The organism is Agrobacterium tumefaciens (assembly GCA_025560025.1).
Classification (GTDB): domain Bacteria; phylum Pseudomonadota; class Alphaproteobacteria; order Rhizobiales; family Rhizobiaceae; genus Agrobacterium.
On sequence record CP048488.1, the window covers coordinates 1 to 57,671 of the forward strand.

General features: G+C 58.6%; 46 protein-coding genes and 1 pseudogene (1 of these 47 running past the window's edge). 21 read left to right on the plus strand and 26 right to left on the minus strand.

Annotated elements, in window-relative coordinates; translation table 11 throughout:
• From repA to FY152_25550, 3 genes are all read left to right on the plus strand, one after another.
• Positions 1 to 1,218 carry a plasmid partitioning protein RepA gene (gene repA, locus FY152_25540; GenBank protein UXS35522.1) on the plus strand — a complete coding sequence of 406 codons (1,218 nt, stop codon included), beginning with the start codon at positions 1 to 3 and terminating at the stop codon, positions 1,216 to 1,218.
• A gap of 229 nt (positions 1,219 to 1,447) precedes the next feature.
• Positions 1,448 to 2,458, plus strand: a complete 1,011-nt coding sequence (gene repB / locus FY152_25545) for a plasmid partitioning protein RepB (GenBank protein ID UXS35523.1) — start codon at positions 1,448 to 1,450, stop codon at positions 2,456 to 2,458.
• Positions 2,459 to 2,672: 214 nt separating this feature from the next.
• Entirely contained in the window at positions 2,673 to 3,992 is a 1,320-nt protein-coding gene (locus tag FY152_25550) for a replication initiation protein RepC (protein ID UXS35524.1), read from the plus strand.
• An 8-nt stretch (positions 3,993 to 4,000) separates the two neighbouring features.
• Here FY152_25550 and FY152_25555 read toward each other — a convergent pair whose 3' ends face one another.
• Entirely contained in the window at positions 4,001 to 4,942 is a 942-nt protein-coding gene (locus tag FY152_25555; GenBank protein ID UXS35719.1) for a recombinase family protein, read from the minus strand.
• 282 nt (positions 4,943 to 5,224) lie between these two features.
• Between FY152_25555 and FY152_25560 the strand changes: the two genes are divergently transcribed.
• Positions 5,225 to 6,334 carry a DUF1612 and helix-turn-helix domain-containing protein gene (locus tag FY152_25560; protein UXS35525.1) on the plus strand — a complete coding sequence of 370 codons (1,110 nt, stop codon included), beginning with the start codon at positions 5,225 to 5,227 and terminating at the stop codon, positions 6,332 to 6,334.
• 180 nt (positions 6,335 to 6,514) lie between these two features.
• Here FY152_25560 and FY152_25565 read toward each other — a convergent pair whose 3' ends face one another.
• Together FY152_25565 and FY152_25570 are read right to left on the minus strand one after the other, a co-directional pair.
• Entirely contained in the window at positions 6,515 to 9,025 is a 2,511-nt protein-coding gene (locus tag FY152_25565; protein ID UXS35526.1) for a DEAD/DEAH box helicase, read from the minus strand.
• Positions 9,026 to 9,227: 202 nt separating this feature from the next.
• Positions 9,228 to 10,415 carry a hypothetical protein gene (locus FY152_25570; GenBank protein UXS35527.1) on the minus strand — a complete coding sequence of 396 codons (1,188 nt, stop codon included), beginning with the start codon at positions 10,413 to 10,415 and terminating at the stop codon, positions 9,228 to 9,230.
• 233 nt (positions 10,416 to 10,648) lie between these two features.
• Here FY152_25570 and FY152_25575 point away from each other — a divergent pair, with 233 nt between their 5' ends.
• From FY152_25575 to FY152_25590, 4 genes are all read left to right on the plus strand, one after another.
• The gene (locus FY152_25575) at positions 10,649 to 11,365 is read left to right on the plus strand and encodes a hypothetical protein (GenBank protein ID UXS35528.1); all 717 of its coding nucleotides are present in this window, start codon (positions 10,649 to 10,651) and stop codon (positions 11,363 to 11,365) included.
• A gap of 8 nt (positions 11,366 to 11,373) precedes the next feature.
• Positions 11,374 to 11,958, plus strand: a complete 585-nt coding sequence (locus FY152_25580; GenBank protein ID UXS35529.1) for an RES family NAD+ phosphorylase — start codon at positions 11,374 to 11,376, stop codon at positions 11,956 to 11,958.
• A 2-nt stretch (positions 11,959 to 11,960) separates the two neighbouring features.
• Entirely contained in the window at positions 11,961 to 12,953 is a 993-nt protein-coding gene (locus FY152_25585) for a hypothetical protein (protein ID UXS35530.1), read from the plus strand.
• Positions 12,954 to 13,049: 96 nt separating this feature from the next.
• Entirely contained in the window at positions 13,050 to 13,454 is a 405-nt protein-coding gene (locus FY152_25590) for a hypothetical protein (protein UXS35720.1), read from the plus strand.
• Positions 13,455 to 13,482: 28 nt separating this feature from the next.
• Here FY152_25590 and FY152_25595 read toward each other — a convergent pair whose 3' ends face one another.
• A complete protein-coding gene (locus FY152_25595; GenBank protein UXS35531.1) occupies positions 13,483 to 13,875 on the minus strand; it encodes a hypothetical protein in 393 nt (130 codons plus the stop codon).
• Positions 13,876 to 14,198: 323 nt separating this feature from the next.
• A complete protein-coding gene (locus tag FY152_25600) occupies positions 14,199 to 15,095 on the minus strand; it encodes a LysR family transcriptional regulator (protein UXS35532.1) in 897 nt (298 codons plus the stop codon).
• Positions 15,096 to 15,212: 117 nt separating this feature from the next.
• Here FY152_25600 and FY152_25605 point away from each other — a divergent pair, with 117 nt between their 5' ends.
• From FY152_25605 to FY152_25640, 8 genes are all read left to right on the plus strand, one after another.
• Positions 15,213 to 16,085, plus strand: coding sequence for a PhzF family phenazine biosynthesis protein (locus FY152_25605; protein UXS35533.1), 873 nt, complete (start codon positions 15,213 to 15,215; stop codon positions 16,083 to 16,085).
• 430 nt (positions 16,086 to 16,515) lie between these two features.
• Complete coding sequence (locus FY152_25610; GenBank protein ID UXS35534.1) at positions 16,516 to 17,457, plus strand: ABC transporter permease; 942 nt, start codon at positions 16,516 to 16,518, stop codon at positions 17,455 to 17,457.
• Positions 17,454 to 18,257 (plus strand): ABC transporter ATP-binding protein, encoded by an 804-nt coding sequence (locus FY152_25615; GenBank protein UXS35535.1) that lies wholly within the window; start codon positions 17,454 to 17,456, stop codon positions 18,255 to 18,257. The genes FY152_25610 and FY152_25615 overlap by 4 nt, the downstream gene beginning before the upstream one ends.
• Before the next feature lie 26 nt (positions 18,258 to 18,283).
• Positions 18,284 to 19,246 carry an aliphatic sulfonate ABC transporter substrate-binding protein gene (locus FY152_25620; protein UXS35536.1) on the plus strand — a complete coding sequence of 321 codons (963 nt, stop codon included), beginning with the start codon at positions 18,284 to 18,286 and terminating at the stop codon, positions 19,244 to 19,246.
• A gap of 164 nt (positions 19,247 to 19,410) precedes the next feature.
• On the plus strand, positions 19,411 to 20,292 hold the full coding sequence (locus FY152_25625) for an LLM class flavin-dependent oxidoreductase (GenBank protein UXS35537.1): 882 nt from the start codon (positions 19,411 to 19,413) through the stop codon (positions 20,290 to 20,292).
• Positions 20,289 to 21,536: an LLM class flavin-dependent oxidoreductase gene (locus tag FY152_25630; GenBank protein UXS35538.1), complete on the plus strand. Its 1,248-nt coding sequence runs from the start codon at positions 20,289 to 20,291 to the stop codon at positions 21,534 to 21,536. Before FY152_25625 ends, FY152_25630 begins: the two co-directional genes overlap by 4 nt.
• 157 nt (positions 21,537 to 21,693) lie before the next feature.
• Entirely contained in the window at positions 21,694 to 22,464 is a 771-nt protein-coding gene (locus tag FY152_25635; GenBank protein UXS35539.1) for an SDR family oxidoreductase, read from the plus strand.
• Positions 22,465 to 22,623: 159 nt separating this feature from the next.
• Positions 22,624 to 24,249, plus strand: a complete 1,626-nt coding sequence (locus tag FY152_25640) for a GMC family oxidoreductase (protein UXS35540.1) — start codon at positions 22,624 to 22,626, stop codon at positions 24,247 to 24,249.
• Between the two features lie 134 nt (positions 24,250 to 24,383).
• Here the strand turns inward: FY152_25640 and FY152_25645 are convergent, their stop codons facing one another.
• The 16 genes from FY152_25645 to FY152_25720 all read right to left on the minus strand — a co-directional run bounded on the left by FY152_25645 (position 24,384) and on the right by FY152_25720 (position 43,581).
• Entirely contained in the window at positions 24,384 to 25,298 is a 915-nt protein-coding gene (locus FY152_25645; protein UXS35541.1) for a haloalkane dehalogenase, read from the minus strand.
• A complete protein-coding gene (locus FY152_25650) occupies positions 25,295 to 25,918 on the minus strand; it encodes a peroxidase-related enzyme (protein UXS35542.1) in 624 nt (207 codons plus the stop codon). Before FY152_25650 ends, FY152_25645 begins: the two co-directional genes overlap by 4 nt.
• Before the next feature lie 139 nt (positions 25,919 to 26,057).
• A complete protein-coding gene (locus FY152_25655; protein UXS35543.1) occupies positions 26,058 to 27,263 on the minus strand; it encodes an acyl-CoA/acyl-ACP dehydrogenase in 1,206 nt (401 codons plus the stop codon).
• A 53-nt stretch (positions 27,264 to 27,316) separates the two neighbouring features.
• Entirely contained in the window at positions 27,317 to 27,886 is a 570-nt protein-coding gene (locus FY152_25660; protein ID UXS35544.1) for a peroxidase-related enzyme, read from the minus strand.
• Between the two features lie 156 nt (positions 27,887 to 28,042).
• A complete protein-coding gene (locus tag FY152_25665; GenBank protein ID UXS35545.1) occupies positions 28,043 to 29,101 on the minus strand; it encodes an ABC transporter permease in 1,059 nt (352 codons plus the stop codon).
• On the minus strand, positions 29,088 to 30,674 hold the full coding sequence (locus tag FY152_25670; protein ID UXS35721.1) for a sugar ABC transporter ATP-binding protein: 1,587 nt from the start codon (positions 30,672 to 30,674) through the stop codon (positions 29,088 to 29,090). The genes FY152_25665 and FY152_25670 overlap by 14 nt, the downstream gene beginning before the upstream one ends.
• Positions 30,671 to 31,978: a sugar ABC transporter substrate-binding protein gene (locus FY152_25675; protein ID UXS35546.1), complete on the minus strand. Its 1,308-nt coding sequence runs from the start codon at positions 31,976 to 31,978 to the stop codon at positions 30,671 to 30,673. The genes FY152_25670 and FY152_25675 overlap by 4 nt, the downstream gene beginning before the upstream one ends.
• Positions 31,979 to 32,110: 132 nt before the next feature.
• Positions 32,111 to 32,941 (minus strand): N-acyl homoserine lactonase AiiB, encoded by an 831-nt coding sequence (gene aiiB, locus FY152_25680; protein UXS35547.1) that lies wholly within the window; start codon positions 32,939 to 32,941, stop codon positions 32,111 to 32,113.
• Positions 32,942 to 33,020: 79 nt separating this feature from the next.
• Positions 33,021 to 34,235: an acyl-CoA dehydrogenase family protein gene (locus tag FY152_25685; GenBank protein ID UXS35548.1), complete on the minus strand. Its 1,215-nt coding sequence runs from the start codon at positions 34,233 to 34,235 to the stop codon at positions 33,021 to 33,023.
• Between the two features lie 88 nt (positions 34,236 to 34,323).
• On the minus strand, positions 34,324 to 35,919 hold the full coding sequence (locus FY152_25690) for an ABC transporter substrate-binding protein (protein ID UXS35549.1): 1,596 nt from the start codon (positions 35,917 to 35,919) through the stop codon (positions 34,324 to 34,326).
• 57 nt (positions 35,920 to 35,976) lie between these two features.
• Positions 35,977 to 37,647, minus strand: coding sequence for an ABC transporter ATP-binding protein (locus FY152_25695; GenBank protein ID UXS35550.1), 1,671 nt, complete (start codon positions 37,645 to 37,647; stop codon positions 35,977 to 35,979).
• The gene (locus tag FY152_25700) at positions 37,644 to 38,585 is read right to left on the minus strand and encodes an ABC transporter permease (protein ID UXS35551.1); all 942 of its coding nucleotides are present in this window, start codon (positions 38,583 to 38,585) and stop codon (positions 37,644 to 37,646) included. Before FY152_25700 ends, FY152_25695 begins: the two co-directional genes overlap by 4 nt.
• Positions 38,585 to 39,571 carry an ABC transporter permease gene (locus FY152_25705; GenBank protein ID UXS35552.1) on the minus strand — a complete coding sequence of 329 codons (987 nt, stop codon included), beginning with the start codon at positions 39,569 to 39,571 and terminating at the stop codon, positions 38,585 to 38,587. Before FY152_25705 ends, FY152_25700 begins: the two co-directional genes overlap by 1 nt.
• Entirely contained in the window at positions 39,568 to 41,055 is a 1,488-nt protein-coding gene (locus FY152_25710) for an NAD(P)/FAD-dependent oxidoreductase (protein ID UXS35553.1), read from the minus strand. The genes FY152_25705 and FY152_25710 overlap by 4 nt, the downstream gene beginning before the upstream one ends.
• A gap of 10 nt (positions 41,056 to 41,065) precedes the next feature.
• The gene (locus FY152_25715; GenBank protein UXS35554.1) at positions 41,066 to 42,292 is read right to left on the minus strand and encodes an LLM class flavin-dependent oxidoreductase; all 1,227 of its coding nucleotides are present in this window, start codon (positions 42,290 to 42,292) and stop codon (positions 41,066 to 41,068) included.
• Positions 42,289 to 43,581 (minus strand): NtaA/DmoA family FMN-dependent monooxygenase, encoded by a 1,293-nt coding sequence (locus tag FY152_25720; protein UXS35555.1) that lies wholly within the window; start codon positions 43,579 to 43,581, stop codon positions 42,289 to 42,291. The genes FY152_25715 and FY152_25720 overlap by 4 nt, the downstream gene beginning before the upstream one ends.
• Before the next feature lie 108 nt (positions 43,582 to 43,689).
• Between FY152_25720 and FY152_25725 the strand changes: the two genes are divergently transcribed.
• From FY152_25725 to FY152_25745, 5 genes and pseudogenes are all read left to right on the plus strand, one after another.
• Positions 43,690 to 44,715, plus strand: coding sequence for a LysR family transcriptional regulator (locus FY152_25725; GenBank protein UXS35556.1), 1,026 nt, complete (start codon positions 43,690 to 43,692; stop codon positions 44,713 to 44,715).
• Positions 44,716 to 44,796: 81 nt separating this feature from the next.
• Positions 44,797 to 45,390 carry a hypothetical protein gene (locus tag FY152_25730; GenBank protein ID UXS35557.1) on the plus strand — a complete coding sequence of 198 codons (594 nt, stop codon included), beginning with the start codon at positions 44,797 to 44,799 and terminating at the stop codon, positions 45,388 to 45,390.
• A 249-nt stretch (positions 45,391 to 45,639) separates the two neighbouring features.
• Complete coding sequence (locus tag FY152_25735) at positions 45,640 to 46,626, plus strand: ATP-binding protein (GenBank protein ID UXS35558.1); 987 nt, start codon at positions 45,640 to 45,642, stop codon at positions 46,624 to 46,626.
• A 3-nt stretch (positions 46,627 to 46,629) separates the two neighbouring features.
• Positions 46,630 to 49,140: a S8 family peptidase gene (locus tag FY152_25740; protein ID UXS35559.1), complete on the plus strand. Its 2,511-nt coding sequence runs from the start codon at positions 46,630 to 46,632 to the stop codon at positions 49,138 to 49,140.
• A gap of 178 nt (positions 49,141 to 49,318) precedes the next feature.
• Positions 49,319 to 49,593 (plus strand): annotated as a pseudogene (locus tag FY152_25745) (hypothetical protein).
• Positions 49,594 to 49,767: 174 nt separating this feature from the next.
• On the opposite strand, the gene FY152_25750 reads toward FY152_25745, so the two are convergent.
• The 5 genes from FY152_25750 to FY152_25770 form a co-directional block, all read right to left on the minus strand.
• A complete protein-coding gene (locus tag FY152_25750; GenBank protein ID UXS35560.1) occupies positions 49,768 to 53,373 on the minus strand; it encodes an ABC transporter ATP-binding protein in 3,606 nt (1,201 codons plus the stop codon).
• A gap of 85 nt (positions 53,374 to 53,458) precedes the next feature.
• A complete protein-coding gene (locus tag FY152_25755) occupies positions 53,459 to 54,907 on the minus strand; it encodes an ABC transporter ATP-binding protein (protein ID UXS35561.1) in 1,449 nt (482 codons plus the stop codon).
• The gene (locus FY152_25760; GenBank protein UXS35562.1) at positions 54,908 to 55,765 is read right to left on the minus strand and encodes an ABC transporter permease; all 858 of its coding nucleotides are present in this window, start codon (positions 55,763 to 55,765) and stop codon (positions 54,908 to 54,910) included.
• Positions 55,762 to 56,724, minus strand: coding sequence for an ABC transporter permease (locus FY152_25765; protein UXS35563.1), 963 nt, complete (start codon positions 56,722 to 56,724; stop codon positions 55,762 to 55,764). Before FY152_25765 ends, FY152_25760 begins: the two co-directional genes overlap by 4 nt.
• Positions 56,725 to 56,726: 2 nt before the next feature.
• Positions 56,727 to 57,671: the 3' portion of a hypothetical protein gene (locus FY152_25770; protein UXS35564.1), read on the minus strand. The gene runs 582 nt beyond the window's last position; only the last 945 of its 1,527 coding nucleotides appear in the window; the start codon falls outside the window, past its right edge; it ends in the stop codon at positions 56,727 to 56,729.

A 57,671-nucleotide genomic window follows, 5' to 3' on the forward strand; every position in this document is an offset into this window, starting at 1 on the left:
GTGAGCAAAGCCGCTGCCATATCCCGAAATGATCGCCCGTCGGTAGATGTTACCATTGGTGAGCATGCTGAGCAGCTCAGCTCTCAGCTTCAAGCGATGAGCGAGGCGTTGTTTCCTCCGACGTCGCACAAGAGCTTGCGCAAATTCACCTCGGGTGAAGCCGCACGCTTGATGAAAATATCTGACTCAACTCTTCGAAAGATGACACTGGCTGGCGAAGGGCCGCAACCTGAACTCGCCAGCAACGGACGGCGCTTTTACACCCTCGGTCAGATAAACGAAATCCGGCAGATGCTTGCCGGCTCGACTCGAGGACGTGAAAGCATTGATTTTGTGCCTCATCGCCGAGGTTCTGAGCATTTGCAAGTCGTTGCCGTAACCAACTTCAAAGGTGGCTCTGGGAAGACGACGACGTCCGCTCATCTTGCACAGTATCTGGCGTTGCAAGGTTACAGGGTTCTCGCAGTCGATCTCGATCCGCAGGCTAGTCTTTCAGCACTCCTCGGCGTTCTGCCAGAAACTGATGTCGGTGCAAACGAAACGCTCTATGCGGCTATTCGGTACGACGACACACGTCGTCCGTTGCGAGATGTGATCCGACCGACGTATTTTGATGGTCTTCACCTTGTTCCTGGAAATCTCGAGCTTATGGAGTTCGAGCATACCACCCCGAAAGCATTGACTGACAAAGGTACGCGCGACGGATTGTTCTTCACTCGCGTGGCCCAAGCCTTTGATGAGGTCGCCGACGATTACGATGTCGTGGTCATCGACTGCCCTCCTCAGCTTGGGTTTCTGACTCTCAGCGGGTTGTGTGCTGCAACATCAATGGTAATCACCGTACATCCTCAGATGCTGGATATCGCTTCCATGAGCCAGTTTCTCCTCATGACACGCGACCTTCTGGGTGTCGTGAAAGAGGCGGGGGGCAATCTCCAGTACGATTTCATACGCTATCTCTTGACGCGCTATGAGCCCCAGGACGCGCCGCAGACGAAAGTGACGGCACTGCTGCGCAACATGTTCGAGGATCACGTCCTTACAAATCCTATGGTCAAGTCGGCAGCGGTATCTGATGCCGGTTTAACCAAGCAGACGCTCTATGAGATAGGGCGAGAGAACCTTACGCGGTCGACATACGACCGGGCGATGGAATCTTTAGATGCGGTGAATTCGGAGATCGAGGCTTTGATCAAGATGGCGTGGGGGCGGGTCTAATGAAAGGCTTTGCGTTCCTCACAGATCTGTTGGGAGCTCCCAACAGACAGGTGTTGATTCGCCCCCTGGACATGGGGCACTGGAGAAGCCGGGGTAATTTGAGACGACGACGCACGCCCATCGCTAATTGGCCAGGGTGCAGTTGTCTTGTCTTGTTGGGAGCTCCCAACCAAGCGCATTTGCAATCAAAAATGCGACGCCACGACGCCAAACCCAAGAGGCCGATATCATGAGCCGCAAAGACGCAATCGATACTTTGTTCCTCAAGAAGCAACCTGCGACCGATAGAGCAGCAGTCGACAAGTCGACCGCTCGTGTTCGTACCGGAGCGATTTCGGCCATGGGTTCGTCTTTGCAAGAGATGGCTGAGGGCGCAAAGGCTGCAGCTCGGCTGCAGGATCAACTGGCTACAGGCGAAGCCGTCGTGTCCCTGGATCCATCCATGATCGACGGGTCGCCGATCGCGGATCGGCTGCCCTCAGACGTGGATCCGAAATTCGAGCAGCTTGAGGCGAGCATTTCGCAGGAGGGGCAGCAGGTGCCGGTTCTTGTCAGACCGCACCCTGAGGCTGCCGGTCGATATCAGATCGTATATGGAAGGCGGCGGCTGCGCGCGGCAGTAAATCTGCGGAGAGAGGTTTCTGCCATTGTTCGAAATCTCACGGACTGTGAACTGGTCGTGGCCCAGGGCCGCGAAAATCTTAACCGTGCTGACCTCTCGTTCATTGAGAAGGCTCTCTTCGCCCTGCGCCTCGAAGATGCGGGTTTTGATAGAGCCACCATCATTGCCGCGCTATCCACTGACAAGGCCGACCTCAGCCGCTACATAACTGTAGCAAGGGGCATACCGCTGAACCTCGCCACACAAATCGGCCCAGCGTCGAAAGCGGGTCGATCGCGTTGGGTCGCACTTGCCGAGGGGCTTGGGAAGCCTAAGGCAACGGACGCAATCGAAGCGATGCTTGGGTCAGAGCAGTTCAAGCAATCTGATAGCGATACCCGCTTTAACCTCATTTTCAACGCCGTTTCAAGGCCACCTGCGAAGACTCCAAAAAAGGTAAGGGCCTGGAGCACGCCAAAGGGGAAAAAGGCAGCGACGATCCGACAAGAAACTGGACGAACAGCTCTGGTTTTCGACGAGAGACTGGTGCCAACTTTTGGCGAATATGTCGCTGACCAGTTGGACAGTCTGTACGCCCAGTTCATTGAAACCAACGGAGGAGGCAAGCTCGACCAATAGTCAGGGTTTCATCCAATTTAAAGCTCCGCTCGACTGAGATGGACTGGCTCTCACCGCAAAAGAAAAAGGCCCCCGAAACGGCGTTCCGGAAGACCTTCTCTGTAGTCTCGCAGCTAAGAGAATCGCATTTCCAGGAATCGTAGTCAAGGGTCCCGTAAGGGAAAGCGTCATTTCGACGGGCGGATTTCAATTGCCTAACAAAAGGTAAAAGGAAATGCAGACGCATATCTCAACGACGTCCTTTGGGCGGCGGCCGATGACGCTCGGCCATATTGCAAGCCAGATGGCAGCAAAAGCGGTCGCATCAGACACTGTCGCCAACAAATGGCAGGTCTTCCAGCACATCCGTGAATCCCGGGGACTGATCGGAGCCACGGACCGCTCACTTTCGATCCTGAACGCGCTGTTGACGTTTTACCCGGAGACCGCCTTGACTGGTGGTGCCGAACTGGTCGTATGGCCTTCTAACGAACAGCTGATGGCTCGCGCCAACGGCATGCCCGCCACGACACTGCGCCGGCATCTTGCCATACTGGTTGATTGCGGGCTCATCATTCGCCGCGACAGCCCCAATGGCAAGCGGTTCGCCCGCAAGGGAAGGGGAGGGGAGATTGAGCAGGCCTATGGGTTCGATCTGTCGCCGATCGTCGCGCGGGCCGAGGAGTTCCGAGATCTGGCCCAGACAGTGCAAGCTGAAAAAAAGGCCTTCCGGGTGGCCAAGGAGCGCTTGACTCTTCTTCGTCGTGACATTGTCAAAATGATCGAAACTGGCGTCGAAGAGAGCGTTCCTGGAAACTGGGGAAGAGTTACCCAGACCTATCAGGGGATCATCGTCCGCCTGCCACGCTCGGCACCTCGGCAGCTTGTCGAGAGTATTGGGCAAGAGCTTCAGGAACTCTGCATCGAGATCCGTGACGTATTGGAATCTTTCACAAAAACGATGAATCTGGACGCCAATGAGTCCCATATCGGTCGCCACAAACAGAATTCAAATCCAGACTCTAAATTTGAATCTGAATACGGCTCTGGAAAAAAAGATGAAGCGGGCGGCAGCGTTGCGGAAACCGACAATGTACGGAGCTTGCCGAAACGCGAGCTGCCTTTGGGAATCGTGCTGGATGCCTGCCCCGAAATGCGGGAATTGGCCCAAGGAGGTCCAATTCGGCATTGGCGCGACTTGCTGGCGGCGGCTGAGCTTGCCCGGCCGATGCTGGGGATTAGTCCGAGCGCCTGGCGGGAGGCCCGCGAAACCATGGGCGAGCAACACGCGGCGATCACGCTGGCTTCGATCTATCAGCGGGCCGGTCAGATCAATAACGCTGGGGGCTATCTGCGCAGCCTGACCGACCGGGCCAAGGATGGGAAGTTTTCGACCTGGCCGATGGTCATGGCGTTGCTCCGGGCAAAGCTGGACGAGCAGAAGAATGCAGTCGGCGCTGGAAAGCCGCGAACTGCTGAGGAGGTCGAGGATGACAGCCGCCTCCACGTATCGGAATCGCTGCTCAAAAACCTGCGAAAGCCGAGATCTTGGTGATCCTCTCGCTATTCAGCCGCGGCGATGTCGACGTCGGTGATCAACCCGGAACGTCGGGCGCGGTCGATCAGGTTCTTGACGGACGAGGGCGCCCATTTGGATCCACCGCGCGGCGTGCGCTCGTGCAGTCTTTCAAGCTGGCCGGCGATCTCGCGGAGCTTCAGGTCTGGGTTCGAAGAATGGATGCCGGCCACAAGCGTCATCAGGCGATCTTCGGGAAGACGGGGAGGAGATTTTTTCAGGAGCGCTGCATCCACCAGGCGTTCCGTCACCATCCACTTCACGGCGCGGCGAAGACGTTCCGGCGTCCAGTCGAGGCCCCGCTGCTTGAGCATTCGGGCGATGTCGTCCCATGTGTGATCCGGTCGCATGCGACGAACGGTAGGAAGCCATTGGTTCGCGGACGCCTGAATCCTATCGCCATATGCCGCTTTCTGGGCCGCGGTCATCCTTGCCAGTGCCTCCGGGCGCTTTTCCCGGATGCCCGGGTTGCCGGAAAGCTTTCCTTTGGACTTGGCTGCGCGGATACCCGCCTTCGTTCGTTCGGAAATGAGCGCGCGTTCGAGCTGCGCCACGGCGCCGAGAACCTGGAGGGAAAACATTCCTTGCGGCGTCGACGTGTCGATAGGATCGCGCAGCGACCGGAAATGCGCGCCCTTCGCCGTCATATCCTCGATTACCTCGAGCAAATGACTGACCGAGCGCGCCAGGCGGTCAAGTCGTACCACAACAAGCGTGTCGCCAGCGCTAATCTCCCGAAGCAGTTTGGAAAGAGCAGGGCGGGCACGCGAGGCGCCGGAACCATGTTCTTGAACGATAATGTCGCAACCGGCCGACCTGAGTTCGATCTCCTGCGCTTCCGTCGCCTGTTCGTCCGTCGAAACGCGGGCATAGCCGATTATACGGCCCTGAGGCCGACCGGAACGTTGATTTTGCGTGTTACGAGCCATTTGCAGCGCCTGAGGAGTGTTGAAGGGCAGTTTTCCAAACGCAGAGGATAAGGATAAACGATCGTTTGTAAACGTCTCTTGGTCCTTTGGAGTCAAAGTAAACACGTCGCAAGTGGCTGGAAAACAGTGGTTTTCATCGATGTCACGTCCATCGGCGCTAATCCTGTACAGTTCGAACGCCTTGGCAGCTCTAAATAGTACGCGCGCGAGAAAAAGTATCTGCTATGATTGAAGTGTATGCTATTATAGCTTCAAGATGGTCTAAATAGATACGTTAAAACAATGAGATATGAAATTGGCGATTTGCCTTTGACAGTGCTGCTTCCGGCTATCGCAAGGGCAGAAGATCAAATCGCGCGTCTGGACGAAATTGTTCGTCGCAGCCCCGTCAGGCAGGGCTTTACCGAAAGGTCTCACTTCACCGAGGCGGCCGCAAGCATGTGGATCGCAGGCGAGCTTGTCCACATCGAGGATCTCGTTCTCCACGACGCAAATCGGGATGTGCGTACCCCGACCCACGAAATCACCATCGCACATTCGATCCTGAGAGCGCGGCGGCGCATCGAAAAAGCTGACCCTGACTGGGCGACGAGCAGGGCTGGGATCGTAAACCTGGTGGGGCGGTCAGAGGGCTCTGCGGAACGAGAGTCGGTAGGGAAGGGGAGATCGCCCTTGCCCGCCGAACTGACGCTGAACGAAGAGGACAACTGTTTCGCCGCGGAGATGGCCGAAATCGATGCAGTTCTTGATCGGTCGACCCGCGCACTCGAAGCGGTGGTAACGGTGGAGGGCAGCAAGGCGGATCCTCTGATGGTCGGTGAGCTCGTTGTCCGGGATCCGGGATGGGACGAGGAAGGGCGCCTTTCGGCTTGGAGAGCGGTTCTGGCTCAGGCTGACGCCTTGCCGACTACCTTGGCGGCCGCAGTGATATGGGACGCATGGGAAAGCATGGAGCCATTGCAGCGGCAGCATTGGCTTGGTACCCAACTCGTGAATTCATATTTCCGGGTGCGCGGAAAGGTGTCCTCGCACCTGTTTGGCATCTGCTCCGGTCTTAAAGCTGTGCCGCGGGAACGGCGGCGATCACACAATCGCGCTTCACGAATGCTTGCCGGGCTGGATGCAATGGCGAGCAGCGCTGAACTGGCCATGAAGGAAGTCATTCGGCTGGGACAGGCGAGGGAGCACCTCGAGCGAAAACTGAAGGGAAAGCGCTCGTCCAGCAGTTTGCCGCGCGTTGTGGACTTGCTGATGGCGCGACCGATCGTGTCCTCGTCGATGATAGTCAAGGAATTGAAGGTTAGCCATCGTGCGGCGCTCGATCTCGTCGCCGAACTCGGCGTTCGGGAAGTGACGGGGAGAGGAAGCTTCCGTGCATGGGGTTTGATTTGATGTGAAGGCAGCAAACATGGTCGGTGCGAGAATTGAACGAATTGAGGCGGTCGGGTCCTCGCGCGTTTAGATGTTTCTGGTCATAGAATTCCTTTTGTTTCGCGCTCGTTCGTGGCGACGCATGTCGCAAACGACAGCGCATTCGCCGCAGTCAAAATCCGCGGGAGAGGGCGGCAACGTTCATTTGAACTCAGTTAAATAGATCGTCTTGATGCCGTCCGGCGTTAGGCCAGTACGGCGCAGTTCAGCCTCACAGCGCTCTTGAAGAACGTCCCTGTCTCCGGGTTGCCCAATTAGATAGACATAGAGATTCCGGACCGCTCCGACGAGCTTTGTCACTTCCTCCAATTTAAGGGCGTACGTTCCCTGGGTGCTTGCTTTCCGATCGGCGATGGGCTCCGGAAGCGCCGAAACCCGCAAAGACTGCCTTCCGGGATAGCATCGCCTGAACCATTGCTCGGCTTCTAGGAGTTGAGCATGGTCGTTCTTGTAGAGCGGGTTGTCCTTCTCCTTGTCGCTTTTGGCTTCTATGACGAAATCGAACAAACCGCTCGTTCGCCACAATACATCAGGCCCTGTTTTGTGCACTGCTTCCGGCCGCTCGGCGTCAAAACCAAGATATGCTCCAAGGTTCTTTAACGCCTCCTCATATTGGAATGGGGAGGCGTCGGGCACTAGAGCCGAGACCGCTTCGTTATAAGCAGGAATGAGCGATCCACGACGTTGATATTCGAGGATTCGGCTAACAATCGCCATGGATTGTGGACCTGCCATTGGTCGCGGAATATAGGCGGGTCGGATGCGAGGTGGGATATGGTTGTTGTTGGTTGCGAAAGCTGACGTCTGAAGTCGCTGACCCTTGTGATCGTCATTCATATGGAAAGCGATGCGAGCTGCCAACGAGGAAAGCCATGCCCTTCTCTGACCATCCTGGACTAGGTCTGGTGAGGAAATCAGGTGTTCGAGTTCTTGAATGGCGCTTTCATACTGTCCCACTCTTTCCAGCCGGAAAGCCCTGCGCTCAGCACCGGCGACCTTCAGCGACAGTTCGTCGATCCCCGGGGGCCGGGTGGCGGCTGCCAACTCTGACGCATGGTAGGCAACCCAATCCGGATCCCTGTTCAAACACTTGAGCATCGTTTCGCCAATTTCCTGATAGCTGGCGACAGCCTCACTCACTTCCTGTCCCACGTTGAGTTGTACGCGGCTGCTCGCGGTCAGATGCTCAAGGTTCTTCTTGCGTCCGATCCATGCAACCAAGTCGCTTCCCGTCAGGACGACCACGCAGAAATCGCCGCCACCCCTGGAGCCGCGCCCTAGGCCCTGCTCGATCCGCTGGGCCAACAACGAGTTGACCGCGGAATCTGCAAGGACATTCGTCCGAAACATATCGTAGTCGGTCGTACCCTGTGGCAGGCCATCCATAATCAGCAGGCGGCAAGACTGACCAGCCAAATCAATGCCGTCGTACCGGTTAGCAAGAACGATCGGACCCTTGAACGATCCGGCCTGCATATCTTTTATGCGGTGGCTAACCGCTTCACTTGTCTCTGGATATTCCGCAGTATCCAACCATCCTTTCGCAACGGTCCCGGACGGCGCCAAAATCGCGACGCCGGCGTAACCGGCAATCCATTTCGCGATCTGTTTAACCATCGGTGTGATAGCGACATTGCCGAGCGGCATCAGCTCGGGCACCAAGATCATGCGCTCGCCTACACCCGCGAGCGATGAAGACTGAATCGGTCTGCCAACTGCAGCAGGGGAGGCACCGAATGTGCGAACAATCTCGCTGTCGTCCGAAATCGTAGCAGACATGTAGATCCGGCGTTTAGCGTCATCGAACGTCGGAAGAAGATCAACCGGCGGAAAGGTGGGGGTGATCGTCACCGATTTGCGGCTGAAGAGGCAGTGGCACATGGCCAGATTGTCACGTAGGAGAGGCCATATGTAGGGATCGACGCCCTCGACATGCTGTGAAAGAAATTCCCGAACTTCGGGGACCTTGGACAGCCAAGCCCAGCTGGGGACCTCGATCACGCCGAAGTCCTTCCCCCTCGTGATGTCAGCAAAGGCGCCGCCTCGTCCGACCTCGTCGAACGCGCCCCTGAAACGATCCGCCATCTCCTGATAGACCTCGAGGTGGTCTTTCGATGTGATCGTCAGGCTGAATGCTTTACGAACAGAGGAAAGCGCGACGTGCGCGTCGTCTAAGATGATGCCTCCGACTTTCACTGCCGGTTTGGCGGAACCTCGAACACCAAATTTGCTGCGACCACTGAAAAGGCTCTCGTAGGCCCCCACGAGAACGGCGTTACCATCAAGAAACTCGGAGGCTAAAGGCTGCCCCCTCGTGTAGGGCACCGCGCGGATTCCATATTCAGTCGCTTTGGCAATAACCTGTTCGACGAGCTGGGTAGTTGGTGCGAGATAAAGAACGGGTTCACCGAGTTCATTCATGGTTGATTGTGCCATGAGAAGCGCAACCAGGGTCTTTCCTCCCCCCGTATGCAGTTTTACAACGACATCCTTGTCGTTTCTCCGGGATGGATACCAAGCATCGAGAGCTTCGGCTTGGCTAACATAAAGGTCATTGATCCCGACGGCTTTCGGCAGGGAATGAAAGATATCTCGTGGGGCGACGGGCTTCGGCTTTGCCTTGTCCTCGCGAAGCTTTTTGAAATCGACCACCTCTTGCCCCCCATTTTACCGACAGTTCTGCTTTAACAGATGTATGCCCAAGAGAGAGGCATTGAAAATACCTACTACTTAGAAAGACGTGTTGCAGGTTATTTTTTCGGCGGGCGTTACTGACGCCTAACGATATGGCAGGAGCAGGATGACAAACCATGTTTTCTGCATCCACTAATTCACAGACGTCCAAGGTTGAAAGTCAGAAATCAATTCTGTCCTCTCGCATTTCACCACCAAGGCCAAATAAATACATGGAGCCATAAAATGACAACAGATCGCTCCGCGGCGCACCGTCGATTCGTTGTGTTAGCGCCTCGGCCACCACGCCGACGTGCTTTACGAGTGCGTCCAGATGTTGCTTTGTTGGTTGGTTCCTATCTCCAAGCGCTGCCTTCAGCGCATACAGCCGTTCAAGCGGCGCTGGATGGGTCTCGGATACCGAAAACCGAGGTATGTCGAGAAATCGGGAGCCCAAAAGTTCAATTAAGTGGAGGAAGAGAAATATGTGATAGGCGCCGTTGGAAAGGCGGAGTTTTGCATCTTTATCCGACCCGATGGCTGTAATCGCGTGGAGGTCAGCACTGAATTCTAGATCGTGGTTATAGGTTTTTAGATCCTCCAGATTTTCGGTCGAAGATGCTTCTTCCATATGACCTAGAAGCAAATGACTAAACTCATGCCCGAATGTGAATTCGAGCATGTCGTCTACATCGCGCTTGATAGCAGCGTCCACACTCGCTGGAAGTTTAGCTCGCGGATCGATGTCAAAGTCCTGGGCTTCTGACCCTATCATCGTCCGCAGGGCGATTAAGGCTGCATCAATCCGGTCGCCCATCGGAAATTCATAGTGTGCGCCATGAAAACATACAGTCATGAAATAGAGGAAGTAGCGCAACGCTTCGGAGACGATGATCACCTCGCCTACCAGGGACTTTAAGCAAGCGGCGTTCACTTCCAGGGTTGGGACGTAGCCATAGGGGATTGAGCGAGCGGATTTTCGTAAGGCCTTCGGCAGTCGCTCAAGATAGCGTCTCGGAGCCAAATTGACGGTTTCGTAGTAGGATGTCAGAGTCCAAGGGCGACCGTTCTGCTGAAATGCACGCTTCCGGTGGGCAAGCACCCTCGTAACTCGAGGAGAATCGGCAACGGAGTTAGCCCGAATTCGCAGCAAGTAGTCATGCGCGCTTCTCAACGACCTCAGCCGGAGAATCTCATTCTTAGAGCAGAAGGGCGCATAAACCAGTTCTTCATTGCTGAGATCTGGATCGAGTGGTTCGATCCCTGTGACGTAGAACTCGCCACGTTCATCGCCGATGAAGAAACCATTCGCGGCGCGGCGCGCCCCGGGAAATTCCTTCAGCCATTTCTGTATTTCGTGCTCTTCCATTGCGAAACGACAACCCTCGTGCCAAGTAGAAAAATACGCAAACTAAAAAGTCCGATAGTAATACGCGAATAAGCCTAACTGCCCGTCTGTAAATCAGGTCGATAAAAAGAGGGTAAGTTCGCCATCAAATCTCTAAGGGCCTCAGTGCTGGCCGCTCCCGAATCTGAGGGCAACAATCTGGACAAATCGGACAATCCGCATTATCTTGGCTGTAGTCAAGAAGGAAGACGAAGATGGTTGCTGTCACCCGTAAATCGCAGATGCGCGCAAAGCTAGAAGTCAATCCGGCTGCGGTAGCCGATGTTCTCAAGGTTTTGGCCCGACACAATCCAGGCCTTTCAAAGCCGGCGCTTGCAGCGACTGGCAAGGTCATGGCCGTGGTCTCTGCGGTGGCAGCGCGCCTTTCTGTCGAGCAACAGCATCGGATTGCCGACGATGAAACGGAACTCGCCCATATTGTGGAAGCCGCCGTCGCCGAACTGGCTGCGAAGCCAGGTCATGTACTCGCGGAGGTATCGGTCGAAAAGCCTGTGGAGGTCAGCCGAGGTGCTGGTCTGGGGCAATCGGTAGACATGGAGGAAGGGCGCCGCAGGCTCGACGAATTTGCGACGCCAACCCGCATCGAAGACTGGGCCGGTCCGGTCGCTGGTCCGGGCGATATCGAGAAGAAGTTCGGCACGAAGCGATCGACCTTGCACGACTGGCACAAGCGCGGAGCTGTCGTCGGTCTGCTCAAGGGCGAGCGAAAGCATGTCTTTCCCCTGGCTCAGTTTGTCGATGGCCGGCCGGTCGAGGGCATGCCTCAGGTCACCAAAATCATCCGCAATCCGCGTGTGGCGTGGCAATGGCTGATCCAGCCGAAGCCGAGCATTGGCGGAACGCCGCTCGACAATCTCAAAATGGGCAATCTAGACGAAGTTCTGGATGCGGCCGAGCGCGATTTTGGTTGAGCTGAATCGTGAAACTTGATCCCCAAACGGTTCGGGAGCTCGCGCTTGCCTTTCTCCCGCAATCTTATGTCCGCATTATACCTGTAGCCCACATGTCGACCCCGCTTGGCATGGGTTTCGGCCAATCGCGATTCTCGAGCCCCAACCAGATGTTCCGACTGCTTTATGCCGCATATGATCTCGCGACCGCGATTGCGGAGACGATTGTGCGCGACCGCTTCGAGGGGACCCAGGAGCGAGTGCTGGATGAGAGCGAAATCGAGGACTGGTCGGTCACTGAGGTGACGGCCACGGATGCTCTCATTCTTCTCGACCTGCGCACGACCGGCCTCCTGAGGTTGGGCGTCAGCACGGACGCAGCCCGGGGCAAGGAACATCAGGAAGGGCAGAGACTGAGCGAGTCGATCTTTCGATCCTATGCTGTCGATGGATTGCTCTATTCCTCACGCCTCACGGCGGCAGATTGCGTGGCGGTCTACGATCGGGCTGTCGCTGCGAAACTTGTCGCCTCTCCGGCGGTCGAGCTGGTTCGTCAAGCCGACTTGATAGCCGCCCTGCGGTTTATCGGGGTGTCGATCCGGGCCGGGCGATAAGCATGTCCGTTACAGTCACTTCCGCAAACTTCTCTGGGCGATTTACGGCGTTGAATGGCACGAAAACGTTGCCAGCGACACATGCCGACATCATCCGCTCGTTGCTGACCGTCGGCTATCCCAGCCGTCGAGCCGCTGTCCGCACCGTTGGCCCCTGGCGGGAGAAAATGCTGGTCGCGATGGCGACGGGCTATCTGGATGCCTCCTTGAACACGACGGCCTATTTTCGGAGTTTGGAGCAGTCGGAGAAGGTGGGGGTTTCGTTCCTTTTCGGCGAGGCGTTCACGCACTGGTATGCTCAGAGTCAGATGAGCGTGCAGTATCTCGTGCATGTCGCCGGCCTTGCCTCCTGTCGATGGGGATCCCCAACGGCTCCGGTCGCGCCGAAAGCTGGCGCAGCGCCTCCTCCTCCAAAATCGCGTCCCGATTTTATCGGCATCAAGCGAAGGGAACGCCATGTGTTCGAGAGCAAGGGTCGCATCCGAGCGCCAGCCGCAAGCACCGTTGCGAAGGCACTGGGGCAGGTTTCGGCGCTTCACACGGTCAACGGACGGGCGCCGACCACGCGCTGTGCAAACTTCTTCATGTTCAAGGCCGGTGGTGCAGAGGGCAGAGTGCTGGATCCCCCGGCAAAGGGTGACGGCATCACCGTGACGTTTGATCTCTTCGAAGCGATTACACGAGCTTACTCGATTATCCTCGATCAGCCGGTACTTGATCTATCCGATCAGGTTGGTGCGGGTTATGTCGGCCGCGAGATCGATGATGGTGTGTTCCTGGGTATCGACAAGGAAATCCTTGCCTTGGTACAAGAGCGGCCCCCGACCGAAGCAACGCGTCGCAGGCGTGTCGCCCAGGTCTTCTCTGCCCTTGAAGATCGGTCGCAGACCTATGCGGGCCGGCAGGATAGAAGTGTTTCGTCCGGTCTTGACGGGGTCCTGCTTCTTGACCGCCGTTCGCCGCGCGCCCTTCGACGCTTCCGGACGCAGGGTTAAATGGCCGACTTTATGTCGGTGTGTTGGTTTCACCTTCTGACCAGCAAATCATGTGATTTACTACAACCCTATAATTCCATCAGAGATGCTGGCTCCATGACGACCCTTCTCGGCCTCACCTATATCTCAAATGAAAAAGTGCCGCTCGCGGACCTGGACGACTATGTAACCGTCCAAGTGCCGAGTGCTGGGTTTGATCAGCACCTCGGAAATTATGCACCGTGGTTTTGGTCGATCGATAGGAGAGGGGGCGGCGGCGTGGATTTCAAGCAAGGGAAATATGACTATTGGGTGCGCCGGATCGGTTCCAACCAACCAATAGGTTTTCCGGTGCTGTCACCGACCTCAAAAGAGGAGGGCTGGATCTCAGTCATGGACGGCCGACATCGCATAATGGCAATTGTCGATAGCGGTAGGCAGGCCTTTGCAGCGAGACTTCCCAGATTATTGCTGGGAACGGCGCAAATGACAATTCCAGGCCTCGAAATCTTTGATCTGTAGACTACAGACGGCGCCGAGGTGCCCCCTGTCAGACTCCTGCGTCGACGACCATCGAAGTCGGGAAGCCACCATGAGGCTTCGTAATGAACGCCAGGCGCGCTTTGCGGAGTGGCCACGTCTTATCTCGCCACCAGTAAAACTCCAGATGCGATCTGCCCTGCGCGCGGATTTCCGACTCGATATCGCGGCTCTCACGTGAACCCGGGACAGCAAGAAAAGTTCCCGTCACGATGCAACGGGTGCTGCCCCTTACAGTGGCCTCGGTGTCGAAGACGGCGTCGCTGATGCAAACGCCCATGAAATCCCTGCTGCGCTGGCCTTTAGGGGTCTCAATGATGAGATCACCAGACGTGCGGTCAAAGTAGATTTTCACTCGGCTGCCGATCTCAGGTGGCTGACGAGAGACGTGCGGTATATCCATTTTCTACTCCTCTGGAGACTGCGTTGGCACCTGTGGGACGGTCGCAAACACACCCGGGGAGCTGTCTTGCACCGCCGGTAGGTCGAAGCGCGGATCGGTGAGATCGAGCGCGCCAGACCGCATCAGAGACTTCTCGAGCCCGATCGAATATCCATTTATAGGCCTGTGGCGTGAGCTCCATATGCGGTTTTCTCATGATGGCGCGCCGCGGATTGAGATTGCCGCCACTGCCGGCGTTCAGATTGCGTTGAGTTGGCGCAAAAGAATCCGGACCAAGTTCGATCATCATATCGACCATGGACACGTCTGCCGAAAGAGGTCCGTTAATGACACATTGGCCCGAGCGATACCTGAAACCACTCCCTAAGTGCGACGATGTCAGCTCTTGTTTCTAACCCAATAGCGCAGGCAAAGTGATAGGCATCTCCGGCAAGCTCCCCGGAAAAAGGCGCTATCAGCAAGCCCGCAGCAAGCGCATCCGCTACCAGAACCCGGCTGGCTATGACCACGCCTTGTCCCGCGATAGCCGCCTGGACGGCTAGCATGCTATCGGGAAAGCGGGGTCCGACACTGGTGTCGACGTCGGCCACACCGGCCTGCGCGCACCAGCGCAACCAGTCTGGTTCCGGCGAGGGCCGGTTTCGTCCGTCGATATGAATCAGTATAGCGCGCCGCAGATCATCAAGGTGGGACAGACCGAGCCGTGCGCTACAAACGGGTGTCATCACGTCACGGCAAAGGTAGGTACTGACCACGCCGGGGAAGGGACCACGCCCGTAACGTATTGCAGTCTCGACACCACCCGCCCGCAAGTCCTCGACGGAGTTCGAAGTATGCAGCCGGAGATCGATCATCGGAACAGCCTGGCGGAGCGTGTCCATCCGCGGCACCAGCCAGTGGCTGAGAAAAGCAGTGGTGGATGAGAGGGTGACTGTCGTCGGGGTCGTATCTGCCAGCAGTCGCGTGACTGCTCTTTCGATTTCGCCGAAACCAGAGGCCGTCGCCTCGTACAGGGTCTTGCCCTGCGGCGTTAACGTCACCGCTCTCGGCGACCGGTCCAGGACGCGCAGGCCCATATGGGCTTCGAGTTGCTTGATCTGATGGCTGATGGCCGTCGGCGTCACCGAGAGTTCTTCAGCCGCCGCCTTGAAACTCGCCCGCCGTGCAGCGGCTTCGAAAGCGCGAAGGGCGGACAATGGCGGCAAGCGAGAGCGACTCATGCTGAATCCAGTTCACCTTGAAGCTGAGTAATTTGACTTTTTCTATTTGTATAAGCGGCTGTACAGTGCTGATCGTCAAACCCTATCAAAATAAACTCATTCAAGGCAGCAGGAAAAATGGTCGAACTGGTCGCAGGTCTCATTGATGTCTTCGCAGATGCGCCATTGACCGGCAATCCGCTCGCGGTGGTGCAGGACGCCGACGACCTTACCGATGATGCGATGCGGCGGATCGCCGGTGAATTCAATCAGGCCGAGACCACCTTCATACTTCGGAGCGCACGTGCCGATTGGAAACTGCGGTCGTTCACCGCCAGCGGCGCGGAAGTATTCGGTGCGGGCCACAACGCCCTCGGTGCGTGGCTTTGGCTAGGAGAACATGGAAATCTCGGTTCGCTGACGACCGCCCGAACCCTTCAGCAGGAGATCGGTCAGGATGTTCTTCCGATCGAGCTCGAATTGATCGCCGGCCGCGTCCACGGCCGCATGCTCCAGGCGCCGCTGCGCTTGTCGGACGCGCTCAGTGATGTCGCGCCTCTCGCCGACGCTCTTGGCCTCGGTCTGGGCGACATTCTGTCAGAACCGGCGCCACGTCCCGCCGACACCGGTGCGGCTCATCTGATGGTGCGCGTTCGCAATGCCGGCACGGTTGACGAGGCGCGACCCGATGCCGGCAAGCTGCTCGCCGTTCTGAGAAAGACGGCGGCGGAAGGGTGTTATGTCTATGCGTTCGATGCCGGAGCATCGAACACTGCCTACGCCCGGTTCTTCAATCCAACTGTTGGTCTGTGGGAGGATTCGGCGACCGGAACCGCCGCTGGCCCGCTGGCGGCGTATCTTGCAGCTACGGGAAACCTCAGGAACAACGAATTGGTGATCGAACAAGGTACCAAGATGGGCCGCCGCAGCATTCTGCATATCCGGCTGAAGCCCGAACCGGAACTCTCCGGGACAGGCATTGTCGTGTTGAGAGGCGTGATCCGGCTTTAATGCTTGCACCCGGTCCTGCGCACGTACCGATCCTTCAAACTTCAGCAAGCCGGCGCTGCGACGTCTCTTGGTTCTGGGGCGACGACTTTATCGTGCTGCCGCCCTTCATGCGAGCCAACGGCGCTCTCTTCCTCGAACACGTGATGCCAATTCTTTAGGATCGCGGCATTTTCCATAACGACTGTACCGGCGGCCCCGACGCGAGACTTTTGCCCTGCCGCTCCCCAAAGCCAGTACGTGATGGCCCGCGGCAAAAATTTTGCATTTGAATGACTTAGAAACTCACTTTGCTTCCTCGCGCCCATAAAAGAGAACAAGATTTCATGACTTTATACATAGATTTTATAGACTGGCAGTCTCAGGCTCGTTTCAAGTCCATACCGTAAGGCACGCGGAAAACGAGGTTCATCCTACAATTGCGACGAGGAGGTTGGATGACAGCCAACGGTCTGTCCATTCTGGTGCGTTCAATTCGAGAGACGCCCCTCGGCTCTCATTTCCTGGATGCCAAACGCAACGTCGTGGCAGCCGGGAGGACGGAGGAATCGTGAGTAAGCAAGCTGTCTCTACCACCATTGGTCATTCAGTTCCGTCGTATCGCCCGTTAGCGCTCCTCTCTGCGTTCGCCGTTCGAGTGGGGCCGCTTGTGGCGCTCGTCACCGTTTGGCAGGTGGCATGTGATTTTGGAGCCGTGCGACCCGTGTTGCTGCCGGCCCCATCAACCATCGTTCGCACCATATGGAACATGACATTGAGTGGGGAGCTTGCCGAGCATGTGGCGGTAAGCAGCGCCCGTGTGCTCCAAGGGTTCGGCATCGCCGCTGTGCTCGCCCTCGCGCTTGGCATCGTTATGGGGCTCATCGGGCCCTTGAACCGGCTGGCTGATCTAATGGTGCAGGTGTTAAAACCCATCCCGCCTATTGCCTGGATCCCGCTGTCCATCCTGTGGTTCGGTATTGGGGAGGAGGCCAAAATTTTCATCATCGTCCTCGGCGCCTTTTTTCCCATTTTAGTAAGCACTCTTGACGCTGTCCATCAGACTGATGTCCGCTATGTGGAACTAGCTCGGGTGCTGGAAGTGCCACGGCTCAACTTCATCCGTCAGGTGATGATCCCCGGCGCCCTGCCGCAGATCATGTCGGGGCTCAGGCTCGGCATCACCATGTCTTGGATGTGTGTTGTGGCAGCCGAGCTGATCGCAGCTTCGAGTGGCATCGGATTCCTCATCATGGACGGCCGCGTAATGTCGAATGCCAGCGTTGTGCTTGCGGGAATGATTACCCTCGGCGTCCTTGGCAAGCTGACCGACGATGCCTTACGCTTCGCTGAGCGACGTCTGGTGCGCTGGCGCGCCGGCTTTAGCGGGTTATGAGGGGTGATATGACCGCTGCCGCATTCCCTGCAACACCCCCCGCCGCTACCGATCATACGCTGCTGGTCCAGGGCGTCTCCAAAAGCTTCAGTCGGCCTGACGGGTCGGAAGTGCGTGCTCTGGACCATGTGGATCTCGTTGTACGGGACGGCAGCGTCACCTGCATCATCGGTGCAAGCGGCTGCGGCAAGAGTACCCTGTTGCGCATCGTCGCTGGCTTGGAACCACAGTTCGGCGGGACGGTGCTGCTGGGCGGTCGGCCGCTGAAGGGACCGGGCCTTGACCGAGGCATCGTGTTCCAGGACCACCGCCTCGTTCCCTGGATGACGGTGGAGGCTAACATCGCCTTCAGTCTCCACCGTTTGCCCAAGGCGGAGCAGCGGCGAGTCGTGACTGAGAAGTTGAAGCTGGTGGGCCTTGAAGGATTTGGGCGGTCCTATCCGCACCAACTGTCCGGTGGTATGGCGCAGCGCGTCGCCATCGCGCGCGCGCTTGCGCACCAGCCGGAGTTACTGCTGCTGGACGAGCCCTTCGGTGCGCTCGATGCGCTGACCCGCCTCCAGATGCAGGACGAGGTGCTGCGCATCCGCCATACTGACAATCTGACCACCGTGCTCATCACTCATGACATCGAGGAGGCCATCTATCTCGCAGACGAGATCGTGGTGTTCTCTGATCGTCCCGGCCGTGTACGGGCGCGGTTTACCGTGGAGCTGCCCCATCCGCGCGACCGCGGCGATCCCGCCTTCGCCCGTCTGCGCCATGAGTTGCATGCCCAGTTTTTCCACCACCGCAATTAGCTCATTTTGAAAGAAAGTCGTCCAAGATGCTAAAAAAAAACATTGCCAAAACTGCCACTGCCTTGGTCGCCGCCGCACTTCTCTGGGCCGGTTCCGCTGCAGCGGAGACCGTAAACATTGGATTCATGCCGTTCGTGCCTTATTCCGCCATCCTCCTGGCCAAACAAAAAGGTTGGGTAGATGAGGAGTTTACCAAGGCCGGCTTGAAGGACGTGGAGATAAAGTGGCACCAGTTCGCGGGCGGTCCGCCGGTGAACGAGGCCTTCGCCTCGGGCGCTCTCGACATTGCCGCGCTGGGCGACACGCCCTCCCTCATCGCCTTCGCCAATGGCATCGATACTCGCTTTGTGGGCCTCGCCTGCAAGGGGGCCAAGGCTGAGGCGCTGATAGTGCTCAAGGACAGTTCGGTGAAGACAGTGAAGGACTTGAAGGGCAAGAAGGTCGCTACCCTGCGCGGCGGCAATGTACATGAGCTGCTGGTACTGGTGCTGGCCGAGGCCGGCCTGAAGATTTCCGACGTTGAGTTTCTCAATCTTGGCCTGCAGGACATGGGCATTGCCCTCACCAAGGGCGACGTCGATGCCGTCCTGGTGTGGGAACCGCTACTTACCAAATTGGACAGCGAGGGTGTCTCGCGTACCCTGCGAGACGGCGCCGGCCTGAAGAGTAACCTCAACCCGATAGTCGCCTTAGGCAGCTTCGCCGCCAAGCATCCGGATGTGCTGAAGGCCTATTTGCAGGCGGTAAAGCGCGGGGCCGAGGCATTGCGCTCTGATCCGGCCGGTTCAGCCCAGGTCCTCGCGCCGGTAGTAGGCCTGACGCCAAAGCAGACTGAGCTCGCCTTCTCCCGTTTCGAGTGGAAACCGACCGTAACCGAGGCGGACCAGGCAGAGCTGGCGGATTCCGTGAAGTTCCTCCTGGACAACCACTTCATCAGGCAAACGTTCGAAGTCTCCAGCTTCGCGGATCAGGCCTTTTTCAATTTCTAACGCGAGGCAGAGGATGCCCGAGACCTCGCTCCGAGGCTTTGGCGGCATCCGGAGGATCAGACCCGGAACTATTTCGATCTTGATTTTTCGACCAAAAACGCACGTTCACGCAACTTGGGTCTGGCTCAGCAACACGAACACGCGTTCAACAAAATGAGAAGGGTATGTTGATGGGCGTTCGCCAAGTATTCGGGCTTGGGCTGATGATATCAGACCCAATCACTACGGCAGATCTTGTTACGGTCGCCCGAACGGCTGAGAAGGCGGGATTCACGACACTGACTATCGGGGGCAGGGAAACCATCCTGGATCCAACAACAATCCTGGCCGCGCTGGCGGCCAGGACCGAGCAGATCGGGCTGGTTGCGGCGGTGAACGTCGATACGGCTCTGCCTTATGATTTTGCACGCCGTCTGGCGTCTCTTGATCACCTCTCGAGTGGACGGGCAGGCTGGAAGCCATATTCGACTGCCGATGAGCCTGAAGAAGCCCGGATCGCGGAGTTCGTGCATGCCGTCAGCCACCTCCTGGACAGCTGGGATGACGATGCCGCCCTTTACGACAAGGAGAGTGGAATTTATGTCGACATCAGCAAGGTTCATCGGCTCGATCACATCGGGGAATATTATAGGGTAGCTGGCCCGCTCGATATACCACGCGCCCCTCAAGGTCGACCGGTCCTGGTTCGAGAGGTCCTCGCTGCCGATCTTGCCGAAGGCGCATGGCCCACGGCGGACATCATTGAAATCGTTCCGGTCCCCGGTCAGAGCACGAACAAGCCCCTCGCACCTCGTGCCGAGGGAAATACCACCCTTCTAAGTATCGTTGCAGACACTAACGATCTCGCGTCGATGCATGCACTGCTCAACGATGGGGACGTTGATGGAGCAACTGTCCGTGTAGCGCCACGGATCGATGCCGTCGCGCGGGCAGCGAGAGATATTGGGTTATGGTCAAAGCCGCGCGGAAGCAATTTGCGTGACACGCTTGGGTTATCTCGTCCGGAAAGCCTGTTTGCCCTTAGAAGAAATGGAGTTTCCGCATGACCAGCCGTCCTCTCGCTCTTCTGGTCAATCCCCTGCTGTGCGGCCACCACGAGGCAGCCTGGCGGACGGAACGCGCACAGCCCGAGCGGATTCACAGTCTCGATTACTTCCAGCAACTCGCCCGGACTGCCGAACGTGGACGATTCGACGCCGTGTTCATGGCCGACTTTTTCATCTTCAATCCTGCGGTCATGTACAGCCCGCGTTGGGAAGTCGAGCCCGTCACGCTCTTGTCTGCGGTCGCTCAAGCAACCGAGAATCTCGGTTTCATCGCCACGGGCTCGGCGATCTTCTCCGATCCGGTTGAGATCGCCCGGGTCTTTTCGACCTTCGACCATGCCACGGGAGGCCGCGCTGCCTGGAACATCGTGACCTCGGGCGAGCCAGCGGCCGGTGCCAACTACGGCCTCGATAAGCCGATCCCCCATGCCGAGCGCTATGAATTGGGCGCGCGCAACACAGAACAGGTGCTCGCATACTGGGACGGCGCACCGGTCCCCGACGATGTTGCACCGATTGCCCGTCCGGTCCAGGGCCGCCCGGTTCTGGTGCAGGCCGGGTCTTCCGCCACGGGGCGAGATTTCGCGGCCCGTTTCGCCGAACTGGTGTTTAGCGCCCAATGGAATTTCGAAGCTGGCAGGGACTTCAGAAATGACCTTAGGCGCCGCGCCGTGACGCATGGCCGAAACCCCGATGATGTGCGTCTTATCCTGGGCCTCAGCTTTGTCATCGGCTCCACCGAGGCAGAGGCCCGCAGCAAGAAGAAGGCGCTTGACGACCTGATCCTGCCACACGCCTCTCATAGCTGGCTACAGAGTTTCGGTATCGACCTGACCGCGTTCGATTTCGACGAGCCCCTGCCGCGGACACTCGGGAACATCGATCTGTATGAGGGCATCAAGAGCCGCTTTTCGGTCATTTCATCCCTGGTTGACAGCACATCGCCACTAACCATCCGGCAACTGGCCAGCGCCTTGGCCGGAAGCCGCGGCCATCATCTTGTTATCGGCACGCCGGAACAAATCGCTGATGCGGCAGAAACCTGGTTTCTGGGAGGGGCGACGGACGGATTTATGGTGATGCCCCATGAATTGCCTGCGGAATTCGAGTTGTTTGTGGACGAGGTCATCCCGATCCTGCGTCGTCGAGGCCTCGTGGATCGCGATTATCGTGGACATACGCTTCGCGAGAACCTTGGGCTGCCCATCAGCCCGTCCGCGCCGTCATGGGCATTCCAGACATGAATATCGAACAGGGTTCCACCGGACAGCGGCGGCAAGATAGCTGTCGCAATTCCGAGCATGTTCGGGATACGCACGTCTTTAAAGACCTGTCCGTCGATTACGGACTTGCAAGCGGCGTGCAGGGCCCGCGTTCGCATCCCATGATGGTGGGCCTGTCATGACATATCCTTCGCAAATCCCCAACATCTCGAAGCTGTTTGACCTTTCCGGTCGGAGGGCCGTCATCACGGGCGGCGCTCGGGGGATCGGGCGCGCTATCGCTGACGGCTTCTTAGAAGTGGGAGCTGATGTCGTCTGCATCGACCGTGGATGGGAAAGCTCTGACCTCCCGGCCGATAACCGGCAGATTGTCACGGCCGATCTTAGCGACCGCAGCGACCTGAAGCGCGGATTCGATGAAGCTGTGGAGCGACTGGGGGGCCAGATCGATGTCCTTGTCAACAACGCAGGCATCTGGGACGACACGCCGTCGCTCCATATGGAGCTTGAGATGTGGGACAGGATCATCGAGGTCAATCTGACTGCGGCCTTCGCGCTGAGCAGGCATGCAGCCAGGCTGATGCTTCCCCGAGGCCGCGGACGAATAATAAACATTGGCTCCATCCGCAGTCTGAGGGGAGGCCACAATGCGGCTGCCTATGCAGCCAGCAAGGGAGGGATCGCCTTGCTCACTCAGACCTTGTCGAATGAATGGGCACCTTCAGGACTAAGGGTCAATGCCATAGCGCCCGGCGCTATGGTCACCGTCCTGACTGAAAAGCTGCGCCACGATCCTGAAGTGGTCACCCGCTTCATCGAGCGCATCCCTGCCAGAAGATGGGGATCGCCCGCCGATGTGGCGGGCCTGGCGATCTTCCTGGCCAGCGACGCCTCCGATTATGTCACTGGTGCAATCATCCCCTGCGACGGGGGGTTCCTTGCCGGTTAATCGAGCGAAACACGTTTTTCTGGAAAAGCAGAGACCGGACCAAAGGAAAACAGGAACTGATGAAGTGGTCTCAATCCACGCAGCGCTGGCTCGTTCGAGGCGAAACGGTTCAACAGGAACGCCGGTAAAGTTTCATTCTCAACACGTGGGAAGAAAATCTTGAAGCAAGTAGAAGCTGATGAATTCGATTTCATCGTCGTCGGAGGAGGATCCGCTGGCGCTGCCGTCGCTGCAAGATTGGCTGAGCGTGCGGACTTGCGGGTTCTGCTCCTGGAAGCTGGTCGACAGCAGTCCGGCATCCGGTTCCGGCTGCCGATATTGACTCCGTTCGCGCTTGCGAAAGAGGATGCAGTCTGGAACTTCACGACATTGCCTGAACCCGGCCTCAATGGCAGGGAACTTGTCTGGCCGCGCGGCAGGGGACTTGGGGGTTCCTCTCTCATCAATGGCATGCTCTGGGTACGGGGAGACCCGGTGGAGTATGACCTCTGGGCTGCCTCAGGCTGTACCGGCTGGTCTTATGGCGATCTGCTGGATTTCTTCAAGCGCAGCGAAACATACATTCCCGGTGATCCGGCGAGCAGAGGGCAGCGCGGGGCTGTGACGGTTACCAGGCACCGTCCAGCAGATCCTCTCTCTGATGCCTTCCTGAAGGCTTGCGGTAACATGCAGGTATCACAGCAGGATGATTACAATGCGGGTATTTCGGAAGGCGCAGGCTATCTCCAGTTCAACCAGCGCCGGGGATTGCGTCATGGCACAGACCGTGCCTATCTCTCGCCCGCCAGCAGGTGTGCTAACCTGACCATTCGCGAAGGCGCTGTTGCAAACCGCATCCTCTTCGAAGGGAAGAGAGCGATCGGGGTGGAGTATCGCGCGGCTGATGGCCTGAGATGTGCCATCGCACGGCGGGAGGTCGTTCTATCCTGCGGCACCGTCCAATCCCCGAAGCTGCTTGAGCTTTCGGGTATAGGGGACGGTGAGGTGCTTGGCCGGGCAGGTATCGTGCCACTGGTGCACCTCCCGGGCGTCGGAGAAAATCTGCGCGATCACCTTAATGTGCGCGTCGGATTTCGTACCCGTTTCCGCGGCACCCTGAATGATGTCCAACACAGCTACGTCTGGAAGGTACGCGCCATGCTTTGCTGGCTTGCGCGAGGCGGCGGTCCCCTATCTACCATAGGGGCGACAGCCCATGCATTTGTGAGAACCCGGTCGGACCTCGAACGGGCGGACGTGAAAATCCAGATGCTGCATTTCAGTGCACCCCACAATACCGGAAATATCAGCGGACGTCTGGATGAGTTTCCCGGCTTCAGCATCTCGACGTTCGTCCTGAGGCCGAATTCGACGGGTTCCAGCCACATCCGGTCGGGCGCCGCCGCGGAGCCGCCGGCGATCGTTGCGAACTACCTTTCACACGAGGAGGATCTCCGCTCGATGCTCGGTGCCTTTCGATTCATCAACAGAATTGCCTCGGATTCGGTCTTTGATGATCTTATGGTCTCACGGGACAACGACCTCGCGGGTCTGCAGAGCGATCAGGACATCCTGGAATGGGCAAAAACAACCGGTCTGACGTCCTACCATCCCATCGGAACGTGCAAGATGGGTACGGATTCCGCAAGCGTCGTCGATCCGAGACTGAGAGTGATCGGTGTTGACGGACTGAGAGTCGTTGATGCGTCCGTCATGCCGACAATGCCATCCTCCAACACGCACGGACCCACCGTCATGATTGGGGAGAAGGGGGCGGCAATGATCCTGGAGGATAGTTTGTCGTGATAGTCGTTCGACATTGACAGGTTCAGCGTCTGTGGGTGCCGCCCAAATTCAGAAGGAGAATATTTTGATCCGAGACCTGGACCTGGTTCGCAATGACTTTTCTGTTTGATTAGGGATGATTGGTAACGTTCTGCCTAATTTCCTGCAATGCGTGTTAGCCATGCATCCAGGAGGCGTGCGATCGTCTCGGGTTGCTCTTCTTGTACGAAATGGATCCCAGCGCCTGCTGCTTCTATTTCCAAATTACGGATGGTAACCTGACTCCACTTCAATATGGCATCGGTGAGTAGAAAACCAGGTTTGAATGTCAGCAGTAGCTTGGGAGTATCGCTCGTATTGAGCCAGTTTACCGCCTGTTCCAGGAATGCCACAGTGCTTGCTGGCTCGCCATCCACAGGAAGATTGCGTGGTCCTGCGAGTATCGCCTTGCGCGAGTGCGGCGTCGGAAACGGCGTTTGGTATTGCCTTAGGTCCTCCGGCGCCAAAGGGGTAAGGAAAAACCAGGGGAAAAGCTCAGTCAGGAAGCGGTTTTCCTGCTGAACGAAGATTTCACCTTCGCCCGGTTGGCGCAGCTTCGCCCGGCGGGTGACGAATTCCGGTGACAGATCCACCGAATCAATGTTCCGTAACACTGGCTCGAAAAAGGCCACGGCTCGGACGCGGTCTGGATTCCGGCTGGCCCAGTTTAGTCCAAACGCTGCGCCATAATCCTGCAGAACCAGCGTCACATTCCTTAGGTCGAGGGCGTCGAACCAAGCGTCAACGTAACGCTGCTGATTCTCCAATGTGTATTCGATATCAGGCTTGCTAGATTGGCCGTACCCGATCAGATCGACGGCCAATAGCCGACCGTGTCCATGGAGACGGCGGAATATGTGGCGCCACAGATAGGAACTCGTGGGATTGCCGTGGAGAAAGACGATTGGCGCACCTGAACCATGTTCAACCGTGTGGATTTGCAGGCCGAATGCCGGCACATCATACGCTTTCGCGCCGTCACCAAAGGCGGAATGTGGTGATTTCTCAGTCATGTGACGGTGTTCCTTCAAGCCGAAACGAAGAACTGAGGGTCGGGAAGCACGTTCAATGCTATGGTCAAACGATTGCCGTAGGAGAAGAAAGCAGAGACTTCCAGCACCTCCAGAATCGCGGGTTCGCTGAAGCCAATCGCTCGGAGCCGGGCGAAGTCGTCACTGCCCACACTATGGGGCGTAGCGGCCAGCTTCTGCGCCAAATCGGCCAGCGCTCGCTCGCGTGGTGCCAACGTCACATCATTATGGTTTCGAGCAATCCGGTCCGCCAACACACGATCTCCAAGGGCGGCTGCCAACGCCGGGCGGTGGTTGAACACGCAATAGCTGCAGCCTGTCGCTACAGACGTCACGACTGCGATCAACTCACGCTCGGATGCGCTGAGATGGCTGTTGCTCTGGTCGAACAGGTGCTCATAGAAGGCCATAATACGCAGAGCGGTACCCGGATTGGCAGACAGCGCCGTCAGGAAATTCGGGACAAAACCGAACTTCTTTCGAATCCTCATATGGATGTCGCGCAATTTCTGGGGCAGTTCGTCCTCTGTCGGAACGCGAAGACGCGAAATGGGCTCTTCCAACTGCCCGGTCGATACGGGAGATGAAGTGACGGAATGGGGCGCTGTTGCCTGGCTCATAATGGAAAGTCTCCCGATTGTGGGGTTGAAGTCGAGATCGCTGTTAAAATCCCTTTGCGGCGACTACGTCCCCGATCGCCACGATGCGTCGAGTAGCAATGAGTCCGCCACGCCAACGAATCTTGCAAAGATCGCCATGTCATTCGGCGGCTTGCGCTGCCGGAGGAAAGACGCCGAGATGGATCTGGCCAATGAGGTCGTGGGTCGCGTCGCTGTTCGGCGGATGGAAGGGGCCGGAACGGACGTCGCGCGTCAGCCGCTCCAGTTCGTTTCGACGGAGCAACGAGCTAGCGCCGGCAACCTTGCTGGCGCGATCAACGATCCGGAGTGCCCCATCGACAGCGTGCTGTTTGGCGCCAAGCAATTTGGTTGGCCAGAGTAGCCCGTGATCCACGCCCTCGGTCCATTCCGCCGCTACGCGGCTGAGAAAAGCCCAAATACTATCGAGTTCTATAGAAGCCTTGGCGATTTCGACCTGTGTTTGCGGATGATGGGCATAGGTCCGACCGGAGAGTGCCGGAGAAACGCGGGATTTAGCCGTTTCCACCGCGATGTCGAACGCGCGATTGGCAATGCCGTAGTACACAGCACCGATCGGAAGAACAGCCGAAGCAATGATGCCGTCAACAAAAGGATCGTTCGGCGGGCCGGCTGGAAGCACGCGCGTTACATAAGGTTTTGCCGCGATCACTCCCTCCAGGATTGTATCATCACTCCGCGTCGCGCGCACGCCATGCGAATCCCAGGTTTCTCGTGTGTGGTGCCCGGGATCCTGCCGGCGAATAAAAGCATGGACAATTTTTGGTGTGGCTGGATCGCTTGCATCGAGTGCATGGATTCCGAGCCAGTCCCAGACGGGTGAAAGAGAGGTAAAAATCTTCCGTCCGTGAAAGCGGTAGCCACCGTCGGCGAGTGGTTCGGCCACCACGTTGGAGCCTGCGAGGCCAAGATCGTTGCCTGGCTCGCCATGGCCGGCTGCAAAGATCCGACCCGCTGCCGCCTCTTCGAGGATCCAGTCGGTTGAGTGATCGCCACGGCGCCAGAGATAAGCAGCAGTACCGATCCAATAGAGGTGCATGTTGATTGCCAGTGCCGTGGCGGGTGCATGATAAGAAAGCCGCGCCTGTTCGGCCAGTACCTGTGACAGGGTCAGCCCCCGGCCCCCGAATTCCACCGGCAGTGCTGCCTGTAGGTACCCGACTGCTTTGAGATCGGCGAGATCCTCAAAAAAGAAGCGGTTTTCCCGGTCATAATCCGCAGCGCGACTTTGAAAAGTGTGAAGCAAGACTTCATCAAGGAGATGTTGGCCTGCCTCCAATTTTGTATCAAGGGAATAAGTGCCCATACTGATCCTTTAGTCCTCCTTGAGTCTTAAACGGACTATTGGAAAATCGGTTATTATGAGAAGAATTTATCATCCGGAAGGATCCCCAAAGATATAGTGACCCTGTTGGTGTGATTGAACCAGGAAGCTGTTTCAACAGCCTCCAATAATTCTTCATCGGAAAGCTCAAGATCCCTGAGCTTCTCGAAGTCGGCTTGCGAGATAGTTTTGGGGCTTAGAGTCACCTTGACCGCCAAATCAGCTAAAGCCCGCTGTCGCTTTGACAAGTCGGCGAGATGGTAGTCGAGCGCGACCCGACGAGCAAAACCCGGATCATTGAGCAGGTCGCCAAAGGCGCGCGTGTGATGAATCTCGCAAACGCCACATCCGTTCGTCGCTGAGACAACCACGGCGATTAACTCGCGATCCTGTAGCGGCAACCGCCTGCCCGTCGCCGCGAACAGATGCTCGAAATGACCGGTGAAGCGGCGAGCTGTGTCAGGATTGAGCGAAAGCGCCCGAACCCAGTTCTCATGGTGGTGACGATCAACTAAAGCCTGAATATCTTCAGGCAGTTCGGATTCGTCCGGAATGCGCAAACGGGAAATCCGCTGGCTCCGAGCCAGCCCGTCGATCGTTGTCATGCCATTCTCCGTCGATATTGAGGGGGCGACTGAATAAACGGAAGTCAGTTCTCTATTAATATTGTCTATTAAAAATATAGACGAACTAGACGAATCTAATTTCGCACGCGTGGGGAGAAAAACTTTCTCATCGCCGTTGCTTGGGGCACTGTGTCGTCATTTCACGATGTCTTGAAGGCTGACGCGGTCGATCGTCGTGAGCACGGCAATCACAATAACAACGCCCTTGACGATTTCCTGGGTGAACGTGCTGACGCCAGAAACGTTCAGGCCGTTGCTCAGGATAGTGATAAGCGCGACCCCGAGCAGGGTGCGCTGTGCGCCGCCGACCCCGCCTGTAAGTGCCGTGCCGCCAACGACGATTGCAGCGACTGTGTCGAGAAGATACCCGTCCCCGATTGAGGGGGTAGCGGAACCCAAACGCGACAACAGAAAGAACCCACCGATCGCAGCGAGTGTGCTTGAAAGCACAAACGCATAGGTCTTGTAGCGGTTGATAGCGATGCCGCTCAGTTTCGCGACACGCTCGCCAGCCCCTATCGCGACGATGTACCGGCCGAACCGGGTATGGGACGTTGTCAGGCTCAGCACGAGCCAAAGCAGCAGCGAAAGGAGAAGGACGTTGGGCACCCGCGGGATTATCTGCCCGTTGGCGAGCATCGAAAAGTCGTCGTCGTTGACGAACAGGGCAGTGCCATCAAGCACGTGCAGCATGATGCCCGTAAAGATGGAACTGGACGCAAGAGTTGCAATGAACGACGGCAGCCGCAGGACTGTCGAAAGAACGGAATTGAGCAGGCCGGCAGCGATGCCGAAACCGAGCACGGCGAGGAGGGCCGTTGTGTAACCCGTGCCAAATTTCTGCAGGAGAACGGCGCTGATCGCGGAGGCGAGCGCTGCGACAGCAGCAACGGAGAGGTCGATGCTGCCCATTAGCACGATGAAGGTCGCGCCGAGCGAGATCAAGAGCAGTGGCCCGGCCTGGGCTCCCATGACCGTCAGGTTGAGCGGCGACAAGAATGCGGGCTGCTGGAAAGCGAAGTAGCCAATAAGAATGAGAAGCGCCGATGCTGGCAGCCAGGTCGCCCGGTGTTCGCGCGAAACGATGGCCGTTGCAACACGCGCCTTCCAGGTTTCTATTTTGCCCGTTGCCTGCGGAACTTCAATTTCACTAATCTGCTTCGGGATCATAGGAATCTCTTCAAGGCGCAACAATCGGCGTCTTCTCGTTCGAGGCGGGACCAATCATATCGGCGACAAGGGCGTGCTCGGTCGTGAGCGTTTGGCGGTTGTCGATATCGCTGACGATCCGACCATCTCGCATGATCAGTATCCGGTCGCTGAGCGAGATCAGCTCCGGGAGATCATCTGTAACGTAAAGGATCGAGGTGCCATGAGCGGTAAGATCTCGCAAAAGCGCGTAGATTTCACGCTTGGCTCCCACATCCACGCCAGCGGTTGGATTCTCTATCAGAAGCAGCACCGGCTCGCGATGGATCCAGCGCGCCAATGATACCTTCTGCTGATTGCCACCGCTCAGTGTACGCAGGGGTTGACCTGAAACGGCCTTGATCCGCAGGGACACGATCATCTGTCTGGCGACATTTTGCTCACGAGCAGAACGCCAGATGCCGAATGCGTTGGAAAAACCGCGAGCGCCGGCATGACCGCTCGGCAGAGAAATGTTCGATGCGACATCCGCGGTCACGACTACCGCTTCGTTCGACCGATCACCGGGAATGAATGCGATGCCCTTTTGTTTCCGCTGGGCGATAGATCCTGCAAGCGGCATGCCCCCAAGCTCGACCGTGCCGTCCCGATGGGAGGTTACGCCCGCCAGAACGCGCAGAAGTTGCCCCTTGCCCGATCCCAGAAGACCGCCGATACCGACGATCTCGCCCTTTCCGACGTTGAAGGAAATGTCGGTGAGGTGCGTTAAGCGTTGCCCTGCCGACGGTCGGCTGGAACGTGAAAGCCCCTTGACGACAAGAAAGGGCTCTTCATTGAGCGTCGACCTCTTGCCCGGCGTCGTGCTTTCGAAAGCCCGGCCGACCATCAACCGGTGCAATCCGGCCTCATCGAACTGAGAAATCGGCCCTTCTCCGACGATCGCACCATCCTTCAGGACGATCAGCCGATCGCAGACGTCGAAAACTTCCTGCAGGCGATGCGAAACGAAGGCCACGCCCGCGCCTTGCCTGCGAAGCCTGCCCATGCTTTCCAGAAGCCGGACCACCTCGGCACGGCTAAGCCCGGTTGTCGGCTCGTCGAAGAGTACGAAACCGGAGGGCAACCCCAGCACTTTCGGTAACAGAATTGCCCGACAGACCTCCAGCGATTGCCGGGTGGCGAAGTCGTAGTTCAGCATCAGGTGCTTGACGTCGACCGCGATACCCATGGAACGCACGAGGTCGCGGGCAATATCAATCATCTTCGCCTTATTCAGCACCCCAAAGCGCGTGAAACGCTTTTCATGGCCGAGGAAAAGGCTCTCATAGACAGGCAGGGCCCCGATCAGCGCGGGATCCTGAAAGATCCGCCAGATCCCGCGCTGATTGGCCTCGTAATAATTTTCCAGGGCGACCGGCGTGCCGCCGATCGCTACGGTTCCTCTGGATGGTTTCAATGTACCGGAAAGCACGTTAAGAAGCGTCGACTTGCCAGCTCCATTTTCCCCAACGATACCGACAACCTCTCCCGACCGGATCGCGAGGTTTATATCGCGAAGGGCGGGCGAAGGACCAAAGGAATGGGTGAGGCTCTCGACGCTCAGAATGGACATTCTCAGGCCTTGATGCCCTTGAAGCTGAAGTCGTCCAGCTTGAGTTTGTAGGCGCTCTCGTAGCGCTTCGTGACAGCGTCGAACTCGCCCGTTTCGATAGACTTGGCATAGTCTGCCTGAGGTCGGTAATCTGCAGGCTTCTCGATGCCGGTGGCAGTGAAGTAGTCGTCGTACCTGATCGGGGCGAGCGGCGCCTGAGGGTCCCATTTGTCGCCGCTGATGACATGCGACAGCAGCTTCGGATCGAAGGGCAGGTTCGGATTGTCCACGTAGCGCGCCAGAACACCATCAACATTGTCTTTGGTGACGAGAAGCCCATTGAACCCCACGAACCTTTCCGGGGCGGACGCCTCATAGCCGTTCAGAGCATCGAAGAGCCGGGCGACAGCCTGGACACCGTAATAGGCCGGAGACTGGAACGCGGTGGCCGCGACTTTTCCGGCCTTGATTGCCCTGAAGATATCGGTTGCGCCATCCGCTCCAACCGTGAGCACTTCCTCACCGGCCTCGATCTTGAGACCGCGCAGCGCTGCCAGAACCCCGGTCAGCGATCCATCATTCTGGGCGATAATGCCGTTGGGCACGCCGTGGCGGGCGATGAGGTCCTCGGTCGCTTTCTGCCCTTCCTCGGCGCTCCAATTGCCTGGCAGACTTCCGGCGATCGTTACACCGGGAAATTCGGCAAGCGCACGCTTCACGGCCGCCGTGCGCAGATTGTCGTAGGATGAACCCTTCGAACCGGTGATATGCAGGAATTTGGCGTCCGGCCCGAACTTCTTCACCGCCAGGCCAATGGTGTATTTGACGGCTTCATACATATTACCGCCGCGATTTCCGTCCTCACGCGCAACGATTGCCTGCGCAAAGCCGGTTCCGGCGTCAATCGGAGATGTCCAGGGAATGTTGTTGCCGACATTGACCACATAGCCGCCGCCCTCTTGCGCTGTCCGGGCAATCCGCTTCAGACTGCTCCCGTCGGCGCTGACGATGAGGAAGAGTTTTGCACCTGCCGCAGCGGCGGACTGCGCCTGCGTAACGGCCGTGCCATCGTTGAGGTTGAACGTCGTCGAACTATAGGGAAGGCCGAGAACAGCTGCGGCCCGCTTTGCCGCATCGTTGATGATGGTGTTCCATTCATTGCTCAGCAGCAAAAGCTGATGCAGCGGAGCGGATTTAAAACTCTGAGCGCGTGCTTCCCAGCTGGGCAGAAATCCACTTCCCGCCACGGCAAGACCCGCCCCTGCCTGGAGCAGACGGCGGCGAGAAAGCGAGCTTGATAAGGGTGAAGAAGTTACTTTAGATGAAGTCATTTGAAGGATCCTTTCATAGGGTGAATTGGCTTATGCGGTTTGAGGTAGAGGCAATTGGGCAGTTCTACTGGGGTAGTTGCCTTGGCGTTTTCACAGCCGCGGCCGCCGCCAGTTGAAGTCCTGGCGAGCTCCTTATTCATAAAATCCGTCCGTGGATTTGATCAGGCTCGCAAACTGCTCCCGGTCGTGACCGAAGAGGACTTTGAGAGAACGGGATTCGGCGTATTTCCTGATATAGCTGACCGTCCGATCGTAACCGATCGTATCGTGGAGAACGCCGGCTCGGCGGGCCGGAGGACCATAATTTGTGGCGGTGTAACAAGCGTCTGAAACGAGCAGAAACCCGGGCCGCTTCTCAAGCTCCACGGCAATACCCAACATCCCGGCAGCATGGCCGCTTCCGAAGTTGAGCAGGGTCACTCCAGGCGCGAGTTCTCTTTCCCTCTCATCGCGACTGACAAGATCCCAGTTTCGTGGGGCCGCAAACCACGCCTCGATATCCTTGACGATGTAAGGCGACGAATGATCCCCCGTCGCGAAATACCGGACTGCGGTTGCGAATTCATCTTCATGTGCAATCAGCCTCGACTTTCCGAAATACTCGACGCAACCGGCGTGATCATTGTGAAGATGCGACAGGACCACCGTCGAAATATCGTCCGGTGAAAGGCCGAGCTGCCTCAGCCGTTCCGGCAGATTGCATTCCGACGCCCCGATATAGGGCGCGTTCAGTTGCGATTGCGCGGGCCACCGGCCATTCGTTCCCATGCATTCCGGGTGACATCCTGTGTCGTAGAGGACCGTGGCATCGGTGCATTGGATGAGGTAGGCGGAGACCGGAATGTCGATCAGACGACTACTCACCGTCGGCTTCTGCGGCGTGACAAAAGTGGAGTTGGCGATGATGAAGTTTTCGTCGACACGAATTTCACCCAGGTCGAGAACGAACAGCTTATTTCCCATAAGATCTCCTAATTAAGTCACGCGATCTGGTTCAGCGCCGGCTGAGGTGAGGTTGACCAGCCTCGACGCGAAACATCCGCTAGGCCTTTCCAATGCCGGTGGTCCAAAGATCCGGCGGCAGGCTGCGGTTAACCGCGAAATCACCGATCTGACGCTCCTTGTAGATGACCGGATTGTGGGAGGAGATGGCGCGGGCGTTTCGCCAATAGCGATCCAGCCCCAACTCGTTGCTGAGCGCAGACGCTCCCAGTCCGTCGAAGAGGACGGTCGTCGCATCGAGGATGAGTTGGTGGACGACGACCTGTGCCTGGTAAATCTGCACCTCGAGTTTGCCGATCTCCGTTCTTTCCCTGCAGCCTTTAGCAACAGCGCGGTGATAGGCGTCGGCGGCTGAAAGTACGATCGAGTTTGCCCCGTGCGCATTGGCAAACACCTTACCGACGAGCTGGAGCACCTGCGGATCGTCGCTCGCGGTGCTGGCAGCCGCGTGGGAATATGTCCGTTTGCGTGACCGCACATAGTCCGCAACGGCAGTGGACGCCCCCCGCCCGATTCCGACAAGCGTTGCCAGATGGGCCAATTGAGCGAAGGCCGTCAGGAACGGCCACCGCGATGCCGATGGCGCAATATCGTCATCGTGCAGAAGGACCTGATCGAATACGGCGGTCCCACTGGCGGTCAGTCTCTGTCCGAAACCGTTCCAGTCATCGACAATGGACGTTCCTGGCGCCGTCGTTTTTATAAGCGCTATGATCAGCTCGTCAGCATTGTTCAAGCCGCTGACAGTCATCCATTCCGAGAACAGAGCGCCGGTCGTATAGAATTTCTGGCCGTTGAGACGATGGCCCTCATTGGTTTTTATGATGGAAGTCGAAAATTTGCCAAGCGTGGCATTTCCAACCTCCGTCGCTGCAGCGGAGATGATCTCCCCGGATCCGATGATGTCGATGCAACGCCTCGTCCAGGCGTTGGATGGTTCGTCGAGAAGCTGTCCGAGCAATCCGAAATGGGCGCGGAAGATCTGCGCGACATTCGAGTCTGCCTCTGCAAGCTCGACGAGCAATGCAAGGAGTTCCAGCGGTGTCGCTCCCAAACCGCCTTTATCTTTGGGGAGAAGCAGCGCACCGAATTTGAGCGCTTTCAGCCTTGCGACTTCATCGCGCGGGAGTGTGCGTGTCGCATCTCTTTGGCGCGAGCCTTCGGCGATTTCGGCGAACACCGGCCGGAAAATTGCCACGAGTGTGCGGAATGCGGGTGTGTCGATTGTCGGCCAGGTATGAGGATGATGGGTCAAGGGCGTTCACTTACAATTTGGAAATAATGACGGTGTTGTCGCGCTACGTGGCAGGCGGCGCCTGTGGAGCCCGCCTGCCGGATAAAGCTCAGCTTCCCAGCCACGCAGCGGCGAAGTCGACCGAATGCCCGGACGAATCCTCGGTGTGGTTGTGCAGCGTCTTGCGATAGAGCGTCAGGTTCTGGAACTGAACGAGGTTTACCGCCGGCAGATCGCGGTGAAGGATGTGTTGGAACCTGACGAAGTATTCTTTGCGCTTCGCCGGATCGATTTCGATCGATCCTTTCTCGAAGATCTCATCGACCTCGGCATTGCTGTAGCCGGAGTGATTGGACCACGGCACGCCCTTCTTGATGTTCTTCGACCAGTAGCCGCGCTGGATGCCGTCCGTCGGATCATAACCGTTGGCAAGATGCTGGAGGTCGATATCGAAGGCCGCGTCGGTATAGACGCTCTTGATGTAGGTCGCGTAGTCGTAGCTCTGGATCGCCACGTCGACGCCGATGTCGCCGAAGGCGGATCGGAGGAATTCTGCGCCGACACGGGTTGGCCCGTAGACAGGATTGTAGGTAAGGCGCAGCGCGAACCGTTTCCCATCACCACCACGCTTGTGGCCGGCCTCATCAAGAAGCGCTTCCGCCTTGGCCTTGTCGAAGGCATAGAAGCCGATACTTGGATCGTGATATTCTGCCATCGACGGTGCAATCGCGGTCGGGGACGGCACAGCATATCCCTTCCAGACGAGACGGATGTAGTCGTCGATATTGATGGCGTGAGCGAAAGCCTGGCGAACACGCAGATCGCTGAGAATCGGATGATCCAGACGGAAAAACAACTGGTTCAGACTGCCTTCAAGCTCGTAACCGCGAGTCTCGACGCCGAAGCGCGGATCGTCGCCAAGGCGCTTGATCTCGTCGAGCGGCACGGGTGTGTGATAGCCTACATCGACGTCTCCCGCCTCGAAAGCCGCCCCGCGGGCGCTGACATCAACGATAAACCGTGTCACCACAGCATCGAGCAGGGGCAGATCCTTGATCCAGTAATCGGGATTGCGTTCGAGCAGGATATGGCTGCCGCGTTCCCACTCCTTGAACACGTAGGGGCCCGTGCCTATCGGTTTTGCGTTATAGGGGTTCGCCCGAATATCCGTCTCTTCGTAGAGGTGTTTCGGGATGATGGGCGAAGCGATGCCGGAAAGGGCCGGCAACAGGAATGGAACCGGTGTCTTGAACTGGGCGACGACCGTCAGTGGATCGGGCGTGTCGATCTTTTCGAGCGATGCAAACGTCACACGCCGGCGCGGATGGGTTTCCTTCAACGTCAGCAGCGAGAATGCAACGTCCGCGGAGGTGAACGGTTGACCGTCATGCCACTTGATGCCCGGGCGCAGGTGGAAAGTGTAGGTCTTTCCATCCGCGCTGATATCCCAGCTCTCCGCAAGATGTGGTTTGAAGGTCCGGTCGAAACTGACCTTCAACAACCCTTCGATGACACGGGAACCGACGCCGGCGTTGCCGGTGTTCTGGAACAATTCGATGAGCATGGCGGGTTCGCTGGCGGCGACGATGCGGGCGGTACCGCCACGCACCGGCGTAGTTTGAGCGAACGAAATACCGGGTATGGCGGTACCCAATGCGCCGATTCCGAGGGCGGCGTTGAACGTCCGGCGCGACAGTTTGATCATGAAATTCTCCTGGCTCGTGAAGTTTCGGGTTCTGTTGTTTTAGGGAGTCCGTTGCCGTTACGAAGCTGCTGCGATCAGCTTCCTCGTGTATTCATGGGAGGGATTGCTCCATAAATTTTGGTGGTTGCCGCGCTCGATGATGTGTCCATCCTTCATGACCATGATCCTGTCCGAGATGTATTTCACGACAGCCAGATCGTGGGAGATGAAGAGATAGGAAAGACCGGCTTCCTCCTTGAGATCGGCAAGCAAGTTGAGAATTTGCGCCTGAACGGACACGTCGAGTGCCGATACCGGTTCGTCGCAGATGACGAGCGAGGGCCGCACGATCAGGGCTCTGGCAATCGCGATCCGTTGACGCTGCCCACCGGAGAATTCATGGGGAAAGCGCTCCACCGCCGAACGTGGCAGGCGGACCTGGTCGAGAGCTTCGCTTATGCGCGATTGCCTGTCGGCGGAATTGCGATACTTGTGTGCATGCAGCACGCTATCGAGAATATCTCCAACGGTCCGGCGCGGGTTTAGGGAAGAATAAGGATCCTGGAAGATCATCTGCACGCGCCCGCGGAAGGCGCGCAGGTCGGCTCCACCTGCGTGGGTGATGTCCTGACCTTCGAACAGGATCTGTCCGCTGGCAACGGGTATCAGACGGCTGAGCGCCTTTGAAAGCGAAGACTTGCCGCTACCGGATTCTCCGACCAGCCCGAGCGTTTCGCCGCGCAGGAGTTCGAAGGTCACACGATCGACGGCAGGCGGTGTCTTGCTAGCGGGGTCATAGCGAACCGTGAGATCCTCGACTTCCAGAAGCGCATCTGCCGTTGCATTGGTGCGCGGTTCCGCTGCAACCGGCGGGCTACGGATCTCGAAGCTGGTTGTGCCGTTGCTGTTCCTGTGGGTCCGGATCTCGTTCAGCCGCTCCGATGAAGCGTGGCGCCCATCGCCGAGACGGATCGATGCGCCGATCAGCCCTTTCGTGTAGGGATGCTGGCTCTCCTGAAACAGATGCTCTGCCTTGAGCTCTTCCATCCTTTTGCCGTTGTGCATGACGACCACGCGGTCGGTCCAGCGCGACACCAGTGTCAGATCGTGGGAGATGAGAAGCAGGCCCATGGACAGATCGCGCCGAAGACGATCGATCAATTCGAGGATCTGGCTCTGGATCGTCGAGTCGAGAGCCGTGGTCGGTTCGTCTGCGATCAGCAGGAGCGGCGTGAGCGCGATCGCCTGGGCGATCATGGCACGCTGTCTCTGGCCCCCGGACAGTTCGTGTGGATAGGACGCGATACGACGGTGTGGTTCCGGCATTGACACCAGATCGAGTAATTCCAGAACCCGCGAACGTGCAGCCTTCCGGGACAGCCGTTCATGGGCGTGCAGTACCTCGGCGATCTGGTCTCCGACCGTATAGACCGGATTGAGAGCGCTCATCGGCTCCTGGAAGATCATGCCGATCCGGGGTCCGAGAATGGGCCGCCATGCCTTGGGTGGGAGGCGGAAGAGATCCAGGCCATCGAAGGTCACCTCGCCGCTGCTGGACGCTTCGTCCGGCAGGAGGTTGGACAGCGCAAGGGCAGTCGTGCTTTTCCCGCAACCGGATTCGCCGACCAGAGCGACAGCCTCGCCGGCGGCGATGTCGAAGGAAAGGTTCTCGACGGCAACCGCTTCACCGCTCCGGCTGTGATATCGGACTGAGAGGTCGCGGACACCAAGCAAAGGTATCGCCATCATTCCACTGCTTTCCGCGAGCGGACTTTGCGCCTGATCCGCGGGTTGAGCGCGTCGTTGAGGCCATCCCCGATGAGGTTGAGCGCCAGCACGGTGAGGACGATGCACCCACCGGGCATGAGCGTGAGGTACCAGTGGCTGCGGATCACCTCGCGGCTGGCGCCGATCATTGATCCCCAGGTGACGGTATTCGGATCGCTAAGCCCCATGAAGGACAGCGCAGATTCCATCAGGATCGCCGAGGCAACCATGATCGATGAGACCACGATGAGCGAGGGCAGGGCGTTGGGCAGGATTTCCTGCAGAATGATCCGTGGCGCCGAAATGCCAGACGCCCTGGCAGCCATGACGAAATCCTTCTCCCGGATCGAGCGGAACTCGGCGCGGGTGAGACGCGCGATCATCGCCCAGGACACAAGTGCGATGCCGACGATGACCATACCGATTGTCGGTGTCGCGAAGGCGACGAGAACGACCAGCAGGACGAAGCTAGGAATGGTCTGGAATATCTCGATGAACCGGACGATGAGATCGTCGATCCAGCCGCCGCAATAGCCGGCGATGGCTCCAATAAGTCCACCGAACACCAGACCGAGAATTGTTGCGGAAATCCCCACCAGCAGCGAGACACGGGCGCCATGTACCAGTCCCGCCCAGACGCTTCGACCGAGTGAATCCGTGCCGAGTAGAAAGTCCGGATTTTCTCCGGGCCAAAGACGCTCAGGGCCGACAATCGACTGCGGATCGCCCGGAGCCAGCCACGGGGCCAACAGCGCCAGGAGCATTATAATGCTGAGTGTCATGAGACCGGCTGTCGCGCCCGGGTTCGAGAGAAAGTCGCGCAGGACCGAGCGCGCAATGACAGGATTGCCGATGTTGCTCCAGGGGGCTTCACCGGCTGCCATGCGTGCGGTTGAGGATTCGATATCGAAGCCGCTCATCAGCGCACCTCGATTCTGGGATCGAGGGCAGCCTGGATGATGTCGACGATAGCGTTGACGCAAATCACCAGGACAGACGAGACCAGCATGATGCCGAGCAACAGCGTATATTCACGCGCCATGACGGCATCAAAGGCAAGCCGACCCATGCCTGGCCAACTGAAGACCGTTTCGATGACGATGGCGCCGCCAAGAATGCCGGCCACGTGGATACCGGCCACCGTGGTGATCGGGATGAGCGCGTTGCGCAGCACGTGGCGAAGGACAACCTGTCGTGGCGCCAGACCCTTCGCCTTTGCGGTGCGGACATGATCCTGCCCGATGACCTCAAGGATAGAAGATCGGGTGAGACGTGCGTAGATCGCCATGTAATAGAGCGCCAGTGACGTCGCGGGGAGCAATGCATAAGAGGCGCGGTCGATAAGCCAGCCAAAGCCCCCCGAGGAAGCGCCGATGGTTTTCATGCCGCCAGCCGGTAGCCAGCCGAGCTTCACCGAGAAGACGATGATGAAGATCAATCCGATCCAGAATGTCGGGACTGAGTAGAACAGCAGCGATGCCACCGAAAGAATGCGATCGGCCGCGCGCGTTGCGTTCAGTGCCATGATCGTGCCAGCTGCGATCCCCACCAGCAGGGCGATGACGATCGCAAGAACCATGAGCGTCAGGGTACCCGGCAGACGCTCCATGATGAGATCGGCGACGGGGACACCGTAGCGGGGAGATATGCCGAGACTGAAATGCGCCAGACTTGTATAGTAGTTCGCAAGCTGATCGAGCAGCGGCAGATCGAGCCCGAAAGCCCGGCGAATGTCGGCCACCGTTTCCTGCGTGGCGGCACCGGATTCGGCCGCCATGTAATCGGCGGCATCCCCAGGCGCGAGCTGCAGCACGAAGAAACCGAGCGTGACGATGACGAACATCGTCGGGACCGCCTGAATGAGGTTGCGTAGCAGACTGCGGCCAACCCGCGTAAGCCTCTTCATGGAGCTGCCTCCCAAGGTCCGGAGACGGGTGAGGGAGCGACGCGGTCGACCGCGATGGACGGCCCGAGGCTCGCAAGCCGCTCGTAGTCCGCGCGAGCATGGATAAAGAGTGAGCGAGCGACTGCCGCGATCAGGCGGGGCAGTGCGATCGCGGCGCTGCCGATATCGCCAGCATGGATGCCGTGACTGATGATCGCCGCGAAGGTATAGACATGGATACGCTTAAGCCATGGCGCCGAACCAGGCTCTATCTCCTGCAATTCAAAACCTTTCCCAAGATAGGGATGCGAAGACCAGCCGCTTTCCCTCTCCGCCGCCGCAACGCGGTCTTGCCAGAGGAGAATGTGGGGAGCCGCGGCGGTCAGTTCCGGCCGGGCATAAACGTTTTGCCTATAGCCGGTCGCGGCAATGACCGTGTCCAGCATTATATCGCCCGTCGTCGTTCTCGCTACGATATCGTCGCCAAGAGCTACAATCTGTTCTGCCGCAACGTTGAAATGGAGATAGTGGTTCGGATGCTGGCAGGCCCGGGCGATGGCCGCATCCGGCGCGGAGCTGCGTCGCCGGCGCTCCAAAATCAAACGCCATCGCATTGCATCATCGAATTCCGGAAAGAACAGCTTGTCAGCCGAGGGTCTGGCGGCAGCCTGATCGTTGGCCTCTACGAGATCGCCGTGTCGGACGAATTGATGAACACTCGCTGCACCATGTTCCAGCGCGACAGCCGCTGCGTCGAACGCGGATGCGGCCGCTCCGACCACACCCACGCTCAAGCCGCGAAGGCTAGAGAAATTAATGAGGTCGTTCGTGTGGACAAGGCGGTCGGGAGGAAGAGTGTGGGAAAGAACCGACGGTATATAGGGTTCGCCCAAGCCGTCCAGGCCAGTTGCCAGTACGATCGTCTGTGTTGACAGATCTATCACGCCCTTGTCCTGCAGTTCAAAGCGCAGATTGAGCGGTGCGTTTTCGGCGTCCGAACGCGGATCGATCGAAATCAGGCGATGCTGCCATCGCACGTCGATCCCCGCCGTTTCGCGATACCAGTTGAGATAGTCGAGCCAGACGGTGCGGGGTATTTCCGCCATTGCGGCAAATGCGGCGTCACCATGAAGCGCAACGTACCAGTGCTCGAATGTCAGTTCAGGGATGCCCTGTTCGAGACCGGTAAATCCCTTGCCCGCGCGAAGCGTGTGCATCCTGGCTATGGTATTCCAGACGCCCGCTGTTTCCGGCGTGGCGGCATCGAAAACCTGCACCCGTCGGATGCCGGCACGGCGCAGTCCAAACGCAATGGCAACACCACTCTGACCACCGCCGATGACGGCAACGTCCATATCTGTGGCGACCGGAGCAACCCAATCCAGAGTGACCGGTTCGAGCTGCGCGATTGCGCGACGCGTCTGTTCACTGAGCTGGTTGAGACGCTCTTGCGACACCGTTCTCCCGCTTGATCGGCCCGACGCGATTTTTTGTTGAACTGTCATCTCATCACCCCTAGAGCCGCAAACCGGCTGCCCGCATCAGCGGGAGAACGGTTCGTCCGAAATGGGTGAGGTCGGGCAGGTAGTCGAAGAAGGAGATGTGGAAACCGTCCACTCCTTCGGCATGCAAAGCGGCAAGCTGTTCGACGATCCGTTGAGGCGAGCCGACGAGCCGGACATTCCCCCCGACAGCGATCGCATCGACCGAGTTTACATCGTTGCTCTTCGCCCACGCCTGCGCGTCGCTGACCAGCCGTTTGTCGAAATCCTTCGTGTCAGCAATGTTATGCAGCCCGCCGACATTCCTCTGCTCGACGGCGGCAACAATCGCGCCATAGTATTCCTGAGCTTCCTGATCCGTGTCGCGACAGACGATGATTGGATTGAGGATGACGCGGATTGTGCGCCCGTTTCGAGCCGCAGCTGCCTTGACGGTGGCGGTATGGGCGCCGAGCGACGCCCGCGCTGCCTCGAAACTGCCCCCGCCGGGGCTAGTGACAAAGACGATATCCGATTGCCGCGCAGCGAAGTCTATGCCGGCGGGCGAGCCTGTCGCGCTGATCAGAAGGGGTCGGCCGAAACGCGGCTTCGGCGTGATGAAGCCCTCTTTGATCCGCCATGGCGATTTACCGGAAAAGGTGACGGGCTCGTCCGAGCGCCACAATGCCTTCAGCGCATTGACGAATTCGTCGGCGAGCCTGTACCGCTGATCGTGCTCGATCTGCGAGCCGCCGAACATCTCGTGTTCAATCCGGCGATGACCGGTCACGACATTGAGGCCCCAGCGGCCATTTGTGATGTGATCGAGGGTGGCGCCGGCGCGCGCCAGATGAAGCGGGTGCCAAGGTCCATACAGGATATGCACGGTCGATGCGAGCAGGATATTCTTCGTCTCTGTCGCCAGCGCAGCCATGGTGACGAAGGGGTCGAGAGAGGTGCCGTTCAGTACTTCGCCGAACCCGCCTTTCGGAAGCCATTGCGACAGTCCAAAGACGATGTCGAAGCCGAGTTCGTCAGCGATTCGTACGAGGTTGCGGTTGTAGCCGAAATCCCATGACGTCGTGCGTGGCAGATGCGACGCACTCCAGCCACCGGCATTGAGTGGCAGAAAGAGGCCGAGCATCGTCGGCTGCCGGAAGATGCGCGCGACTGGGCTTTCGTCAAAATCAGCGGGTGACGGGACCGGATCGTTCTGCGTTAGTTCCGTGGATGTGAGCGTGTGGTGAGGGTCGCGCGTCATTCACCGAGCCCCAGGTTTCCGCGCAATGTGCTGTGCCGATATTCCGACCGGAAGATGCCACGTCGCTGCAGGATGGGGATGACGCTTTCCGTAAACGAACTGAAGCCATCGGGAAAATGCGTGGCGCTGACATTGAAGCCGTCAGCCGCACCGCTGCGGAACCACAACTCAATCTCATCGGCGACCTTCTCTGGCGTCCCGGCAATAAAGCGGTTGCGTCCCTGCGAACTGAGCAGGATTTCCCGCAGCGTCGCGCCGGGCCGCCGCTCGATCATCTGCCAGGTGGATTCCGAAATCCCGGTTGAAACCGCAGGTGTGAAGTCAGCCTGAGCGCGGGTCGGAGCCGGTTTGTCGAGGTCCTCGCCACCAAGAGGGACACCAAGACGAATCCCGAACCAGCGCGCATCGGCGGCGAGGTCGCGAAGCGCGTCGAGTCGTTCAACTTTTCTGAGCGCCTCTTCTTCGGTTGAGCCAACGACCGGATAGATTCCAGGCATGAACAGCGTCCGGTCGGGATCGCGCCCCGCCTTGCGCACCGCATCCTTCGTCCTTCTGTAACCCGCCTGGGCCGCCTCGAGGTTGGTCTGGAGGCTATAGATCAGGTCGGCGTGCCTTGCGCCGAAGCTAAGGCCGACCTCGGAGGATCCGGCTTGTACCAGGATGGGCTTTCCTTGCGGGCTGGTCGGCACCTGCAAGGGCCCACGGACTTTAAAATGCATTCCAACATGGTTGAGATGGCTGACCTTCTTCCAGTCGACGAACGTGCCGCCAGCCTGGTCGAGTAATAGCGCACCGTCTCCCCAGCTTGCCCAGAGAGCCTTTGCAACGCTCACGAACTCCTCCGCACGGTCGTAACGCTCGTCATGCGTCGGCAGGTCCATGCCGAAATTCCAGCCTGCTTCCGGAAGATAGCTTGTCACAATATTCCAGGCAGCACGGCCACCGCTGATATGATCGAGCGAAGAGAGCTTGCGGGCGAGTTCGTAGGGCTCGGAAAATGTCGTGGAAACAGTGGCGATCAGTCCCACGGATTCAGTTCTCGCCGCTATCGCCGAAAGTGCCAGCAATGGATCGAGTGCGTGCCACGGTTCGACTGGCGGCTCCATCGGAAGGCTTTGGAAGTCCGATAGAAAAACAGCGTCGAAACCTGCCTTCTCCGCGATCTGCGCGACCTCGATGTGAGCGTTCACATCGAGAAACTGCGCGGGGTTGTCGATGAGGCGCCATCGCGCTGGGTGCAAGCCGAGGCCAAGATTGTAATTTGCGGTGAAATGAAGTTCTCGTTGCATATCGTTCTTTGCTTCAGGAATAAGGAGGTGCCGCGCCCATGACAGACGGTTTCAAATTGCGGGCGGCGGGCCTATTTAGGAAGCAAAAGTCTACTAATTATATAGACTTTGGTGCATATTCCTGTCGATTATATGTTTGTTATCGATTTCACTATTCGAGAGGTTCGAAGAATGCGGGGCACCGACTTTGGCAATCTGCGTGCTTTTATGATGATCGTGGATTCCGGCAGTTTCGTTCGGGCCGCAGCAGCCCTGAAAATCGCGCCTTCCACTCTCAGCTACACAATCCAGGTTCTGGAAGGGCGGCTTGGGACGAAACTGCTGCAGCGTACGACGAGAACGGTCAGATTGACCGAAGCTGGAAGTCGATTGGCCCGGCGCCTCGGGCCAATGATGTCCGAATTCGACACCTTGATGGAGGACCTGACGGAGCCTCGGGAAAAGCCCTCCGGGACGCTGAAGCTTTGCGTCCCGCGTATGCCGATGCGGCTTTATATGGAACCGCTTCTTAATGGCTTCGAAGCCGCTTACACGGACATTACCATCGATCTCACGATTGGAGATGTGCTCGTCGACATCGCGGTGTCCGGGTTTGATGCTGCGGTCATCCCTAACCGGAGCATCCAGGACGATCTGGTCTCTATTCGGTTAGGACCGGAATTAAAGCGCATTGTCTACGCCTCACCAAGATATCTCGCCCGTTTCGGGGCGCCCTCTGAACCGGGAGACCTCGTTCATCATAATTGCATCAACTTTCGAGGCCCCCACACCGGAGCAATCTACCCCTGGGAGTTTCAGCGCGGTCAAGAACGCTTCGAGGTTGCTGTCAGCGGTTCGCTCATCGTGTCGGATTCGACCTACACACTTTCAGCCGCTCTCAGCGGCAAGGGCATAGGCTATGGCATAGAGCCAATTTCGAAGCCTTTTCTGGACGACGGCAGTCTGATTTCACTCCTGGAAGGCTGGGTCGCCCCCCATCCGGGGTTCATGCTGTGTTATCCAAAGAACCGGAATATCTCCGCCGCACTCAAGGCATTGCTTTCGTATGTAAGAAAGCAGAGCCGTGCCGGCAGTAGACTGAACGACGACCGTGTGAATGGTCGCCTTGGATCTACTCATATTGTTCGAACATGAAGCGCGCTCTTGAATGTCAGAAAAATATAGCCTAATTTCTGACGCATGAAACCCCTCGCGACATCAGTTCCAGACCTAATTATGAAGCGTGCCCGTGCCGGCGGGCGCGGCAGTGTCTTCACGCCCAGTGATTTCCTGGACGTGGCCGCGCGCGCGGCCGTCGACCAAGCGCTTTCTCGGTTGGCCAGGAATGGAAAGCTTCGGCGCCTGACGCGAGGCCTGTACGACTTCCCAAAGGTTCATCCGCAACTTGGGGCCCTTTCGCCTAGGCCTGACGATGTGGCGAAAGCGTTGGCGCGGGAGACCGGATCTCAGGTGCAGATCGCCGGTGCGCGCGCGGCGAATGCCCTTGGCCTGTCAACACAGGTCCCCGCACATAGCATCTATCTGACTGATGGCCCGTCGCGCCGTGTTGTGCTCGATAAGCGCGTCGTTGATCTGCGCCACGCTTCGCCCAAGCACCTTATTGCTCCGGGCAGTGCTGCCGGCACAGTTGTTCAGGCCCTTCGTCACGTCGGGGCGGTGCGTGCCGCCGACGTTGCGCAGATCGCCTCGCGTCGACTGTCGGCCAGCGACAAGAAGACGCTAGCATCCAATGCGGTCCGGGCTCCCGCTTGGATGCGTTCGACGCTGGTCTCGATCGCTAACGCAATGCCGAGTGAGATAGATGGATAACCATGCGAATGTATCCATCAAGCTGATAGGAAAGAATTTGCTCTCGTTGCAGTCTCAAATGTTGGGAACTGTTGCTCCGTTCAAATTGCTTTTCGCTATGGCGATCATTAAACTGGATTTTAACCAGTTCTTTGGGAGAGGCGTCTATCTCTCGAAAGTGCCAAAAAGTCACCGCGAGAGGGACACGATGACGCAAATGTGGACCATTCAATCAGAAGGAGCTCGATCTATGAACCGAGCTCAGTCGTCATGACCACGGCGCAGCAGTTGATCTCGCTGCTGAAGAGCCACGTCGAAGGCGACGACGAGCAGTTCCTGACGATTGCATTGCAGGCTGCAGCAAGTGAGGCCCGTAGGGGTCATGGAAAGGTGGCTGTGCAACTCCGCGAGCTTGTCGATGCAGCGCGCGCCAACAAGGATCGTACCTCCGGGCGCAAGAAAGCCCCTGTTCCTATTGCGCAGCCACGCGGTGACCTCGCGAACCTGGTTGCGGTCCGCTACACTGACGTTCGGTTGTCGAGCATGATCCTTCCAGAAGAGCTCGAAGCTCGTTTGAAGCGCGTTATTCTCGAGCAGCGACAACAACATAAGCTTCGCAGCCATGGGCTCGCCCCACGGCGCAAATTGTTGCTCATCGGTCCCCCCGGATCCGGAAAGACAATGACCGCGGCTGCGCTCGCCGGTGAACTCCATACGCCGTTGTTCACTGTGCAACTCGATGGTTTGATGACGAAGTTCATGGGGGAGACCGCCTCGAAGTTGCGGCTCGTGTTCTCCGCCATGGCTGAAACCAAAGGCGTCTACTTCTTCGACGAGTTCGACGCCATCGGCGCGAAGCGGGCGGAACGGAATGACGTCGGAGAGATCCGACGCGTCCTCAATTCGTTTCTTCAGTTCCTCGAGGAGGATGAGAGTGACGGGCTGGTAGTGGCAGCGACCAATCACCCGGAACTCCTCGATCCGGCGCTCTTTCGACGGTTCGACGACGTTGTCGAGTACGCATTGCCAGGTGTTGAAGTCGCAATGAGGATCTTGCAGGCGCGCCTTTCCAGCTTTGACACCCGGGATATCGACTGGACAAAAGCGGTTACAGATGCTGCCGGTTTGAGCCAGGCCGAGATTGCCCGCGCTGCGGCCGACGCCGCGAAACTCGTCGTCCTGTCCGACCGGGACCGCATCACCCAGAATGATCTGTCCCTCGCGATAGCCGAACGCAAAGGAGCGGCGTCGCAATAATCGATGGCAGAAGAACCACCGCGTCCACTCCCACACGTTTATTTGCCCGGTCACGGGAACATCCAGGACTACACCGCCAGAGGCGGAGGTGGCGGCACAACCGTGCCGGTGCGCGATAGGGCTCAGCATGCTGTAAAGCTGACAGAAGCCCTTACCCGCGCTGTGGCAGACGCGGAAGCGCAATTGAGAGCTCGCGAGCCCGACCTTGCGGGTGGAACGCCAGGTTTCTATCTTGAGTTCGAACTCCCTTCATCCCAGAGCGAGATCGTCGATAAGCTCGAAAACCGCCAGGGCAAGTTTCCGATCGAACTCGTCAGCGTCCGCCCGATAGGCGAGGGAGGAAACACGATTGCTGCCACTGTCTTCGTTCCCGAGCGGCAGCGCGACTATTACCTGAAGAAGGTGGCCGAATATCGCGACCAGGACCGGATCCAGAAGGTCGAGGTCGACGGTAAGATCGTCGAAAGAAACAACGGACCCAAGAATGAAGTGCTCGTGGCCTCGCTTGAGACCGCGCGCCTTGCGGTGGCCAGATCCCTCTATACGGATGACGAGGCGTTCTTTCCGGTACCCGGTACGGCCATCTGGTGGGAGGTCTGGCTGCGTCTCGGGACCAGAGACACCTTTGCGGCTGCGGCTGAGCGACTGGAGCTTCCGGTGCGTGAACACGCCCTTCAGTTTCCGGAGCGGGAGGTGTTGATCGTCCACGCGAGCGCTGAAACCCTCGGGCGGATCATTGCGCACACCGACACGATCGCAGAGCTAAGAACCGCACGCGATACACCGGCTTTCTTTATGGAGATGGACGGCGCCGAGCAACGCGCCTGGGCCGCGGAGACGGCGGGCCGCATTGTGGCCCCCGATGGTGACCGTCCCGCCGTCTGCCTGCTCGATTCAGGCTCTACCCGCCGTCACCCTTTGATCCTCCCGGCGCTTGCAGCAGTGGATCAGCAGGCATTCGATCCCGGCTGGAACGTCGAAGACACGAGCAATCAGGGGCACGGCGGCCATGGGACCCAGCTTTCCGGCGTTGCCATTTATGGTGACCTGACCGATGTTCTCGCCGGAGCGGGGCAGATCATCCTGACGCACCGACTGGAGTCGGTAAAGATTCTGCCCGACCACGGTGCAAATGACCCCGATCTCTTCGGCGCCATCACCGCCCAATCGATAGCGCGTGCCGAGATCGTTGCACCGAACCGGCCTCGCGCCATCTGCCTTGCCCTGACCAGTGATGGCGATCACTGGCGCGGCCGTCCTTCGTCGTGGTCTGCGGCTCTCGACGCACTCGCCTATGGCGCCGATAATGCGCCACGCCTGATTGCGGTCTCCGCCGGCAACATTCGTGAGGATATCCATCAGAACGATTATCTCGTCCGCAACGATATCACGCCGATCGAAAGTCCTGCCCAGGCGTGGAATGTGCTCACGGTCGGGGCATTTACCGAGAAGACGGCGATCACCGACCCCGTCTTCAACGGATGGGGTGTCATGGCCCAGGTTGGTGATCTCATGCCACGTAGCCGTACCTCCGTCACTTGGAACTATGATTGGCCGCTCAAACCCGATGTTGTCTTCGAGGGCGGCAATCTGGGCGTAGATCCGGCGACGCTGATCGGCGATCACCTCGACGATCTCGCGTTGCTGACGACCTACCGGACACCTGAGAACCGCGCGTTCACCACGACGGGCGAGACCAGTGCAGCAACTGCGCTCGCGGCAAGGATGGGCGCGCAGATCCTGGGGCAGCGTCCTGATCTGTGGTCCGAGACGGTCAGAGCGCTGATCGTCCATTCGGCCGAATGGACACCGACGATGAAAGCCCATCTTGGCGGGATCAACAAGAATGCCTTGATGCGGCGTTACGGTTTCGGGGTTCCATCACTGGTGCGCGCCCTTGGAAGTCTCGATAACGATGTCACCATGGTCATCGAGAACGAGATGCAACCATTCAAGACCGTCGGCAGCAAGATCGAGACCAAGGACATGGTCCTGCACGCGCTTCCCTGGCCGACGGCGGAGCTCGAGGCTCTTGGTGAAACCCAGGTCCAGTTGCGGATCACGCTCAGCTATTTCATTGAGCCCAATCCCGGGGAGCGTGGCCAAACACGCCGTCACAGCTACGCTTCGCATGGATTGCGGTTTGCGTTGAAACCGGGCGACGAGCGCCCCGATGTCTTCTTGCGTCGCATCAATGCCGCGGCCGGGGCCAGGCCGCCGGCAAGGGCGGCGGGAGACGCAGGCTGGACGCTTGGTCCCGTTCTTCGCAATCGGGGATCGCTGCATGGGGATATCTGGGAGGGAAACGCCGTCGAGCTCTCCCAGCGTGACGCTATCGCCATCTATCCGACTGGCGGATGGTGGCGCGAGAATACAGGTCAGAGAAGGGGTGATAGAGCGGTTCGTTATGCACTTGTCGCAACGTTGCGAACTGCGGCTGATGTCGATCTCTACACACCGATCAGCACCCCCATCCTTCCAGAGGTGGTGCCCGAAATTCTGATTGAGACTTAGACCCTCCCGCATGGGAGATATCGGTGAACATCCCAGACATGTCGCCTTCCAGTCAGTCACCCGACTCGGATAGCTCATAGGGTTCCGGCGCCACCGCCGTGAAGGAGAGATGTGTGCCTTTCCCCGACTGATCAGGGCACACGCGTGCTCGGCAGATACCGACGGCGCCGGGCCAGTGGAGGCGGCTGATCCGGCCTTATTCGATGGGGCCGGTACGGTCGCACGCGACGCATTGAAACCCTCCCAGACTGGCGAAGGTGCAGCGCGAAAGCGCAGCACGCGGCAAGAAAGCGGAACCGATTGAAGCCGTTCCGCCACCTTCTCCAGGCGTTCCCGCCGTTTCTGACGATGCAATCCGCCTTGATGAGGAGATCAGACTGCTGGGGGAGCAGCTGGCGCGCAATCTTCAGCTGCAAAATGCACAAGAGGATGCCGGAGCGGTTCGAACGCTGAACGTGTCATTGTCTCTGACATTCAATCGAGCTAATGTGCCTTGGCTCGGCGCATTCTGGATCCCCGCCATCGACGCCATTGCTCATCCCCACATTCGCACTACAAACCCGAAGGGGAAACGTCAGTGTCGTCGGTTGTCGGCTTCTATTTAGATTCATATTCCAAGGCGCCCATTCACTGACCCGCAAGCGCTGCGTATTCGACCTGAACCGATCCAACGGACTGATGGCCGATCAGTTCGGCGTAAAATCCACCCAGGCTCATCAGATCACGGTGTTTTCCCCGCTCGACGATCCGCCCATCCCGCATCACCAGGATCTGGTCGGCTGCCCGGATGGTCGAAAGGCGGTGGGCAATGATAATGGTGGTCCGGTTGACCATGAGCTCATCGAGCGCGGCCCGCACATGTGCTTCGCTTGCTGCGTCAAGGTGCGAGGTCGCCTCATCCAGGATCAGAACAGGCGCGTTCTTGAGGAATGCCCGGGCGATGGATATCCGCTGTCTCTGTCCACCGGATAGCTGAACGCCCCGCTCTCCGACAGGAGTTTCGAGACCAGCGGGCAATGACGCAAGAAAATCCGTGAGAGCAGCCCGCTGGATGGCGAGGTCCAGGTCGTCCTGAGTGGCATCTGGACGAGCGAGCCGAATGTTTTCAGCTAACGTCGCATTGAAGAGGTACGTATCCTGGGCGACGAGCGCGATATGTTCGCGGAGACTGTCGAGCGTGATTTCGCGCAGATCATGGCCGTCGATCGTGATGCTTCCCTGCTGAGGATCCCAGAAGCGGAGCACCAGGTTTGCGATTGTCGTCTTCCCGGCTCCCGACGAGCCGACGAGAGCGATCCGCGCCCCGGCCGGCACCTTGAAATCGATCTCCTCAAGCACGGTAGATCCGGCTTTGTCGTAGGAAAAGGTGACGTTCGAAAATTCCAGCTCAGATCCACCGGCTGTTTCGGGCAGGAGCATTGGACCGTCGACAACCGGAATGGGCTCGACATGGACGGCATGAACGCGCCGCGTGGACGCGATCGAGTCTGCCAGCTGTCGTGCCGCCTGCGCCAGTTCCGACACGGGCAGGAAGGCTGCGGACGATAGCAAGGCGACCAGCGGGAGAAGCGTCGGCTCGAACGCATGGCTATGGATCATGAAGGCCGCAGTGACCAGCACTGCCGCAGATCCGAGGGCGGATACCACCTCCTGCCTGGCCGTCTGGAACGACAGGTCCGCATTGAGCGCCACTCTCGTGCGCTGATACTCCGCCGTCTGATCGTGAAAGACCTTCCGGCGCGCAGCAACCGCGCGAAAGGCGATGAGTTCGCCCATGCCTTGCACTGTGTCCACGACAAAGGCATTGAGGCCACCCAGTTCGGCGCGAGCCTGGCCGCCGAGGGCATCAACCTTGCGTCGCTCAAACACTGGCGCGAGGGCGGCATAAACCAGGAATGGCAACAACACGACCGCCGTTGGCCAGGCGATGAAGGTGAGAGCGATCAGAACTGTCAGTGGTATCAGGAGCGCCACCATCGCCGGCGCCACGACGTGAGCGAAGAAATACTCGACCGTCTCGACGTCTTGCGTTCCGAGGGAGACTAGGTCGCCTGACCGCCGCTTCAGAAGATAGGCCGGCGCGAGCTTTTCCAGGGCGTAGTAGAGATCGACACGCATCTGGGCGAGCAGTCTGTAGGCCATGTCGTGGGAGCGCCACGATTCATTCCATTGCAGGAACGCTGCCAGAGGCACCAGCGCCACCATCCAGGCGACATACGAGCCGAATGGGGTGCCCGTCTTGATTGCCGCCACTGTCAAAGCGCTGAGCGTGCTGACGCCGATCAAGGCATAGACACGTCCCACGCCGGAGGTGACGGTGAGGATCAATTGCTTGCGCCAGGGCCCGATCAGTTTGAACAGCGTTCCCAAGGTCTGGAATGAGGTCAGGCCCGCTGCTATCCTCTCCCCTTCGGTCAGTTGAGGTTTTGCCGAGGATGTCGTCGCGATAGTGGCCGGGCGTTCTTTCTCGGGTGCGACGGCCGTGCCGAAGTCCAGCAAGGCGTCACTTTCATTGAGTTCGATCTGTTCGGCCATGAGTTTCCGGTACGGGCCGTCGCGGGCGATCAGTTCGGCATGGGTGCCGCTATCGGCGATCAGGCCATCGGAAACCACGAGGATACGGTCAGCATCGATCACGCTCGACAGGCGATGCGCGAGCACGACAGTCGTCCGCTCCCTGGAGAGATCATCAAGTGCGGTCTGGATAATGCTTTCGTTTTCAGCGTCGACCGACGAGAGTGCTTCGTCGAGGATGAGAATGGGAGCATCTCTCAAGACTGCGCGGGCAATCGCTATACGCTGTCGTTGACCGCCCGACAGTCGCAAGCCACGTTCCCCGATGATTGTGCGATAGCCCTGCGGAAGCGAAGCAATAAACTGATGGGCGTTGGCTGCATGCGCAGCGGCCTCCACCTGTTGCGGTGTCGCGTCGGGACGGGCGATACGGATGTTGTCTTCGACCGATCCGTAAAAAAGATAGGTATCCTGTTGGACCACGGCGATCTGATCGCGGATGTGATCGGCAGCCAGCGTTGTGACATCGTGCCCACCAATGCGGATCGTACCGGTGTCAGCGTCGTAGAAACGCAGCAGAAGCTTGACGATGGTCGATTTTCCCGAACCGCTGTAGCCGACAATGCCGATGCGCTCGCCTGCCCTGACGTCGAAAGAGACGCCCTTCAGGGCTGCGCCGCGTTCGTCCGAATAGCTGAACTGGACATTATCAAAGGATATTGACGGCTCGATATCCGGAGTGGCAGAGGTTTCGCGTGGTGGGCGCGGTGGTGTCGCCTGCAGCAACGCCTTGATCCCCACGGCGGCTGCGTTGGCCATCATGCCCCGATGGAGTAGGGAGCGCAGATCGCGTAAGGGCCGGAACACCTCTGTCCCAGCCATCAACACGATAAGCAAGGCTTCGATACTCATGTCCCCGTGGCTGACGCGCCACGCGCCAAGCGCAATGGCGGCAGCCGCACCGCCGGCGATGGCGAGGTCCGTGAATGCCCGGCTCATAAGGGCAGCTTGCAGGACAAACATCGTGCTGTCGGCCAACTGGTTTGCTTTCAGGGCAAGCCGCTCGCCGAACGCGGCGCTTTGGCCGAACGCCTTGAGGGTTGGCAAGCCTTGCACGGCATCGAGAAAATCCGCACCGAAGGCTTTGAAGGAGCGCACGCGGCGTAGCGTCGACTGTTCGCCAATACGCTTGAGGACCACCGGAAAGATCAAGGCGAGAATGGCGGCCACCGAGATCACGGCTGCGACGGGGACGTCCCAGAACGACAGGACCGCAAACAGCAGCACGGGCGCCAGAAAGGCGATGGCGACCTGTGGGATAAACTGGCCGAAAAACGCCTGGAGTTGTTCGACACCATCAATTGTCGAAAGGGCTATACTGCCCGTCCGGCGCTCGGCGAGCCATGCCGGTCCCAGCCGCACGATCTGATCGAAGAGGCTGAGCCGGACCCGGTCCTGAATGAGTGCTGCCGTGCGATGCGCCACCATCGCGCGCCAGTATTCAAGACCCATGCGTGACAGGATGACCGCCACGAGTATGGCAATGGCAACCAACTGATCGGCCAAGGGCGCGCCTTCGAACAGACGCGCGATCAGCCAGCCGAGGATAATGAACCTTGCGATGCCGAGTGCCAGCGAAACAAATCCGAGGGCGATGGCTGCGGCGATTCGGGCCCGGAAGCCCTTCGTCGCCGCCCAGAGTTGGGCGTCAAAATGCATGTTTATGTCCTACCGAGGCGTTCACGAAGCGTAGCGTTGACTACGTTATTTAAATTACACTACGGGGAAGGTAATGTCCATTACGTCAAGTAGGAAGAGTGCTCGGTTTCGATCTCGTGACGTCGATCAACGACGCGGGGGCCTTATCATCCGCCACCATCAGCATGCGGCGGTCCGCTATCGCTGTGCTCAGGTCCCGATCATGGGTGATGAGCAGGATCGCCAACTCGTCCTCGTCGGCGACTTTGCGCAGATGACGAATAACCTGCTCCTGCACCGGAGGATCGAGGCGCGACGTCGGCTCGTCGGCAATCAGCATCGTCGGCCTCATCGCTAGAATGCGGACAAGTGCCAGGCGTTGCGCTTCACCACCGCTGATTTGATGCGGGCGGCGATGAAGCAAGTCGTGACGCAGGCCAAAGCGCTGCATCAATCCGGGGACTTCGCCGAAGCCGCGGTCGCCGTCTGGCAGGCGACGCAAATCTTCGAGGCTACGCCCGAGCGACTGCCACGGCGAGAACACCCGCGTCGGATCCTGATGGAGCTTTTGAAGGGAGCCGCCACGTGCCGCTGTCGGCCGCCGGATGATCCCCCCAAGGGGGGAGGCCTGTCCGAGCAGCGTTCTGCCCAGGGTCGTCTTTCCGATACCACTCTTGCCCAGGAGGGCCGAAATATGCCCGGCATGGCAATGAAAATTTAGATCGTCCGCCAGAATTCTGCTGCCGATACCGATGCGCAGGTGATCGGCCTCGATGACTTTCGCAGTCGTTGACCGCGCATAGGGGCGGGGTTCCCACGTTGCGGGATCGCTTGCGATGTACCGACGCGCATAATCCGTGCGGGGATCCCTCAGGATTTCTTTCGCAAGTCCGGACTCTATGATCGAGCGTTCGTCGAGAAAGGCGATCTGATCGGCCAGTGACCGGACAAGCGCGATATCGTGAGTGATGAGGAGGATCGCGCGACCGCTCTTTCGCAACGCGCTGAATACCTGGGCCACAACATCGCGCCGGTCCGCATCGAGACCCTTGGTCGGTTCGTCTACGAGGACGATGCCGGCACTGGTCACGGAAGCGATCGCTGCCATCACACGCTGCGCCATGCCTCCGGACAGTTCGAATGGACGCTTGTCATGGTGTTCAGCATCCAGTTGCATGGCCGAGAGTGCTGCGCCGGCTTCATGTGATCGTCGTGGCGACTGAATTTGCTCGCCGACCTGAGACTTTGCGCTCAGCAGGGGCGCAAGCGCGTTGAGCGGCTCCTGGGGAAGCAGGAAGAGGTCTTTCGCCCATAGAGACCTAAGTGCTGTGCGGTCGGCGGCGTCATAGATGCGCCCGTTGACGATGATGCGGCCAGAGACCGAAACGCCGCCCGGAATGAGACCCATGATGGCGCTGCCGATCAGGCTTTTGCCGCTGCCTGTTTCGCCGAGGACGGCCAGGATTTCGCCGGCAGCCACGCTGAGCGAAATGTTTTCCACGATGACACGATCAGGCGTTGCGATCGTCAGCCGTTCGACAGCAAGGGTGCTCACCTAGACAACCTCCTCGATCCCCTGGCGACGGGCGCTGTAATATTCGCCGATCAGCGTTGCCGAGAGTGTGCAGATCAGAATGGCACCGGCCGAAGCCAGCACCATGTGAGGATAGGTGCGGAAGAAGGTCATGGTTCCGGCGATCATACCGCCCCATTCGGCATCCGGGGGACGAAGGCCAAGACCGAGGAAGCCGACCGACGAAATCGTCAGGACGTTGGCGCCAACAGTCAAAACGCCGAGGGAGGAAAGATAGGGGACAATTGCCGGCAGGACGTGTGTGCGGAATATGTAGACCGAACCGAACCCGAGCAGACGGGAGGCCTCGACATGATCGGTGGCCAGTTCACGCGCGGTAATGGCTGCGGTGAGGCGGGCGAAGCCTGGCCATTGCGACATCCAGAGGCCAAAGAGAATCGGACCGATCCCGCCGCCCAACAGGCCGGAAACCAGAATGACGAACAATAGGCTGGGGCAGGCGATGATCACGTCGGACAGGCGCATGATGACCTGCCTCATCCAGCCCGTCCGAAACGCGGCCAGAAATCCGAGCACCAGACCGGTGGCCAGTGAAGCGACCACTCCGGCAAAGGCAATTCCGAGCGATATGCGTGTTCCTGCAACCAGCCGGGCTGCGATGGATCGTCCAAGATTGTCGGCGCCCAGAAGATAGTCGGTGGACGGAGAAGCATAAGCGGCACCGAGATCCTGTCGATTGGGATCGACGGTCAACAGGAGAGGCCCGAACAACCCCACCAGCAGCATTGCAGCCAAAGGCATGAATCCAAAAAGCACGATCGACAGTGGCGGCATGCGCCGGGGCTTGATGGCAACCCGATCGAGCGATGAAAACGTCATGGCTGTTGGCCCGCCACAAACAGCCGCGGGTCGAGCAGCCTGACCGTGATGTCGCTGAGGCCGTTGATCGCGACCACGGGGACGCCAATCAGCAACCCTGCACCCATCGCCATCGGTATGTCGGCCGCCAGAACGCTATCGATCAGCCGAGTTCCGAGACCGTCGAGGTTGAACAACACGTCGATGACGACCAGACCACCGATCGTATGAGCAACCAGCGGCCCAAAATAGGCAATGACCGGTACGAGGGTCGGCCGCAGTGCATGGGTAAAGATGATCCGCAACCAGCTCTGGCCCTTGATCCGCCCGTAGGTCGGATAGAAGTCCTGCATCGTTGCGACCACGGCGTTACGCACCACGCGCGAAAGCTCTGGAAGGAGCGCAAGCGCAAGCGTGCAGGAGGGAAGGATCACGTAACCGGGCAGGTTATTGCCGGCCGCCGGCAGCCAGCGCAGGCCGATCGCAAATATCGTTATCAGAATGATGCCGAGCAAGAACGACGGCACTGATGACAGGACCGCGGAAACGGCGAGAAACCCCCGATCGACAATGCTGTCTCGCCGCATCCCGGCTGCAAAACCTGTTGCCAGGCTTAGGGCGAGAGCGAAACCGACCCCGATGATCGCAATGCTCATCGTCGTGCGAAAACTCTGCCACACTTCCGGCGTGACCTCGCGGCCACTGATCATGGAGCGTCCTAGCTGGCCGGTGAATACGGACCCGACCCACCGGCCATATTGCAGAATGACAGGCTGATCCAGCCCCGTCATCTGGCGCGCCTGATCCACGGTCTGCAGGGAAATCCGCTCGCCGTAACGAGCTTCCGCAACCCGAAACGCAATATCGCCCGGGGCCATCTGCACTGCGACAAAAGCGAGGCTGGCAACTGCAAACGCAACGCCCGCCGCAGCCAACAGATGACCGATAACCGCTCCGGCAATGCCGCGCATGGCCGACATGCTCAGCTAACCCATTTGACGCGGTCGATCCAGAAGCCGACCTCGAGGGCATCGATTGGCACGCTGTCGAAAGCGATCCGGTCGGAAATCGAGACATTGTAGTCGTACCAGACCACCGGAATGACCGGCAGATCGGCATTGACGAGCGCACGGATCTTCTTTCGAGCCGCTGCGCGCTGGTCCTCGCTGCGAGCGGCAAGATACTCGCTGAGGGCTTGTTCCATGTCCGGATTGCGGTAGTTCACACCGCTCCATACAGCGTTCGCCGCATTGCTTTCGGCATAATCGAGCACCAGGGTGGCGACGGGATCAGGCACGGCACCATAGTTTCGTCGCGTGAGGCCGAAGAGGAAGCTACCCTTGGCGACGGCCTCCAGAACTTGTCCCTGGTTGCCGTTTTCGAGCTTGACCTCGATGCCGACGTCGGCGAGCTGCGCCTGGATCGCTTCCGCCAAAGATTTGACTTCCGGCTGCTTGCCAACAATCATCGCAAACGAGAAGCGCGTTCCATCGCGGGTGAGGACGCCGTCCGACCCCTTGGTCCAGCCAGCCCCAGCCAAGAGCCGCTCGGCCTCTTTGACGTCGCGTTCGATCTGCGGCAGATCGGAATCGTACCAGTCGGGAAAGGCAGCAGAGAAGAGCTGGTTGGCGGCGGCCTTTGGATTGCCGAACAGTGCCTTGGCAATCCCCTGCCTGTCGACGGCCAGCGAGATTGCCCGACGCTCAACAGGGTCATCGAAGCGCACGTCTCCCGCATTAACGAAGACGCCGTTGATCCGCGCAGTCTGGACCTGCTTGACCTTTACCTTGCCGCTGCCCTCGACCCGGTCGCGCAAGGCCTGCGGCAGACCGAGAACCAGATCGACCTGACCCGCTTCTGCCATGTTGGCAATCGTGTCGGGCGACGTCGCGCCGGTGAAATGAACTTTGGAGATGTTTGCCGGGGT

Coding starts and splice junctions, on each gene's coding strand:
- FY152_25760 (UXS35562.1), bottom strand. CDS start 55,765: ATGACGTTTTCATCGCTCGATCGGGTTGCCATCAAGCCCCGGCGCATG.
- FY152_25635 (UXS35539.1), top strand. CDS start 21,694: ATGACATATCCTTCGCAAATCCCCAACATCTCGAAGCTGTTTGACCTT.
- FY152_25740 (UXS35559.1), top strand. CDS start 46,630: ATGGCAGAAGAACCACCGCGTCCACTCCCACACGTTTATTTGCCCGGT.
- FY152_25630 (UXS35538.1), top strand. CDS start 20,289: ATGACCAGCCGTCCTCTCGCTCTTCTGGTCAATCCCCTGCTGTGCGGC.
- FY152_25730 (UXS35557.1), top strand. CDS start 44,797: ATGAAGCGTGCCCGTGCCGGCGGGCGCGGCAGTGTCTTCACGCCCAGT.
- FY152_25690 (UXS35549.1), bottom strand. CDS start 35,919: ATGATCAAACTGTCGCGCCGGACGTTCAACGCCGCCCTCGGAATCGGC.
- FY152_25700 (UXS35551.1), bottom strand. CDS start 38,585: ATGAGCGGCTTCGATATCGAATCCTCAACCGCACGCATGGCAGCCGGT.
- FY152_25570 (UXS35527.1), bottom strand. CDS start 10,415: ATGGAAGAGCACGAAATACAGAAATGGCTGAAGGAATTTCCCGGGGCG.
- FY152_25705 (UXS35552.1), bottom strand. CDS start 39,571: ATGAAGAGGCTTACGCGGGTTGGCCGCAGTCTGCTACGCAACCTCATT.
- FY152_25555 (UXS35719.1), bottom strand. CDS start 4,942: ATGGCTCGTAACACGCAAAATCAACGTTCCGGTCGGCCTCAGGGCCGT.
- FY152_25765 (UXS35563.1), bottom strand. CDS start 56,724: ATGTCGGCCATGCGCGGCATTGCCGGAGCGGTTATCGGTCATCTGTTG.
- FY152_25675 (UXS35546.1), bottom strand. CDS start 31,978: ATGACTTCATCTAAAGTAACTTCTTCACCCTTATCAAGCTCGCTTTCT.
- aiiB (UXS35547.1), bottom strand. CDS start 32,941: ATGGGAAATAAGCTGTTCGTTCTCGACCTGGGTGAAATTCGTGTCGAC.
- FY152_25715 (UXS35554.1), bottom strand. CDS start 42,292: ATGACGCGCGACCCTCACCACACGCTCACATCCACGGAACTAACGCAG.
- FY152_25695 (UXS35550.1), bottom strand. CDS start 37,647: ATGATGGCGATACCTTTGCTTGGTGTCCGCGACCTCTCAGTCCGATAT.
- FY152_25575 (UXS35528.1), top strand. CDS start 10,649: ATGGTTGCTGTCACCCGTAAATCGCAGATGCGCGCAAAGCTAGAAGTC.
- FY152_25600 (UXS35532.1), bottom strand. CDS start 15,095: ATGAGTCGCTCTCGCTTGCCGCCATTGTCCGCCCTTCGCGCTTTCGAA.
- FY152_25615 (UXS35535.1), top strand. CDS start 17,454: ATGAGGGGTGATATGACCGCTGCCGCATTCCCTGCAACACCCCCCGCC.
- repB (UXS35523.1), top strand. CDS start 1,448: ATGAGCCGCAAAGACGCAATCGATACTTTGTTCCTCAAGAAGCAACCT.
- FY152_25720 (UXS35555.1), bottom strand. CDS start 43,581: ATGCAACGAGAACTTCATTTCACCGCAAATTACAATCTTGGCCTCGGC.
- FY152_25750 (UXS35560.1), bottom strand. CDS start 53,373: ATGCATTTTGACGCCCAACTCTGGGCGGCGACGAAGGGCTTCCGGGCC.
- FY152_25605 (UXS35533.1), top strand. CDS start 15,213: ATGGTCGAACTGGTCGCAGGTCTCATTGATGTCTTCGCAGATGCGCCA.
- FY152_25585 (UXS35530.1), top strand. CDS start 11,961: ATGTCCGTTACAGTCACTTCCGCAAACTTCTCTGGGCGATTTACGGCG.
- FY152_25650 (UXS35542.1), bottom strand. CDS start 25,918: ATGAGCCAGGCAACAGCGCCCCATTCCGTCACTTCATCTCCCGTATCG.
- FY152_25625 (UXS35537.1), top strand. CDS start 19,411: ATGTTGATGGGCGTTCGCCAAGTATTCGGGCTTGGGCTGATGATATCA.
- FY152_25595 (UXS35531.1), bottom strand. CDS start 13,875: ATGGATATACCGCACGTCTCTCGTCAGCCACCTGAGATCGGCAGCCGA.
- FY152_25620 (UXS35536.1), top strand. CDS start 18,284: ATGCTAAAAAAAAACATTGCCAAAACTGCCACTGCCTTGGTCGCCGCC.
- FY152_25660 (UXS35544.1), bottom strand. CDS start 27,886: ATGACAACGATCGACGGGCTGGCTCGGAGCCAGCGGATTTCCCGTTTG.
- FY152_25710 (UXS35553.1), bottom strand. CDS start 41,055: ATGACAGTTCAACAAAAAATCGCGTCGGGCCGATCAAGCGGGAGAACG.
- FY152_25735 (UXS35558.1), top strand. CDS start 45,640: ATGACCACGGCGCAGCAGTTGATCTCGCTGCTGAAGAGCCACGTCGAA.
- FY152_25655 (UXS35543.1), bottom strand. CDS start 27,263: ATGGGCACTTATTCCCTTGATACAAAATTGGAGGCAGGCCAACATCTC.
- FY152_25560 (UXS35525.1), top strand. CDS start 5,225: ATGAGATATGAAATTGGCGATTTGCCTTTGACAGTGCTGCTTCCGGCT.
- FY152_25590 (UXS35720.1), top strand. CDS start 13,050: ATGACGACCCTTCTCGGCCTCACCTATATCTCAAATGAAAAAGTGCCG.
- FY152_25550 (UXS35524.1), top strand. CDS start 2,673: ATGCAGACGCATATCTCAACGACGTCCTTTGGGCGGCGGCCGATGACG.